Origin of the sequence: Streptomyces sp. NPDC058000 (assembly GCF_042886435.1) — a bacterium.
GTDB lineage: Bacteria > Actinomycetota > Actinomycetes > Streptomycetales > Streptomycetaceae > Streptomyces.
On sequence record NZ_JBHVQS010000045.1, the window covers coordinates 1 to 57,373 of the forward strand.

A 57,373-nucleotide genomic window follows, 5' to 3' on the forward strand; every position below is an offset into this window, starting at 1 on the left:
GTGTTCGGACGTAAAGCGCAGCAGTCCGAACACCCACCCCCGACCCCCCGAACCCGTCACCCACCACACACCGGGGCCCCACCCCACCAACACCCCTCCGCCGAAGGCGGAACAGAAACCCCCACGGTGGGAGAGCCGACGACGTGCGGGCACCTACCCCGGCGTCAGCCGGAACCGCAAGCGGCAGATCACCGCATCCGTATCCCGCCGCACCGCATGCGCCAGCACCGCCCCGCGCTGGTTCTGGAGCACCCGCTGCCACAGGTGCGCGGGCTCGGCCTCGGGGATCAGTACGGTGATGCGGGCCTCGGGCCGACGGGCCGTCAGGTCCGCGACGTAGGCGGCGATCGGGCGGCCCAGGGAGCGGGTGGCGGAGGGCAGTTCCAGCAGGTCCACGCCCGGGTTCCACAGCTCCCAGTCGCGGCGCAGCGCCTCGGTGGCGGGGCGGTCCTCGGGGGTGCCGTAGGTGACGGTGACCGCGATCACCTCGTCGCCCAGGGACACCGCCGCGCCCAGCGCCTCACCGGTCAGCCGGGACAGGTGGGAGACCGGGACGACGACGAGGGAGCGGGCGCGGCGCGGCGGCTCGGGCACCCGGCCCAGGCCGAGGCGGTCGCCGATCCGCCCGTAGGCCCGGTGGACCGCCTCGAAGGCGAGGACCAGCAGCGGCAGTGCGATGGCGATCAGCCAGGCGCCCTCGGTGAACTTGGTGGCGGTGACGACCACCGCGGCGGCGGCGGTGAGCACCGCGCCGAAGCCGTTGAGCAGGGCCTTGCCGAACCAGCGGGCGGACCGCTCCCGGTACCAGTGGCGGACCATCCCGGCCTGGCAGAGCGTGAAGCCGACGAAGACGCCGATGGCGAAGAGCGGCACCAGGGTGTTGACGTCGCCGCCGGAGAAGACCAGCAGCACGGCGGCGACCGCGGCCAGCGCCAGCACGCCGTGGCGGTGGACCTGGCGGTCGGCCTTCAGGCCGAAGACGTGCGGCAGGTAGTTGTCGCGGGCCAGCAGCCCCATCAGTACCGGCAGTCCGCCGAAGGAGGTGTTGGCGGCCAGTGCGAGCAGCACCATGGTGGCGAACTGGACGACGTAGAACGCCCAGTTGTGGCCGAGTGAGGCGTCCGCGAGCTGGGCGAGGACGGTGACGCCCTCGACCGGCTGGAGGTGGAAGCGGCCGATGAGCAGCGACAGGCCGATCAGCATGGCGCCGAGCAGGGCGCCCAGCGCGACCTCGGTGCGCTGGGCGCGCCGGGTGGCGGGGGCGCGGAACGACGGTACGGCGTTGGCGACCGCCTCCACGCCGGTCAGCGCGGAGCAGCCGGACGCGAACGCCTTCAGGAGCAGCAGTGCGCCGACGGAGGTGGCGTTGTGGGTGAGGACGGAGGCGTGTCCCGCGGCGGTGACGGTGGAGGCCGGCGCGTCCCGGAACAGCCCGACCACGATCATGGCCAGGATCGAGGCGACGAAGACCGCGGTGGGCAGCAGGAACGCCCGCGCCGAGTCGGCGATCCCGCGCAGGTTGATCGCGGTCACCAGGACCAGCACCGCCAGGCAGATCCACAGCCGGTCGCCGTAGAGGCCGGGGAAGGCGGAGGTGAGCGCGGCGACGCCGGCGGTCACCGACACCGCGACGTTGAGGACGTAGTCCAGGACGAGGGAGGCGGCGGCGACCAGGGCCGAGCGGCGTCCCAGGTGGGTCTTGGCGACCGCGTAGGAGCCGCCGCCGTTGGGGAAGGCGGCGATGACCTGGCGGTAGGACGCCACCAGGACGGCCAGCAGCGCGGCGATGGCGAGCGTGACCGGGAGGGTGAACCCCAGGCCGTACGCGCCGGCCGTGGCCAGCACCAGCACGATCGACTCCGGCCCGTACGCGACGGAGGCCATCGCGTCGAGGGAGAGCGCGGCCAGGCCCTGGAGGGCGGTCAGGCGGTGCCGGTCGCCGGCCGGGTCGGGGTCGGGGGCCGCGGTGACGGCGGTGTGGTGGCCGGGGGCGGTCGCCGGGGGCGGCTGCTCGGGCCGGTTTGCGGGCTGCGACACCGTCGACATGTGCGTCGTACCTCCGTGCGGTACTGGGTGGGACCAGCTCAGCGTGGGGGTCCGACGGCCGCCCGCGAGCGGCCTTGGCGCGCCCTTGGCGGGTGGCACGGCGATCTTCACGCGATCTTGACGGCATCCCGCCGGTCGCGCGCCCCGAGGGCCCGCGGGCGCGCCCTCCGCGCGCCCGCAGGACCGGAGCTCACACCACCGGGACGGTGACGTCGAACCGCACCCCGGTGAGCTCCTCCGAGGCCGCCCACAGCCGGTCGGCGGTGTCGTCCTTCTGCGTCCACGGGGCGCGGAACGAGCGGGCCGGGGCGCCGCGCAGCCCGTTGCGCGGGCCGATGAAGGAGTCCGGCCGCATGTGCGGGGCGGTGGCCGCGCACAGCGTGCCCAGCGCGCCGCCGTCCGCGGGCTGGGCGATCAGGCGGTTGCCCACCTCCACGATCCGCTCGGCGGCCCGGCGGCCCTCCATCCGCACCCCCGCGGTCTGGAGGTTGGTGTGCGCGTAGCCGGGGTGCGCGGAGGCCGCGACGACCTGCGAGCCGGCCGCCGCCAGCCGTTGGGCCAGTGCGTGGGTGAAGAGCAGGTTGGCACTCTTCGACCGGCCGTAGGCGACCCAGCGGTGGTAGGACCGCTCGCTGTTCAGGTCGTCGAGGTCCACGTTGGCCAGCGCGTGCAGCATGCTGGAGACCGTCACGACCCGCGCCCCGGGGGTCGCCAGGAGCTTGGGCAGCAGCAGCCCGGTGAGCGCGAAGTGCCCCAGGTGGTTGGTGCCGAACTGCATCTCGAAGCCGTCCGCGGTGGTGCGCTGGGGCAGCGCCATCACGCCCGCGTTGTTGATGAGCAGGTCGAGCCGGTCGCCGCAGAAGTCGTCCAGGCCCTCGGCGAAGCGCCGCACGGACGCCAGGTCGGCCAGGTCCAGCGGCCGGAACTCCGCTTCGGAGACGGGGACTTCGGACCGCAGCCGGGCCAGCGCCGCGGCGCCCCGCTCCGCGCTGCGGCAGGCCAGCACCACGCGGGCGCCACGCCGCGCCAGTTCACGGGCGGTGACGTAGCCGAGACCGCTGTTGGCGCCGGTGACGACCACCGCGCGGCCGGTTTGATCGGGGATGTGGCTGGTGTTCCACCGGGTCACGCCGTACTCCTCGGTAGGGGGAGGCTCAGCCTACGCCCGGCCCTCACGCCACCCGCGTCCGCACCCGGTACGTCGGGACGGACACCGACGGATCGTCCAGGCAGTGCCCGGTCTCCAGGTCGAACCGCTGCTTGAGGAGCGGTGACGCCACGAACGGCCGGCCCTGGTGGGTGCCGGTCAGGCCGCGGGAGAGGACCGCGGCACCGCCGAACGGATCGCGGTTGTCGATGCCGTAGAGCCGGCCCGCCCGGTCGCGGAAGACGGCCACCTGGTGGCCGTCCGGCAGCAGGGCGGCCACCCCGCGGCCCGGGGTCAGGTCGTTGAGCCGGCAGACCGTGAACCAGGCGTCGGACAGCAGCAGTTGGACCTTCAGGTCGGTGCTCTCAAGGGTCAGGGTCATCGCGGGGTGCTTCCTTCCAGGGCGTCTGCCAGGGGTTTCGGGGAGCGTGCGCCCGGCCGCAGGCCGAGGGAGAGCAGCGGCAGGTCGGGCTTGATCTGGTCGCGTTCGGCGACGAAGCCGACGACCGGGTCGGGGGTGTCCGGGGCGTTCACGAAGGAGACGAACCGGGCCAGCTTCTCGGGGTCGTTGATGGTCTCCGCCCATTCGTCGCGGTAGTGCGCCACGTGGGCCGCCATCAGGGCCTCCAGCTCCGCGCAGATGTCGAGGGAGTCCTCGACCACCACGTCGCGGACGTGGTCCAGGCCGCCCGGGATCCGCTCCAGCCAGACGCTGGTGCGCTCCAGGCGGTCGGCGGTGCGGATGTAGAACATCAGGAACCGGTCGATCAGGCGGATCAGTTCGGCGTCGGAGAGGTCCTGGGCCAGCAGGTCCGCGTGGCGCGGGGTGGCGCCGCCGTTGCCGCCGACGTACAGGTTCCAGCCGCCCGCGGTGGCGATCACACCGAAGTCCTTCGACTGGGCCTCCGCGCACTCGCGGGCGCATCCGGAGACCGCCGACTTGAGCTTGTGCGGGGACCGCAGCCCCCGGTAGCGCAGCTCCAGGTCGATCGCCATGCGGACCGAGTCCTGGACGCCGTAGCGGCACCAGGTCTGTCCGACGCACGACTTCACCGTGCGCAGCGACTTGCCGTAGGCGTGCCCGGACTCGAAGCCGGCGTCCACCAACCGGGTCCAGATCAGCGGGAGTTGCTCGACCCGGGCGCCGAACATGTCGATCCGCTGGCCGCCGGTGATCTTGGTGTAGAGCCCGAAGTCCCGGGCGATCTCACCGATCACGATGAGCTTCTCCGGGGTGATCTCCCCGCCGGGGACGCGCGGCACGACCGAGTACGAGCCGTTCTTCTGGAGGTTGGCGAGGAAGTGGTCGTTGGTGTCCTGGAGCGCCGCCTGCTCGCCGTCGAGGACGTGGCCGTCGGCACCGATCGCCGGCGCCAGCGAGGCGAGGATCGAACCGACCGCCGGCTTGCAGGTCTCGCAGCCGTCGGTGCCCCGGGCGGCCTCGCGGCCGTACCCGTCCAGCAGCTGCCGGTACGAGGTGATCCGCAGGGCGAGGACGATCTCGTACAGCTCCTCGCGGGTCTGCGCGAAGCAGCCGCACAGGCCCTTGTCGACCTCGACCCCGCTCGCCTCCAGCTCCTCGTTGACGAGCTGGCCGAGGACCTTGACGCAACTTCCGCAGCCGGTACCGGCCTTGGTGCACTTCTTGACCTCGGGCACGCTGGTGCACGCGTGCGCGGTGACCGCACCGCGGATGGTGCCCTTGGTGACGTTGTGGCAGGAGCAGATCACCGCGTCGTCCGGCAGCGCGGACGGGCCGAGCTGGGCCGGGGCGCCCGCGCCCGCCGGGAGCACCAGCTGCTCGGGCGCGAGCGGCGGCACCGAACCGGTCAGCGCGCGCAGCGTGCCGTACGTCTCCGCGTCGCCGACCAGGACGCCGCCGAGCAGGGTGCCGTCGCGGGCGACGACCAGCTTCTTGTACAGGCCGGCCCGCGAGTCGGCGTAGACGACGTCGAGGCAGCCCTCCGTGGTGCCGTGCGCATCACCGAAGGACGCCACGTCCACGCCCAGCAGCTTCAGCTTGGTGGACAGGTCGGCGCCGGTGAAGGCGGCGGCGTCCTCGGCGAGGGTCGCGGCCACCGTCTCCGCCTGCTCGTAACCGGGCGCGACCAGGCCGTACACCCGCCCGTCGACGGCCTGCGCGCACTCGCCGACGGCGAACACCCGCGGGTCGGTCACCGTGCGGCACTGCGCGTCGACGGTGATGCCGCCGCGCTCGCCGACCGCCAGCTGGCAGTCCCGGGCCAGCTGGTCGCGGGGGCGGACGCCGGCGCTGAACACGATCAGGTCGGTGGCGAGCTCGGTGCCGTCCGACAGCCGCATCCCGATCACCGCCCCGTCCGCGCCGGTCACCACCTCCTGGGTCCCGGTACCGGTGTGGACCGTCAGCCCCATCTCCTCGATGGTGCGCAGCAGGGCCGCGCCGCCACCGTCGTCCACCTGCACCGGCATCAGGCGCGGCGCGAACTCCACGATGTGGGTGGCCAGTCCGAGGCCCTTCAGCGCACCGGCGGCCTCCAGCCCCAGCAGACCGCCGCCGACCACCGCGCCGGTCTTCGCGCGCTTCGCCGCGTACTCCTCGATCGCCAGCAGGTCCTCGATGGTGCGGTACACGAAGCAGCCCTCGGCGTCCTTGTGCGGGACGGGCGGCACGAACGGGTACGAGCCGGTGGCCAGCACCAGGGTGTCGTAGTCGACGGTCAGCCCGGAGCGGGCGGTGACGGTCCGGGCCGCCCGGTCGACGGTCTCCGCCGGGTCGCCGAGGTGCAGTTCGATGCCGTGCTCGGCGAGGAACCGCTCGTCGGTCAGGGAGAGTTCCGCGGCCGTCCTCCCCGAGAAGTACGAGGTGAGCTGGACGCGGTCGTAGGCCGGCCGCGGCTCCTCGCACAGCACGACCACGCGGTGCGTGGCGGTCAGGCCGCGCTCGGCCAGCGCTTCGAGGAAACGCTGGCCGACCATGCCGTGGCCGACGAGCACGATCGTGGGGCGTGACCGGTCACGCAGAGCCGTCGTGGACATCAGGAGCCTCCGTCGTTGGTGAGCAGGTGGAGCAGGGGGCCGTCGTCGGACGGGAGCGACTCGGCGTCCTCCCAGGCGCGGGCGAGCGTGCCGACGGTGCCCAGCGCGCCGACGAGGACCCCGCCGACCAGGCGGTCGCCGCGGACGACGACCTTGCGGTAGGTGCCGCGGGTGGCGTCGGCGAGCCGTACGACGTCGTCGCCGGGGCGCGGTGCGGTCTCGCCGAACGCGGCGAGGTCCAGGACGTCCCGCCCGGCCAGGGTGAGCCGGGTCAGGGCGCGGGTCCCCGTGTAGGCGGGGGCGGTGGGCCCGGGGCCGGTCAGCACCCGGGCCAGCGCGTCGGCCTGTTCCTGGGCGGCGCCGGCCAGGCCGTAGACGGTGCCGAGGTGCTCGGCGCAGTCGCCGACGGCGTGGATGTGCGGGTCGCTGGTGCGCAGCGCGCCGTCCACCCGGATGCCGGTACCGACGTCCAGGCCGGCGTCCCGGGCGAGCCCGGTGCGGGGGCGGACCCCGCAGGCCAGAACGGTCAGACCGGCGTCGAGCAGGTGCCCGTCGGCCAGTTCGACGCCGTGCACCCGGCGCCCGGCCGTCCCGTCGGGGCCGCTCACCGGCCGGGTCCGGACGCCGCGCGCCCGGCACTCGGTGTGCACTTCCACGCCGAGCCCGGTGAGGTGGTCCCGCAGCAGCGCCCCCGCCTCCGCATCGAGATGACGGTCCATCAGGTGCGGGCCCTGGTGGGCCAGGAGGACCCGCGCCCCGCACGCGGCGAGCGCCCGGGCCGCCGATACCCCGAGCAGCCCGCCGCCGACCACCACCGCCGGCAGCCCGGGCCGGACCGCCGCGGCCAGCGCCGCGCAGTCGTCCAGGGTGCGGAACGGGTGCACCCCGTCCGGCAGCTCCGGCCCGTCCGGTGCGAACAGGCCGCGCAGCGGCGGCAGCACCGGATTGGCGCCGGTCGCCAGCACCAGCACGTCGTAGCCGAACTCCCGCCCGTCGTCGCACCGCACCCGCCGCGCCCCCCGGTCGATCCGGGCCACCCGTACGCCGCCGTGCCAGGCCACCGAGGCGGCCGGCGCGGGCAGTGCGATCACCTGCGGCGGATAGCGGCCCGCCAGGACCTCGGCGAGCAGCACCCGGTTGTAGGGCGGATGCGACTCCTCGGACAGGACGGTCACCCGGAGTGGACGGGGGCCCGCGCCGTCCGCCGCCGCGGCCAACTGGTGGACGAGCCGGGCGGCGGCCATCCCGCCGCCGACCACCAGCACCCGGGCCGCCGCCCCCGCCGCCCCCGGCGGAGGCGCCGGTGCGGGGCCGGAGCCCGTCGTGCCCGCGGGCTCACGGCCCGTGAGCGATATGCCCGTCAGCGTCATGTCCCACAGCCTGCGACGCCGCTGTTACCCGCCCGCATCGCCCGCGTTACCCCGGCGGAACGCGGCCCTCAGCGGCTCCCCGACCGGCCTGTGAGGGGGCGCCGGGGGCATGCCCCGCCCTCGGCCCGCACCCGCCGCCCCGCCCCCAGGCATCCGTTCCGCCTACCCGGCCGGGGTGTCGACCTGCGCGGGGCACAGCCGCCGCGGCTGCGCGTCCCCCCGCAACCGGGCGTCCACACACCCGCCCGGCAGCCCGTGGTACGCCCGGTCGCCGAAGTTGGCGGTCACGGTCAGCACCCCGTCCCCGAACACCGTCCGCTGCACGCTCCGGTCCCCCGTCAGCCACTGGAACGACGTCATCCGCTCGGCCCCCGCGGCCCGGTGCAACGGCGCGAAGTACTTCTGCAACGCCGCCAGTTCCGCCCCGTTCTTCGTCAGCGACGGCCCGTCCAGGACGAAGTTCAACGGCGTGTTGTACAGCATCGCCAGCAGCGCCCGGGTGGTCTTCTGCGCCGGCAGCTTGTCGTACGACAGCTCCCACCGCTCGGCGTTGACCAGCGACCCGTGCAGCGCCGTCTCGTACAGCGGCACGCGGTACTTCGGGTCGTACATCGCCGTGGCCAGATCGGCCGGCAGCGGCACCGGCTTGAAGAAGTTCTTCGGGGCGTTCTGCGGGTAGTAGCCGCCCCACGTCTCCTTGTCGCGCTCCAGCTTCCACAGCCCGTCCGCGACCGGCGTCCCCGAACCGTGGTCGAAGGCCAGCACGCCATTGGCCCACGGCTGCGCGGCCTCCGACCCCAGCACGAGGCCCTTCGCCAACCGCGCCATCCGCGCCAGCCGGTTCTCCCGGTCTCCCGCCTTGGTCATCTCGTGGCCCGCGCCGTGGTCCCGGAACACCTCACCGGTCGCGTCCACGTCCAGGAAGTAGCTGTCCGCCCCGTTGGCGGTCATCTCCCGGGTCCGGTCCGCCAGATAGTGGCTGCCCGGCTCGGCCTTCTCGAACGCCCGCGAACTCAGGTAGCACCCCCGCCCCCCGAACCCGGTCTCCGCGGTCCCGTCCGCCTTCCGCACACAGAAGTCCGGATACACCGTCCCGGGCCACTTGGACGTGGGACTGTCCGCCGCCTTCGGATCCTGCCCGTTGGCGAACGAGTCGTACGGCCCTACCAGGTACCCCGCCTGCTTCGCCGCCCGCACCGCCGCGGCGTCCATCGGATCCGGCCCGGCGTCGTACCCCAGCCACATCCGGTCCACGCCCAGCTTCCGCAGCCGCGCCACCCCCGCCGCGGTCCGCGCCTCGCCCCACACGTAGGCGTGGAACGCCCCCAGCAGCTTCCCGTTCGCCGGATTCTTCGCGATCTTCTTCCGCAGGCTGCCCAACTGCCCGTGCTGCGCGAGGTACGACCGGTAGTCGGCCGCCGGCGCCACCGGGTCCCCGTCCGTCAACGCGAACGACACCTGGTAGTCCCGCGTCCCGTCCCCCGCGGAGAAGTCATGCGCGGCGGTCGCCCGCAGCGCCCCGCCCCGCGACGCGAACGCCAACGACGTCCCGAGGTCCGTCGGCGTCAGATAGCTCACCCCGTGCCGCGCGCCCCCGCTCCCCGAGGCACCGCTTCCACCCCCCATCGCATACCCCCACAGCGGCAGCGCCAGATCCGCCCCCACGTCCACCGTGCTCCCGGCCAGCCCGCCCCGCCCGGAATTCCAGAACGCGTCCCGCACCGGGATGTCCAACCCCTCCCCGCGCGGCACCTGCACGGCCGACGCCGCCCGGTCGGTCCCGGTCACCGGCCAACTCACCGACTGGTCCCGGTCCGCCCGGATCCCGATCCGCAGCCGCCCCTGCTCCGTACGCGCCGTCACCGACAGGCCCTTCGCCGGATACGTCCACCGCGCCCCGTCGGCGGTACGGGTCACCGGCCCGGGCGCCCCGAGCCCGCCCCCGACCGCCTCGGACAGCACCAGCTGCGTCCCGTCGTCGGCCCGCGCACTCACCCCCAGCGTGGCGGTGTCCACCGTGGCGGTCCCCCCGGCGACCGGCAGCATCAGCCGCCCGCCCTCAAGCGTCCCGGCCTGGGCGCTCCCGCACCCGGAAATCCCGACCGCGGTGGCGCTCAACGCCAACGACGCAGCGATCACTCGTATGAGCTTTGATGTCATGCCCATGTGAATAGTGGTGCGGTTTAAGAACCTTCTAAGAAGCGCCTGCCAGACCGGGTCGCCCCCTACCCCTTCGCCAGCCTCCGCACCGCCAGTTCCGCGTACACCGCCGCCCCGTCCGCCAGCACCGCATCGTCGAACTCGGCCAGCGGAGAATGGTTGTTGGCACTGCACTCGGGGTCGGCCCCGGCCGGCGGCGCACCCAGCATCATCAGCACGCCCGGCACCTCGTCCAGCACCCGCGAGAAGTCCTCCGACGCCGGCAGCGGATTCCGCCGCGCCGCGAACCGCTCCTCACCCAGCGCCTCACGGACCGTATGCGCCACGAACTCCGCCTCCGCCCCGTCATTGACGGTCACCGGATACGTCTCCACGAACTCCGCGTCCACCGCCACCTCATGGGCCGCCGCGACGCCCCGGCACACCTGAACCGTCCCGTCCTTCACCCGCGCCTGCGCCGCGGCCGAAAAACTCCGCACCGTCGCCTCGAACACCGCGGTCTCCGGGATCACGTTCTGCTGCGTCCCCGCATGGAACGTGCCCACCGACAGGATCACCGGGTCGAAGACGTCGAAACTCCGCGTGATCCACGCCTGCAACGCCGTCACCATCGCGCACGCCGCCTGCACCGGATCCTTCGCACGGTGCGGCATCGACCCGTGCCCGCCCGCCCCGCGCACCGTCACCCGCAGCACATTGGAGGCCGACATCATCGGCCCGCCGCGGGTCCCGAACACCCCGCTCGCCTGCCCCGCCGACAGCACGTGCAGCGCGTACGCCGCCACCGGCCGCCGCCCGGCCGCCTCCAACAGCCCCTCCGCCAGCATGTGCCGGGCCCCGTCGTACCCCTCCTCGCCCGGCTGGAACATGAACACCACGTCCCCCGCGAGCCGGTCCCGGTGCGCCGACAGCAGCTTCGCCGCCCCCGTGAGCATGCTGGTGTGCAGATCGTGCCCGCACGCGTGCATCCGCCCGTTGTCCGCGGCGAAGTCCAGGTCGAGGCGCTCCGCCACCGGCAACGCGTCCATGTCCCCGCGCAGCAGCACCACCGGCCCGGGCGCCGCCCCGCGCAACACCGCCGTCACCGAACTCAACCCCTCGCCGGTGGTCACCTCCAGCGGCAGCCCGTCGAGTGCGGTCAGCACCGCCTCCTGGGTACGGGGCAGTTCGAGCCCGGTCTCCGGAATCCGGTGCAGCGCCCGCCGCAACCGCACGAGCTCACCGGACAGGGCACGGGCATCGTCACGCAGGTCCACGGGCGCTCCTCCTCAGACGGTCCTCAGACGGCGAACTCCCCATTCTTGACCGCGCCCACGAACGAGGACCACCCCGCAACGGACACGATGATCGCGGGCCCGCCGGGGAACTTGCTGTCACGGAGGGGAACCACGCCGTGGGTGGGGGCGTGGGAGGGGGAGAATTCCAGGCACTGGCCGCCGTCGCCGTCACTGTAGGACGACTTGATCCAGTCGGCGCCCGCAAGAACGAAGTCGCTGCTCATGATCAGTACTCCTTCAGCACGGTCTTGATGAGAGCCAACGAATGTGCAGGCGAAAGCGCGTTCGCCCGTAGCCGATCGTAGCTGTCCAGATGCACCGCGAGGGTTTCGGCGGAGTCGTACAGCTTGCCGCCCTGCGGGCCGTCGGCGTACAGCACCGTGGAGGAGTTATGAAAGGTCAGCAGGGTGAACGGCCTCGTGTGCGCCCCCGGCGCACCTGCCGAGAACGGCAGGACTTGGAGGTCGATCTGAGGCGACGCCATGGCCCTCATCAAGTACGTCAACTGCTCGGCCATCACCTCGGAATCACCCACGACGGTCCGCAGGCACGCTTCGTGCAGGATGACCCACAGCAGCGGCGGCCGCTCCCGATCGAAGACCTCACGGCGACGTAGTCGAGCCGCAACCCGGCCGTCGATCAGCTCCGGACTTTCGCGCGGGTGCGACGAACTGAAGATGGCGCGGGCGTAGGCATCGGTCTGGAGGATGCCCATCACGAGGCTTGCGGAGTAGTCCAGTATCCGCGCCGCCTTGCGCTCCAGTTTCAGGTACGGGAAGAACCAACTCGGGTGGTCGCCCTCGTCGATCCGTTCCAGCAGGCCGGCGAACAGTTCGCCCGTGCCGAACACGGTGTCGCAGCCCTTGGCGAACTTCTCGCTGGGTCTCGGCAACAGCGTTCCGGACTCGACCTTGCTCACGTAGCCCTCGGAGTAGCCGATGGCGGTACCCAGGCGCTTCTGCGTGATTTTGCGGGCCAGGCGCACCTGCCGGACGTCACGGCCGAAGCGTTCCAGGGGATTCAAGTTCTCGGGTTCGGTGGACTCGTCCAACGCTATGACCTCTCGCCACGTGCGTTTGCGTCGGTGTTGCGACGGCCCGCGCCTTGAACGCTGCCGCTTCAAGTACCGCAATCCTATTGCCCACCGAGGAGTCGCGTGACCGAATGGCTACACGCAGTACCCAACTGGAAGGCCCCCGCGACCGTGCGACCGGTCCGGGGGCGTGGCCACCAACCCCCTGGAGGTTGACGACAATGACCGACGCTACCCCGCGGCTTCTGCCGTGGTCGAGCCCCGACGGCAAGCCCTCCTACGTCCTCGGCGACGGAACCGACATGGTCTCCCGCCTGGCCGACGACGTCGAGGAAGCCCAACTCTTCCTCGCCGACGGTCTGGTCGAGGACGCCCGCCGCCTCCTCGACACCCGGAGCTGGACGGCCGGCGAACTCCACCTCCTCACCGTCGAGTTGACCGAATCCCTGGTGGAGATCCGCCGCATCGCGGCAAGCCGCGGCGCCCGCCTGCGGGCCGCCTGCCCGGCGGATCGGCCGGCCTGACACCGCGGTGGGGGCCGGCTACGCCCCCGCCTCCCGCTGCTGGCGGTAGAGCTCGATGGCCGATTCGGTGGGCAGGTTGGGCACGATGTACGTCTTGCCGGTTTCCTTCGCCACAACGATCTTTGCGCCACCGGGGGGAGGTGGCAGGGGCCGTCCCGCCGCGTCGGTGGGAGTGGGGTATTTCCGGTACACCAGGTACCCGATGCCGAATTCATGGACGTGCAGCGGCACCAGCGAACCGTCCGCGTTCTTCGGCTGTGCATAGTGGCGCGGCGCGATGGCGAGCGCCTCTTCGGGGGTGGTCGGCGGAGCCGGGTTTTCTTGCGGCACGGTCGTCTCTCTCCTTGATGGTGTGGTGCTTCTAACGTCCGCTCCGTCCGCGCTGTTCGGCCCGTCCGTGCCGGCTGGCCCGCCAACGTCGACTGAGCCGTCCGCGTCGTCGCCTCAGTCGTCCGTACTGCCAGTACTGCCAGTACCGTCCCTACCGTCCGTCAGCGCGTCGAGTCGTGCCAACTCCTCCTCCGTGAGGGAGATTCGGGCCGCGGCGAGGTTCTCGTCGAGGTGGTCGGGGGAGCTGGTGCCGGGGGTGGGCAGCAGGGCGGGGGAGTGGTGGAGCAGCCAGGCCAGGGCGATCTGGCCGGTGGTCGCGTCGTGCGCCGCGGCGATCGAGGCCAAGGCGTCCGTGGCAGGGGTTGTGGATCGGCCTCCCGTCAGCGTGCCGTTGCCCAACGGGAACCACGGCAGGAACGCCATCCCGGTCCGCTCGCACAGCTTCAGAACGTCCTCGGAGGCGCGGTCCATCAGGTTGTAGCGGTTCTGTACGGAGGCGATGGGGGCCACCTCGCGCGCCCGAGCCAACTCCGTGGCCCCGATGCTGTCCAGGCCGATGTGGCGGATCTTTCCGGCCTGTTGGAGCTCCAGCAGGGTGCCCAACTGGTCCGCCATGGGGACGTCAGGGTCCAGTCGGTGCAGCTGGTAGAGGTCGATGGTGTCGGTCCTGAGCCGCCGCAGGCTCGCGTCGCACATGGCGCGCAGTTGCTCCGGGCGGCCGGCGATGTGCCAGACGTTCGGGCCGGTGCGGACGACCCCGCCCTTCGTCGCGATCACGAGCCCCTCGGGATACGGGTGCAGGGCGCGGGCCACCAACTCCTCGGCCACGTCCGGGCCGTAGTTGTCGGCGGTGTCGATCAGCGTGACGCCGCGGTCGACGGCCCGCCGCAGTACCGCCAGGGACCGCTCCGGGTCCTCGTGCCGCGGCCCCCAGTACCCGGGGCCGGCCAGGCTAGCTGTCCCGAACCCCAACCGCCCGACGGCCAGCGTCCCCCCGAGGGAGAACACGGGGCGGACGCTGTCGGCGGCACGTGCCCCGGCTGCTGCGTGCGCCTCGGTTGCCGCACGTGCCCCGGCTGTAGCACGGGCCTCGGCTGCCGCGGGCTTCCTGGGCTCGCCGGGCGTCTCGGGGGCCGTGGCGGCGTCGGGTTTCGTCTGGGCATCCATGCTCCGCAGCTTAGGTATCGAGAACTTGGGCATCGAGGCGGCGGCCGGACATCGGGGAGATCAGGCCCCGGGACGACCGGACTCAGGGGAACTAAGACGCCGGGGGCGGATGCTCGAAGCTCCCTTCTGCGCTCCCGTCTGCGTGATATCGCCCCGCCCGACCGATGGCCCCCATCGCCGCTCCCATCAGCCAGCTAGCGGGGGACCCGCGCCTTGAGGCGTGGGGGGAATCGCTTCTCTGGGCTGCTCTGACCTCAACTGTGCCTACAGGTCTGCACTGTTGACCTCAGCTAGATACATGCAGCGTATATAGTGATCGTGTGACTGTGACGCGGAAGGTTCGCCGGTACTCCGGTGGCGTGTACGACTTGGGGCTGCACGTGGTGTGGTGCCCGAAGTACCGCCGCCGGGTTCTCGGTGGTCGGGTCGCGGTCCGGCTGCGTGAGCTGATCGACACCAAGGCCGCCGAGAAGGGCTGGGAGATCATCGCCCTTGAAGTGATGCCCGATCACGTGCACCTGTTCGTCAAGCACGAGCCGAAAGCATCGGCGTCATATGTCGCGAACCAGTTCAAGGGCTTCACCTCGCGTGTGCTGCGTGAGGAGTTCCCGCACCTGAAGTCACGGATGCCCACGCTGTGGTCGTCGTCGTTCTTCGTCGCCTCGGTCGGCGCGGTCAGCGCGGACACGGTCGAGAAGTACATCGACACCCAGTGGGAACGCCCCTGGACCAAGAAGCAGAAGGAGGAGGCTGACCGTGCATCGGGCGTATAAGTTCCTCCTCCGGCCCACTGCCCGCCAGGCACAGGCCCTGGCCGAGATGCTGCGCGATCACTGCTCCCTCTACAACGGAGCCTTGCAGGAACGCCGCGATGCCTACCGGCACGTCTCCAAGACGAGCATCAAGTACGGGCAGCAGTCCGCCCAGCTCAAGGGAATCCGGGCGTTCGACCCCGAGCGGCAAGGCCGCTGGTCGTTCTCCTCTCAGCAGGCCACCTTGCGCCGCCTGGACAAGGCATTCGCAGCGTTCTTCCGGCGGGTCAAGGCAGGGGAGAAGCCGGGCTATCCCCGGTTCCGGGGCGTGAACTGGTTCGACACCGTGGATTTCCCCAAGGATGGCGACGGCTGTCGGTGGGACTCCACCCCGCATGACCCCGTGACCCGTCTCCGGCTGCAAGGTGTCGGGCACGTCCGCGTCCACCAGCACCGGCCGGTGAAGGGCCGCGTCAAGACCGTCAGCGTCAAGAGTGAGGGTGAGGGTAAGCAGTGGTACGTGATCCTCGCTTGTGACGAGGTATCCGCCGAACCGCTCCCCGCCACCGGTGCCGTGACCGGCATCGACATGGGCCTTGCCCACTTCCTCACCACATCCCAGGGCGCGCACATCGCCAACCCCCGGCACGGCAAGCGCAACGCCGATGACCTCGCCGAAGCTCAGCGCGCCCTCAAGGTGTTCCCCCGCCGCAAGCGGGAGAACCGATCGGCGAAGCACCGCCGGGCGGTGGAGAAGGTCGCGGGGCTACACCGCAAGGTCCGGCGACAGCGCACGGATCAGGCGCACAAGACCGCGCTTGCGCTGGTCCGCACCTACGACGTGATCGCACACGAGCTCCTGAGCATCGCGAACATGCTCCGCGCGCCTAAGCCCAAGCCCGACCCCGAGCAGTCCGGCAGCTTCCTGCCGAACGGCGCGGCGGCTAAGGCCGGACTGAACAAGAGCATCCACGATGCGGGTTGGGGGGTGTTCCTGGGAATCCTCGCGCACAAGGCTGAAAGCGCCGGTCGTGTTGTGATCCCGGTGGACCCCCGCAACACCTCCCGCACCTGCCCCGCCTGCGGGCACGTGTCCGGTGAGAACCGCACCACCCAAGAGAAGTTCGAGTGCACTCAGTGCGGGCACACCGCCAACGCCGATCAGGTCGGTGCACTCAACGTCGCTATCAGGGCCGGGCTGGCCCTTCCCGACGTGGCCTAGCCACCGACAGGAGAAGCCCTCCGGATTTATCCGGAGGGAGGAGTCACATGGACCTGGTCGCCTCGTCCGCCACCGCCAAGGTCATCAACGTCTGCACCAACATCGGCGCGCTGACGATGTTCGCCATCCAGGGCACGGTCCTGTGGCAACTGGGCGCGCTGCTCGCCCTCTTCAACCTCGTCGGTGGCGCGGTCGGCGCCAGGATGGCCCTCAAACGGGGCGTCGGCTTCGTCCGCGGCGTGCTCGTCTGCGTCGTCATCGTCCTCCTCTGCAAGCTGGCTTACGACCAGTGGTTCGCCGCCTGAGGGGCAAGGGCGGGTTAAGGGCGGGCCCAGGACAAGGGCAAGGCAAGAGGCAACCCGCCTGTCAGAAACGCCAGTTGTCTGGCCGGGGCATCTCCCGGGCGCCGGGTATCAGGGCCGTGAGGCGGGCCAGCGCCCGATAGTGCGCGGGGTGTCGGTCGATGTCCGGTATCTCCAGGTGCTGAAGCTCTGGACGATCTTCAGCCCGGGGTGCAGTCGGGCGATCTCCGCTGGCCCTCCGCCCCAGTGGAGCGTCGAGCCGGTGCGGACGATCACGGTGTCGAGGCGCGCCGCGCGGACCGCGAACCGACTGAAGGAGTCGAACGCCGGCCCGCCGCCGGGCGCATGGGTCATCAGCCGGCAGAACGAATCGGTACATGGTTCGATGGTACGGAACATTCAGAAAAATGTGAAGTGCGGGAAGGTGCCCAGTTCTTGGCTCGCCTCCGGCCGCTGTTGCCGCTGCCGTCAGGTCCGGACCGCCGCACTCGCCGCGACGCCCCGGGCCCGTTCGCGCACCTCGGTGACGGCCGTCAGCAGCACCACGGAGTCCTCAAGCGCCTGTAGGCCGTGTCGGGCATGGGGGACCGCCGCGACATGACCGGTGGTCAGCACCTGGCCGCCGCCCGGGCCGGTCAGCCGGACCCGGCCGCGCAGCACCTGAAGGCTCGCCGCCGGCGGTGCGTTGTGTTCGTCGAGCGCGGTACCGGCCAGCAGCGCGATCACGGTCTGCCGGAGTGGCCCGTCGTGCACGAAGAGATGGGCGCTGCGTCCGTGGGCGGAGGCCCTGGCGTCGTCGAGCTGGTCGCGGACGAGGGTTTCGAGATTCACCATGGCGCGCGCCTTTCGGGTGTGGACCGGCTTTCGGGCCGGGGCCGACGGCAGGGCTCCCCCCTCCATGGTTCTCCGCGCCCCGCACGGCGCAACCGGGACGTTCCCCGGCGGTCGCGGCGAATCCGGAGGCAACGGGGCAATGGGACGTCCGGGTGCTTGCCGGCAAGGGGCGGCCCGCCGCGCGCCAGTTGATCACCACGGTCCGTACGATGCGAGGCGATCCCTTGATCGAAAGATTGAAAGATCGACGGGCCGGAGAACCGAAACGTGCGACCCACCAGTCCCACACCCACCCCGACCGCGAAGGCTGTGTAACCGTGGCCGACCCCACCGCCCTGAACGAACCCGCAGCCCCTGCCCCGGCCGGGCCCCCGGCGCGCTTCCTGACCGTGCTGACCACCACGGACAGCGAGCAGAAGGCCGAGCGGCTGGCCCGCGGCGCCATCGAGGGCCGACTCGCGGCGTGCGCCCAGATCAGCGCGCCGGTGACCTCGGTGTTCCGTTGGGACGGCGCCGTGGAGACCAACCAGGAGTGGCAGGTGCTGTTCAAGACGGCGAGCGCGCGCTACGCGGCGTTGGAGGCGTACCTCCTCGACGCGCACGACTACGAGACCCCGGAGATCATCGCCACCCCGGTCACCCACGGTGGCGCCGGATACCTCGCCTGGGTCGCAGAGGAGACGAGCTGACGTGCCGAGGACAACCGACCTGCGGAGGACAACTGACGTGTCGAGGGCGGCTGACGTGCGCAGGGCAGTTGCCCTGCCGAGGACGGCTGGTGTGCAAAGGGGCGTTGACGTACTGAGTACGGCCGCCGCGCGGAGTGGAGGCGACGGGCAGAGAGGGGCCGACGGCCGGTTGCGCCGGCGGGGGAGGGTGGTGACCCTCGCCCTGGGTATGGCCTTCGGCCTCGCCACCTCCCCGGTGAGCCACGCGACCGACAAGGACCCCGGTGCCCACGGCACCCAGTCCACCTTCAGCCACCAGTCCCGCCCCCGCGCCACCTGGACCAGCAAGGACGCCAAGGCTTTCTGGACCCCGCGGCGGATGGCCGCGGCGGCCCCGCCCGAGCGCGGCACCGGGAAGCCCGCCGCGACCTCCCCAACGGCGCCGACCGCCGAGCACTTCGACGGGATCCCGTCCGTCGGCGTGCTGTTCTCCGTCGACGGAGAGGCCGGCGAGCACCACTGCACCGCCAGCGTGGTGCACAGCCCGCACGGCAACCTGATCCTCACCGCCGGGCACTGCAACCCGGGAGCCCGCGCCGCGTTCGTCCCCCAGTACCAGTCCGGGCAGGAATCCCAGCCCTACGGGGTGTGGGCCATCGAGGACACCTACGCGTACTCCGACCGCGGTACCACGGGTGGCGGCGCCGACCTCGACTTCGCCTTCGCCACCGTCGCCCCGGACGACTCCGGTCGGCACATCGAGGAGGTCACCGGCGGCAACGTCCTGACCGCGACGCCCAGTTACCGCAACCAGGTCAGCGTCATCGGCTACCCCAGCGTCCACAGCGACCCGGAGGACCGGGCCGTGCGCTGCGACACCACCACCCAGCAGTTGGCGGGCACCCGCCAACTCCGCATGGAGTGCAACGGGTTCTACGGCGGCACCTCCGGCAGCCCCTGGTTGACCGGCTACGACCCGCGCACCCAAACGGGCCGCGTCATCGGCGTCATCGGCGGCGTCAACGGCGGCGGCCCCCAGGGCCCGCACAGCGACCGCATCTCCTACAGCCCGTACTTCGGGAAGGAGATCCTCAGCCTCTACGACCACGCCACCAAGGCCCAGGAGACCCAGGGCCAGGAGGAGAGCGACCAGGGCCCGTCCGGTGGATCAGGGGCGGATGGGTAGGCCCTGGCTGTACTGCCCTGCCGGACCCCGGCTCACCGGACAGGCCCCGGCGGTCCCGCGTCCGAGGGGAGGGCCGGGGAACGGCGCGCTAACGGAGCGCCGCCGTCAGGCCCTTCTCCTTGGGGCCGAGGAAGTGCGGATCGGGTCGCAGCACCGCCTCCGCGGTCGCCTTGCCGGCCGCGAAGATCTCCCGCACCCCGCCGTACGCCCAGGTCACGTCGTGGTTCGCGGCGACCCCGACCCCGTACGCGTCGATCCCGGCCGCCGCGCACAGCGCCAGCGCCCGCCGGATGTGGAAACCCTGGCTGACCAGCACCGCCCGGTCCACCCCGAAGATGCGGTGCGCGCGCGTGCAGGAGTCCCAGGTGTCGAAACCCGCATAGTCGCTGACGATCTTGCGGTCCGGGACGCCGTGTTGCACCAGATAGCCGCGCATCGCGTCCGGCTCGTCGTAGTCATGACGGCTGTTGTCGCCGGTGACCAGGACGGCGCGGACCCTGCCGTCCTGGTAGAGGCGGACGGCGGCGTCCAGCCGGTGGGCGAGGTACGGCGAGGGCTCGCCGTTCCACAGGCCGGCGCCGAACACCACCGCCACCGGGGCGGCCGGCACATCGGCGACTGTACGGACGCGCGGGCCGGCGCTGGCGTTCAGCCAGGTCGCCGGCAACAGTGCGAGCACCGCCAGCGCCACGACCACCTGGAACGCCCGCCGCTGCCCGCGCCGGCTCCGCGGCAGCCGTACGCGCCGTATCCACCCCAGACGCCCCCGCGGCCCCCGCATGCCCTGCCCCCGTTCCCCCGGTGCCCGCCGCTCGCCGCGCCGGGACCGTCCCCGTGATCGATGTCGCATGCTGCGACGTGCCGCCGGCTGGCATGGTTGCACTGGGAGGACCGCCGTCGGCAACGTCACAACCGGTCGCGCACGGTCGGCGACGCCCCCGTCGACAACACCGCACCGCACCGCCCGTGGAGGGGCCACGATGACCAACCAGGCCGAGCGCCTGCCGTTCTTCGTCTACGGAACGCTGCGCCCCGGCGAGACCAACTACGCCCGCACCCTGCGCGGCCGGACCGCCACCGAGGAACCGGCCCGGATATCCGGCGCACTGCTCTACGAGGGCCCCGGATACCCGTACGCCACCGCCGGGCCCGCCCACGCCGTGGTGCACGGCGAGCTGATCCACCCCCGCGACGCCGACTACGACGCCGTCCGCACCGCACTGGACCTGCTGGAGGGCTACACCCCGGGCGCCCCGGAGGGCACCGGCAACCTCTATGAGCGGGTGGCCACCGAGGCGGTCCGCCCGGACGGCCGGACCGTCCGGGCCTGGGTCTACCTGGCGGCCGAACCGCTCGCCACCCGCCTACGGGCCACCGGCACCCCCGTCGCCGGCGGCCACTGGACCGGCCGCGCCGCCCGCAAGTCCCCCCGATAGCCTGGACGACTCGTCCCGTACGGGCGACTCGTCCCGTACCGGGCGCGCCGCTCCGCACGGTCCGAGCAGGAACCCCGTCCCGCAGCACAGCAGAACAGGTGTGACCCCGTGCCCTCCAAGCCCCCGAGCACCCCCGCCCACCGCCCCCTCCCCAAGGCCGAACTGCACCTCCACATCGAGGGCACCCTGGAGCCCGGCCTGGCCTTCACGCTCGCCGAACGCAACGGCGTCCCCCTGCCCTACGCCACCGAGGACGAGCTCCGCCGCGCCTACTCCTTCGCCGACCTCCAGTCCTTCCTGAACCTCTACTACGCGCTGATGGAGGTGCTGCGCACCGAGGACGACTTCGCGGACCTGGCGCACGCCTACCTGGCCCGCGCCAAGGAGCAGGGCGTACGGCACGCCGAGATCTTCTTCGACCCGCAGGCGCACACCGCCCGCGGCGTCCCCCTCGGCACGGTCGTCAACGGCCTCTCCCGGGCGCTGGACGCCGCCCCGGAGACGTACGGCATCACCACCCGCCTGATCATGTGCTTCCTGCGGGACGAGAGCGCCGAATCGGCCCTGACGACCTTCGAGGCGGCCCGCCCCTACCTGGACCGGATCACCGCCGTCGGCCTGGACTCCGCCGAGGTCGGCCACCCGCCGTCGAAGTTCCAGGAGGTCTTCGAGCTGGCCCGGGAAGCCGGCCTCAAGTGCGTGGCCCACGCGGGCGAGGAGGGCCCGGCGGCATACGTCTGGGAGGCGCTGGACCTCCTCGGCGTGGACCGGGTCGACCACGGGGTGCGCTGCATGGAGGACGAGCGCCTGGTCGCCCGCCTGGTGGCCGACCGGATCCCGCTCACCGTGTGCCCGCTCTCCAACGTGCGGCTACGGGTCGTCGACGACCTCGCCGACCACCCCCTGCCCGCCATGCTGGACGCCGGGCTGCTGGTGACCGTCAACTCCGACGACCCCGCCTACTTCGGCGGGTACGCCGACGACAACTTCACCGCCGTACGGGACGCCCTCGGCCTGGACGAGGAGACCCTGCGCACGCTCGCCCGCAACTCCTTCCTGGCGTCCTTCCTGGACGAGGAGACCCGCGCCGCCTACCTGAAGGAACTCGACGCCTGCTGACCGACGGGCCCGGGCACCGCTACCCCTCCCACCGCTCGATCCGTACGGCGCACACCTTGAACTCCGGCATCCGGGACACCGGGTCGAGCGCCGGATTGGTCAGCGTGTTGGCCCGGCCCTCGCCCGGCCAGTGGAACGGCATGAACACCGTGTCCGGGCGGATCGCCGGGCTGACCCGCGCCGGCGCCACCGCCCGGCCGCGCCGGGAGACCACCGCCACCGGCTCGCCGTCGGCGACGCCCAGCCGGTCCGCGAGCCGCGGGTGGAGCTCGACGTAGGGGCCGGGCTCGGCGGCGTTCAACGCGGCCACCCGGCGGGTCTGCGCGCCCGACTGGTACTGGGCCAGCACCCGGCCCGTGGTCAACACCACCGGATACCCGGCGTCGGTCTCCTCGGCCGCCGGACGGTGCGTGACCGGTACGAACCGGGCCCGGCCGTCGGGCGTCGCGAACCGGTCCAGGAAGAGCCGGGGCGTGCCGGGGTGGGCCGCGACCCCCGCCGGCTCCTCGCGGGCCGTCTGCGCCCCCGCCACGGCCTTGGCCGGGCCCGCGGGGCACGGCCAGAACACCCCGTCCTCCGCCGCGATCCGCGCGTAGGTGATCCCCGAATAGTCCGCCGGACCGCCCGCCGACGCCCGCCGCAGCTCGTCGAAGACCTCCTGCGGGTCGGTCGGGAAACCCACCCGGTGCCCCAGGCGGGCCGCGAGCCCGCCGAGCACCTCAAGGTCCGTACGGACCCCGGGCGGCGGGTCCACGGCCCGGCGGCGCAACAGCACCCGGCCCTCCAGATTGGTCGTCGTCCCCGTCTCCTCCGCCCACTGGGCGACCGGCAGCACCACGTCCGCCAGCTCCGCCGTCTCGGACCGCACCACGTCCGCCACCGCCAGGAAGTCCAGCGCCCGGACGCGCCCCTCCACATGGGCGGCGTGCGGCGCCGACACCACCGGATTGGAACCCATCAGCAGCAGCGCCCGGATCTCCCCGCCCAGCGCGTCCAGCAACTCGTACGCGCTGCGGCCCGGCCCGGGAAGCGTCTCCGGGTCCACCCCCCACACCGCCGCCACGTGGCGGCGCGCCGCCGGATCGTCCAGCCGCCGGTAGCCGGGCAACTGGTCGGCCTTCTGGCCGTGTTCACGGCCGCCCTGGCCGTTGCCCTGACCGGTCAGGCAGCCGTAGCCGGACAGTTCCCGGCCCGCCCGCCCGGTGGCCAGGCACAGGTTGATCCACGCCCCTACCGTGTCGGTGCCCTTCGCCTGTTGTTCCGGGCCGCGTGCCGTCAGCACCATCGAGGACGGCGCATCGCAGAACATCGCGACGGCCTCACGGAGTTGCGGCACCGACACCCCCGTGAGGCGCTCGACCAACTCCGGCCAGTGCGCCATCGCGGCGGCCCGGGCCGCCGGCCAGCCACTGGTGCGTTCGGCGACGAACTCCTCGTCCGTACGGCCCTCGGCGACCACCAGGTGCAGCAGCCCCAACGCCAGCGCCAGGTCCGTGCCCGGGCGCGGCGCCAGATGCAGATCGGCCTGCTCGGCGGTGCGGGTCCGGCGCGGATCGACGACGATCAACCGACCGCCGTTCTCCTTCAGCTCGGTCAGGTAGCGCAGCGCCGGCGGCATGGTCTCCGCCAGATTGGAGCCGACCAGCAGCACGCACCCGGTACGCGCCACATCCGCCAGCGGGAACGGCAACCCCCGGTCCAACCCGAACGCCCGGCCCTGCGCCGCCGCCGCCGACGACATGCAGAACCGGCCGTTGTAGTCGATCTGCGACGTGCCGAGCACCACCCGGGCGAACTTCCCCAACGCATACGCCTTCTCGTTGGTCAGCCCGCCACCGCCGAACACCCCGACCGCGTCCCGCCCGTACGCCGCACCGGCCCGCCGCAGCCCGTCCGCGACCCGGTCCAGAGCGGTGTCCCAGTCGGCCGGCACCAACTCCCCGGTCGCCGCATCGCGCACCAGAGGGGAGTCCAACCGCGCCCCGGGGGCCAGCAGTTCGGGCGCGGTCCGCCCCTTGCCGCACAGCGCGCCCCGGTTCACCGGGAAGGCGGTCCGCGCCACGACCTCCACGGCCGGGCCGTCCGACCCGGTGGCGGGCCGCAGTCCCATGCCGCATTGGAGGGCGCAGTAGGGGCAGTGGGTCTCGACCGTGGCGGCATCGGCGGCATTCATGCCGGCCAGCGTGGAACGGGCGTGTTACGCCGGTGGGTCGCCCCGGTTTCCGGCCCGCGGCGGACTCCTCCCACAGGGTGGCGAGCCCGGAGCGTCGCCGCGGTACACGGAGTTCCCCGACGGGAAACAGCACCGCAACGACCACCTGCCAGGCTCGGCCCATGACGGCGCCGACAGCGAACCACCCCACCCCGGAACCGAGCCCTTCCGCCGCCCCGCCGGCCCCTGCCCAGTACACCCCGCCCGCCGCCCAGTACACCCCGCCCGCCGCCCCCCTGGGCGCCGCCGGCCTCGCCTCCGAGATCACCGCCGAACTCAGCAGCCGGCTCCGCACGGTCCGCCTGCACGGCTTCCGCCACCCCACGGCACCGCCCCCCGCCCTGGTGGCCGTCGCCCACGGCAGCCGCCACCCCGGGGCCGCGCCCACCGTGCGGGCCCTCCTCACCCGGATCCGCGCACTCCGCCCCGGCCTCCCCGTCCACCTCGGCCACCTCGAACTCGACCGGCCACTGCTCACCGACACCCTCGCCGAACTGCGCGACGCGACCGACGCGACCGGCCCGGTCGGCTCGGCCGGCGAGGTCGTCCTCGTACCGCTGCTGTTCGGCCACGGCCACCACGTCACCCGGGACCTGCCCGCCGCGCTCGCCGCCGCCCCCCACCTCACCGGACGGATAGCCGCCCCCCTGGGCCCGCACGCGCTCCTGGTGGAGGCGCTGCACGCCCGGCTCCTGGAAGCCGGCTTCCCCACCGGCCCCCACCACGGCGGCCGCCCCGCCGTCGTCCTGGCCGCCGCCGGCTCCCGCGCCGCCCGCTCCGCCCGGGACACCGCCCGCACCGCCCGCCTGCTCTCCGCCCGCCTCGGCGGCGTCCCCGTCCTGCCCGCCTACGCCTCCGCCGCGTCCCCGACCGTCCCCGAAGCGGTCCGCACACTGGTCGACCGCGGCCACCACCCCCACGACATCGCCGTCGCCGGTTGCTTCGCCGCCCCCGGCCACTTCGCCGACCGGTGCGCGGCCCTCGCCCCCGGGCCCGCCGCCGCGCCCCTGGGCGACCACCCCGCGCTGGCCCGTCTCGTACTGCACCGCTACGACCAGGCGCTCTCCGCACGTACCGGATCCGGCACCGAGGGCATCAGGGCGGCTACCGTCGCGGTATGACGGGCACAACACGGGCAACCCCTCCCAGTCCCGGCCAGGACCCGCACGCGGCGCTCCCCGGCTACACCGCGGCGGACACCGAACGCTGGGTCCCCGAACCGGACAAACGTCCCGGGCGCACCGCCTTCCAACGCGACCGCGCCCGGGTCCTGCACTCCGCCGCACTGCGCCGGCTCGCCGGCAAGACCCAGGTCGTCACCCCCGGCAGCGCCACCCAGGCATGGGACGCCAGCCCGCGCACCCGGCTCACGCACTCCCTGGAGTGCGCCCAGGTGGGCCGCGAGCTGGGCGCCGCCCTCGGCTGCGACCCCGATCTCGTCGAGGTCGCCTGCCTGGCGCACGACCTCGGCCACCCGCCCTTCGGACACAACGGCGAACAGGCCCTCAACGAGGTCGCCGCCGCCTGCGGCGGCTTCGAGGGCAACGCCCAGTCGCTGCGCCTACTGGCCCGTCTGGAACCCAAGCGGTTCGTACCGTCCCCGGACGGCGCCACGGTCAGCGTCGGACTCAACCTCACCCGCGCCACCCTGGACGCCGCCACCAAGTACCCGTGGCCGCGCGGCGCCCACCCTGACGGGCCCACCGCCCCGAAATTCGGCGTCTACGCCGACGACCAGCCGGTCTTCGAGTGGTTCCGGCAGGGCGCCCCGCCCGCCCGGCGCAGCTTCGAGGCACAGGTCATGGACTGGTCCGACGACGTCGCCTACTCGGTCCACGACGTCGAGGACGGGCTGCACGCCGGCCACCTCGACCCCAACGTCCTGCTCGCCGACCCCGAGCGCGCCGAGATCTTCGCGGTCGCCGCGGAACGCTACGCCCCCGGCGCCGGCGAGGCGGAGCTGGCCGCCGCACTGGACCGCCTCCTGGAGCAGGAGTGGTGGCCACACGGCTACGACGGCTCGGCGCTCGCCCAGGCCCGCCTCAAGGACGCCACCAGCCAGCTGATCGGCCGGTTCTGCCTGGCCGCCGAGGGCGCCACCCGGGCCGGCCACGGGAACGGGCGGCTCACCCGCTACGTGGCGGAGCTGGTGGTTCCGGCCGAAACCCGGCTGGAATGCGCCGTTCTCAAGGCCGTCGCCGACCGCTACGTCATACAGCGCCCCGACCAGGAAGCACTCCGCGCCGACCAGCGCGTGGTGATCGCCGAGCTCGCCGAGGCCCTGCTCGCCCGTGCCCCCGACGGCCTTGACCCGCAGTTCCGTTCACTTTTCGACGCGGCCCCCGACGACACCGCCCGCATGCGGGCCGTCATCGACCAGATCGCCGCGCTCACCGACGCCTCGGCACGTACTCTTCACGCCCGCCTCACGCGTCCCCCTGGTAACCGTTAGGGCAACCCTGGGTGACCCTTGGGGGGAGGCCCCTCTTCCCCCCTCACGCTCCGTGCGGGACGCTCGTCCCCGCACGGATGCACGGACGCACGGGAACCCGAAACCCGAAAACGGTCGAAACACATCAAAGGAACGAGGAGGAAACGGGGGGCACCGGAAACGGGGCAGCAACGGGGGAACCAACGGGGGCGCTCACGGACGCGGACGCGGACGTACGGCACCGCAACGAGGAGGAAGCAAGTGGTCGACACGCACCAGACGTTCGTCATCGTCGGGGGTGGCCTGGCCGGAGCGAAGGCCGCGGAGACGCTCCGCGCGGAAGGGTTCACCGGCCGGGTGATCCTCATCTGCGACGAACGCGACCACCCCTACGAGCGGCCCCCGCTCTCCAAGGGGTACCTGCTCGGCAAGGAAGAACGGGACAGCGTCTTCGTCCACGAACCCGCCTTCTACGCCCAGGCCCGGATCGAGCTCCACCTAGGACAGCCCGCCGTCCACCTGGACCCCGCGGGCCGCACCGTCCGCCTGGGCGACGGCACCCTCATCGCCTACGACAAGCTGCTGCTGGCCACCGGCGCCGAACCCCGCCGCCTGGACATCCCCGGCACCGGCCTGGCCGGCGTGCACCACCTCCGCCGCCTCGCCCACGCCGAACGCCTCCGCGGCGTCCTGGCCTCCCTGGGGCGCGAGAACGGCCACCTGGTCATCGCCGGCGCCGGCTGGATCGGCCTCGAAGTCGCCGCCGCGGCCCGCTCCTACGGCGCCGAGGTCACCATCGTCGCCCCCGGACCGACCCCCCTGCACGGCATCCTCGGCCCCGAACTCGGCGCCCTCTTCACCGACCTCCACAGCGACCACGGCGTCCGCTTCCACTTCGGCGCCCGCCTCACCGAGATCGTCGGCCAGGACGGCATGGTGGTGTCGGTCCGCACCGACGACGGCGAGGAACACCCCGCCCACGACGTGCTCGCCGCCATCGGCGCCGCCCCCCGCACCGCCCTCGCCGAACAGGCCGGCCTCGACGTCGTCGACCGCGCCGACGGCGGCGGCATCGCCGTCGACGCCGCACTGCGCACCTCCGACCCGTACATCCACGCCGCCGGCGACGTCGCCGCCGCCGACCACCCCCTCCTGGACACCCGGCTGCGCGTCGAGCACTGGGCCAACGCCCTCAACGGCGGCCCCGCCGCCGCCCGCGCCATGCTCGGCCAGGACGTCAGCTACGACCGCGTCCCGTACTTCTTCTCCGACCAGTACGACCTCGGCATGGAGTACTCCGGCTACGCCCCGCCCGGCTCCTACGACCAGGTCATCTGCCGCGGCGACGTCGGCAAACGGGAGTTCATCGCCTTCTGGCTCAGGGACGGACGGGTCCTGGCCGGCATGAACGTCAACGTCTGGGACGTCACCGAGCCCATCCAGCAACTGATCCGCTCCGGCGCCCCGTTGGACCCCGAGCGACTGGCCGATCCCACCATTCCCCTGGACTCCCTGCTCACGTAACGTGCCCGTATGAGCCCTGGCCCCACGAGCCCCACCAGCTCCACCGGCAGCGCCGTCCCCGGCGGAACCGGCGCCCCGGCCGTCACCCTCGACGACGTCCGGGACGCCGCCCGCCGGCTGTCCGGCGTGGCCCACCACACCCCGGTGCTGCGCTCCCGCACCCTCGACGCGCGGACCGGCACCCAGGCGTTCCTCAAGTGCGAGAACTTCCAGCGGGTCGGCGCCTTCAAGTTCCGCGGCGCCTACCACGCCCTCTCCCACCTCACCCCCGAACAACTCACCCGCGGCGTCGTCGCCCACTCCTCCGGCAACCACGCCCAGGCCGTCGCCCTCGCCGCCCGGGAACGCGGCACCCGCGCCGTCATCGTGATGCCCACGGACGCCCCACGCTCCAAAAGGGACGCCACCGCCGGCTACGGCGCCGAGATCGTCACCTACGACCGCTACACCGAGGACCGCGCCGCCATCAGCGGCCGAATCGCCCGGGAACAGGGCCTGACCCTGATCCCCCCGTACGACCACCCGCACGTCATCGCCGGCCAGGGCACCACCGCCCTGGAACTCATCGAGGAGACCGGCCCGCTCGACGCCCTCCTGGTGCCCGTCGGCGGCGGCGGACTGATGGCCGGCGCCGCCACCGCCGCCACCGCCCTGGCCCCCGGCATCCGCATGATCGGCGTCGAGCCGGTGGCCGGCGACGACACCCGCCGCTCCCTGGCCGCCGGCCACCGCGTCGCCGTCCCCGTCCCCCGCACCATCGCCGACGGCCAGGCCGTCGATACCCCTGGCGAACTGACCTTCGCGATCAACCAACGGCTGGTCGACTCCGTGGTCCTGGTCACCGACGACGAGATCCGCGCAGCCATGGCCTTCGCCTTCGAACGACTCAAGATCGTCATCGAACCCAGCGGCGCCAGCGCCCTCGCCGCCCTGCTCGCTGGCCACCTGGACCACCCCCCGGCCCGTACCGGCGTGATCATCTCCGGCGGCAACATCGGCCTGGACCGCTTCCGCGAACTGCTCGGCTGACCCGGCCCCACCGCCCCATCCGCCCCCGGCGGACGCACCCGCAGGGAACTGTCGCACCCCCACCGTAGAATTCACCCGTGGCAGGCAGGATCAACGATGACGATGTGAAGGCGGTACGGGACGCGGTCCCGATCGACGCCGTCGTGTCCGAGTACCTCCAGCTCCGCAACGCCGGCGGTGGCAACCTCAAGGGCCTGTGCCCCTTCCACGACGAGAAGTCCCCGTCCTTCCACGTGAGCCCCGCCAAGGGGCTCTACCACTGCTTCGGCTGCCAGGAGGGCGGCGACACCGTCGACTTCGTCATGAAGATCGACCACCTCTCCTTCGCCGAGACCATCGAACGCCTCGCCGCCCAGGCCGGCATCACCCTCCGCTACGAAGAGGGCGGCTACACCCCCGGCCGCCAGCAGGGCGAGCGCACCCGCCTGGTGGAGGCCCACAAGGCCGCCGCCCAGTACTACACCGACCAGCTCGACAGCCCCGAGGCGGAGATCGCCCGCCGGTTCCTCGCCGAGCGCGGCTTCGACCAGGACGCCGCCGGGCACTTCAGCGTCGGCTACAGCCCCGCCGGCTGGGACCACCTCACCCGCTTCCTGCGCGGCCGCGGCTTCACCGACCAGGAACTGATCCTCTCCGGCCTCTCCCAGGAGGGCCGCCGCGGCCCCATCGACCGCTTCCGCGGCCGCCTGATGTGGCCCATCCGCGACATCTCCGGCGAGGTCGTCGGCTTCGGCGCCCGCAAGCTCCGCGACGACGACAACGGCCCCAAATACCTCAACACCCCCGAGACCCCCCTCTACCGCAAGTCCCAGGTCCTCTACGGCATCGACCTCGCCAAGAAGGAGATCGCCAAGACCAGCCGCGCGGTGGTCGTCGAGGGCTACACCGACGTCATGGCCTGCCACCTCGCCGGGATCACCACCGCCATCGCCACCTGCGGCACCGCCTTCGGCGAGGGCCACATCAAGATCCTCCGCCGGCTCCTGATGGACAACTCCGGCTCCGAGGTCGTCTTCACCTTCGACGGCGACGCCGCCGGCCAGAAGGCCGCCCTGCGCGCCTTCGAGGACGACCAGAAGTTCGCCGCCGAAACCTCCATCGCCATCACCCCCGGCGGCATGGACCCCTGCGACCTACGGCTCGCCAAGGGCGACCAGGCCGTCGCCGACCTCGTCGAGTCCCGCACCCCGCTCTTCGAATTCGCCCTCCGCCACGTCGTCTCCCGGCACAACCTCGACACCCCGGTCGGCCGCGCCGCCGCCCTCGACGAGGCCGCCCCCATCGTCGCCCGCATCAAGAACAGCGCCATCCAGCACGAATCCGCCGTCCAGCTGGCCGGCATCCTCGGCATCCTGGACACCCAGTTCGTCGTCCGCCGGGTCTCCCAGCTCGCCCGCTGGGCCCGCGACCGCGGCCGCGACGGCGGCCCCGGCCAAGGCCGCCCGCCTCGCCGCGACACACCCCCCACCGCCGAGCCGCAGCGCCTTGCCCCCGGCGGCCCCGCCCTCAACCTCCGCAGCCCCGCCCACCGCGTCGAGCGAGAACTCCTCAAGCTCGCCCTGCAACGCCCCGACCTGGTCTCCCCGACCTTCGACGCCTACGGTGCCGACGAGTTCACCGCACCCCCGTACGTCGTCGTCCGGCAGTGCATCGAGGAGGCCGGCGGCGCCACCGCCGGAGCCACCGACGGCGACTACCTCGCCCGGGTGCGCGCCGCCGCCCCCGACGACACCGTCCGCGCCATGATCACCGAACTCGCCGTCGAACCACTGCACACCCGCCGCGACCCCGACGAGGCATACGCCGGCGTCCAGTTGGTCACCGTCCGCCTCGCCGCCGTCAACCAACGCGTCACGGAGATCCGCGGCACCCTCCAGCGCCTGGACCCACGCGCCGACCCCCAACAACTCACCGCCGTCCAGAACGAACTCTGGGTCCTCCAGCAGTACGGCCAGTCCCTCCGCGAACGCGGCGCCGCCGCCCTCTAGGACGACACACCGACCCGCACCCACCGCACCGGCCCTGGCCCCCACCCCGCACCGACCGGCCCCACCCGCCCCAGGAACCCCGCCGCCCCCCGCCGGCACCTCCCGGTAGCCATTCGGTCACGGACCGGACTCAGAAAGTGCTCGCACGCCCCTCGTGGCGGACATGTGTCGTACTCCACACTGAGGAGCGGTGCCGCAAGTCCCCGGAGCGCGGCACATCCGGCCGTACGCGCCGCCGTACGGGCCGTGAGCCCCCGCGCAGCCGCTCGTGACGTGGGGCGGACCCGGCGGCTCGGCCGCTCCGCCCCGGGCCTCGTGCCGCCCCAGCCGCGATCACCTGGAGGTCGCCCCCGTGCAGACCCGGACCCTCCCCGCCGCACCTGCCGATGGCGCACCGGCCGCCCCACCCGATACCGGCCTGCTCACCGCCCCGGTCACGGTGCCGCAGCAAGCCGAACCCCCCGCCGCCGAACTCCTCGCCCCGGAGCCCCCCGAGCCCCCCGAGCCCCCCGAACCCCCCGACCCACCAACCACCACAGACACCACAGCCACCCCCAACACCACGGATGCCGCCGACACCGCCGACACCACGGACACCCCCGAGCCCGCTGACACCACGGACCCCGCGCCCCGCGCCGACACCAGCAGCCCCTCCTCCGACCTCTTCCGCCAGTACCTCCGCGAGATCGGCCGGATCCCGCTGCTCACCGCGGCCGAGGAAGTCGACCTGGCCCGCCGCGTCGAAGCCGGCCTCTTCGCCGAGGAGAAACTCACCCGAACCCCCGACCTCGACTCCCAACTCGCCCACGAACTCGACACGTTGGTCGTCCGCGGCCGGATCGCCAAACGCCGCCTGATCGAATCCAACCTGCGCCTGGTGGTCTCCGTCGCCAAACGCTACGTCGGCCGCGGCCTGACCATGCTCGACCTCGTCCAGGAGGGCAACCTCGGCCTGATCCGCGCCGTCGAGAAGTTCGACTACGCCCGCGGCTACAAGTTCTCCACCTACGCGACCTGGTGGATCCGCCAGGCCATGTCCCGCGCCCTCGCCGACCAGGCCCGCACCATCCGCGTCCCCGTCCACGTCGTCGAACTGATCAACCGCGTCGTCCGGGTCCAACGCCGCATGCTCCAGGAACGCGGCTACGAACCCACCCCCGAGGAGGTCGCCGCCCACCTCGGCCTCACCCCCGAACGCGTCACCGACGTCCTACGACTCGCCCAGGAACCGGTCTCCCTGCACGCCCCCGTAGGCGAGGAGGACGACGTCGCCCTCGGCGACCTCATCGAGGACGGCAACGCCGCCTCACCCGTGGAGTCCGCCGCGTTCCTGCTGCTCCGCGAACACCTCGACGCGGTCCTCTCCACCCTCGCCGAACGCGAACGCAAGGTCGTCCAACTCCGCTACGGCCTCGCCGACGGCCGCCCCCGCACCCTGGAGGAGATCGGCCGGATCTTCGGCGTCACCCGCGAACGCATCCGACAGATAGAGTCCAAAACCCTCGGCAAACTCCGCGACCACGCCTTCGCCGACCAGCTCCGCGGCTACCTCGACTGAAACCGCCGGCCCACCGCTCAGCCCTCCCGCTGGAACGCCCCCGGATGCGTCTCGTCCCGCACCGCCGTGTACTGCTGCCGCACCGCCTGCCACACCGGCAGTTCCTCACCCGGCTCGAAGACCTGGCTCGCCGCCGCCGGCCACCGCGGCGGCTCCGGGTACCCCGCACCGCCGTCCCCACCGGCGGCCGGCCCGGCCGTGCCGTGCGCCACCTGCCACGCCCACGCCGCCTGCCGGGCCGCACCCAGCGCCGCGTACTCCGCCGGCTGCGGCACCACGACCTGCGCCCCGAACAGCCCCGGCGCGGCCGCCTGCACCGCACCCAACTCCGCCGCCGCACCCAACAGGAACACCCGGCGCACCGCCACCCCCCGGCCCCGCAGCACGTCCAACGCGTCCGCGAGCCCGCACAGCATGCCCTCCACGGCCGCCCGCGCCAGATGCTCCGGCTTCATGCTCTCCCGCCGCATCCCGTGCAACGACCCCGCGGTGTGCGGCAGATACGGCGTCCGCTCACCCTCCAGGTACGGCAGCAGCACCATCCCGTACGCACCGGGCGACGACGCCAGCGCCAGCTCGGACAGCCCCGCCAGATCCGTCCCCAACAGCTCCGCGGTACCGCGCAGCACCCGCACCGCATTGGTGGTGTGCACCACCGGCAGATGCCGCCCGGTCGCGTCCGCGAACGACGTGATCGTCCCGGTCGGATCCGCCAGCGCCTCCTCGTGGATGGCGAACACCGACCCCGAGGCACCCAGCGACACCACCGCGTCGCCCACCCCGACCCCCAGCCCGAAGGCGGCGGCCATGGTCTCGCCGGTCCCGGCCGAGATCAGCAGCCCCTCCGGCGTGAAACCCGCGGTCCCCGACGGTCCCAGCACCTCCGGCAGCCGCACCTGGTGCCCCAGCGCCAGCTCCACCAGATCCGGCCGGTACCCACCCGTCGCCGCCGACCAGTAACCGGTCGCGGACGCCCCGCCCCGGTCCGTGGTCCGCCGCGCCGGCCGCCCCAGCAACTGCCAGGCCAGCCAGTCGTGCGGCGTCATGACCTCGGCGATCCGCGCCGCATTCGCCGCCTCGGACCGCGCCAGCCACCGCAACTTCGTCACCGGATGCTGCGCCTGCGGCACCGCCCCGACCGCCTGCGCCCAGGCCGCCCGCCCGCCCAGCGCGTCCACGAGGTCCGCGGCCGCGCTCTGCGCCCGCTTGTCGTTGCCGACCAGCGCCGGCCGCACCGGATTCCCCTCGGAGTCCAACGGCACCAGCCCATGCTGCTGCGCCGCGACCCCGATGGCCTGTACGCCCTCCAGCAGCCCGTTCCCCGCGGCCTCACCGAGTGACATCAGCCATGCCTGCGGATCGGCCTCAGGCCCCTTCTCCACGGGGTGCGGTGCGTACCCCTGCCTGATCACGGCACCCGTGTCCGCGTCACAGACCACGATCCGTGTGCTCTCGGACGAACTGTCCAACCCGGCGACTATCCCCATGGCCCCAGATGATGCCCCATGAGCCCCATGGGGAAAGAGCCAGGGTTTGCCCACCGGGGCCCGCACTCATGTATTGCTGGTGCCCCACTCGTCCTCATCGGCCGCCCGCTGCTCCCGCAGCGACCGCACCCGCTCCGCGACCGGCGCGGGCAGCCGCCCCTCGACCTTCGTCGACACCGTCACGAACGCCTTCGAAGCGGCCTGCCGCCCGGTGAGCGCGGCCGACTCGGCGGTATTGCGGACCGCCGGGTTCTGTGCGATCCGCCGGGCATTCTTGCGGAGCTGTTCGTACCGTTCCCGCCCGGCCCGGGTGCCGAGCACATATCCCACCGCCAGTCCCGCGATGAACGTGAGCCGGTAGCGCATCGCTCCACCTTTCCCTTGCCGCTCGATCCCGTCCGGTGCCGGCCGGCACCGGACGCCGGGCTGGGCACCTGCCCCTCGGCACCCGGGCCGCCCGCGGCGACCTCCGGCGATACCGATTGGCGGAGCACCCCCCTGCTTGCGCTAATGTATGTGTCGCAGCGAGCGCACGCCGTCCGGAGCCCCGGACAGCGATGCATTCGAGGCAAGCAGCGCAATCCCCTGTAGCTCAATTGGCAGAGCAGCCGGCTGTTAACCGGCAGGTTACTGGTTCGAGTCCAGTCGGGGGAGCTCAATCCCCTGTAGCTCAATTGGCAGAGCATTCGGCTGTTAACCGGAGGGTTACTGGTTCGAGTCCAGTCGGGGGAGCAGAGGAACGAGGACCCCGGAAGGGGTCCTTTTTCTTGTGCCCGGGAACCGAATCCCCGCTGATCGAAGTCCTCTTGGGCGTGCAAGGTCGCCCGACGGCAGCCCGCACGGGCAGCAGATCGTATGAGCGGCTATGCTGCGGCAGACGGCGCGCACAAATGTGCGCGACGCGCCGTGAGGGGCGGTAGCTCAGCCGGTTAGAGCAGCGGACTCATAATCCGTCGGCCGTGGGTTCGAGTCCCACCCGCCCCACCACGGAGCAGGCGTACAGCAAGACTGTGACCTGCAAAATCGAGATGGCGGGGCTTGTCGCGAGATGGTGCGATGGGTCCTGCCATGCGCGTTTCAAGATCCAGTGGGCACTTCAGTGGCGGCGGCTTGCCTTCGAGGCGGCGCAGCTACGTCCCAGGCTCATCCTCTTTGCTCAGGCAACGTTCCTTCCCGGTCATCCCGGTCCCGCTGGTCGGGGTGCGAGGTCCGGGCAGGCATGCGGCGCTCCGCTTATGTCTTGTGGAACGAGGGGTCGTAGGGCTCGCCGAGTGCCGCTCGGCCGATGGGGGCCAGGACGTGGTCGTCGTTGTCGTGCCGCTGGTAGAAGGTCAGATCGCGCAGGATCCGTTCCACCGGCGAGGGCCGGACGAGGCAGCGGGCCCCGCACGCGCGGATGCAGTGGCGCACCGTCTGCTCGATCACGTGCCGGGCCCGGCTCCTGGCGATCCGGGCCTGGTCCGGCCGCCGCTCATCGCACAGCCCGGCGACGTGCCGCAGCCGCAGGCGCGCGGTGTCCACGTCGACGGCCATCCGCCCCACCCGGTGCTGGACGTACGGGTCCCCGCTCTTGCCCTGGTGTTTGAGGTAGGCCGGCGCGTAGTCGTAGGCGGCTTCGGCGGCGCCCAGGAAGCTCGCGGCGTAGTGCGGTACGAAAGCGGTCTGCCACTGCCCGGTCGGATAGCTGCCCGGCTCGCCGATCAGCCGGTCGTGCGGGAAGAACGCGCCGTTGAAACGCACCGCGCGGCTGACGGTGGCACGTATGCCGACCGGGTCCCACCAGGAGGTGTCGACGGTCACGGCCGGGTCTGTCAGGTCGCAGGCCAGCAGCAGGAGTCCGGCCGCCGTCCCCCGTGCGTGCCGGGCCCCTCCCGGACCGGCCGGATCGACCAGCAGGATCGCCCACCGGGCACCGGTGGCGCTGGTGGCGAAACCCTTGGTGCCATGGACCACCCAACCGCCGTCGGCACGGGTCACCGTGGTGCCGAAGCGGTGGCTCTCGCCCGGTTTGGGGGCGGGTGGTGGCGATCAGCAGCGCAGTGCAGGAGGACGTGATCAGCAGCTGTCTGCCCGACAGCACCGTCCGCAGGCCCGGCCTTTCCCGACGCCCGTGACGCCGCCACAGCCCCGAGACATGCAGGAACACCGGCATCACGGGGAGTTGGTCGATCGCCGCCGCGGGCAGCAGGACCAGCCCGGCAACCGGCTCGCGCATTCCCGGCATCACGCCGCTGAGAGCGCCTTCACCACCATGGTGTACGGGACGTAGGACGCGAAGTACCCGAGCGCAAGCCATCCCATGGAGCCACCTCTGGCCGTGTCGCCGCGCCGCACGTGCCGCGCGGCGAGAGTGACGGCCTCACGGTGTGACGAGCGCGCCCGCGATGGGCGGCTGCCGCCCCGGCGTCCCCACGACCGCCGGATACGCCGCACGCGGCGCCGGGTGCCGCGGTCACCACGGCACGGGCGTTCCGTCCCACGAGAAGAACGCGCCGGTCGGCCCGTCGTCCGGCAGGAGCGCCAGCCGTACGGCCCCCGCGGCGGCCTCGGCCGGGTCCCCGCCCGCCGCGGCCGCCCGGGGGTTGAGGTCGGTGGCCCGCAAGCCGGGGGCGAGCGCGTTGACCTTGAAGCCCTCCTCGGCCAGCGTCTGGGCGTACAGGACGGTGAGGGCGTTGAGGGCGGCCTTCGACGACCGGTACGCGGCGGCACCGCCGCTGCCGGGGGCGAACTGGGGGTTCGGGCGCGTGCTCCAGGTCAGCGATCCGGTCCCGCTGGAGACGTTGACGATCCGGGGGTGCGGGGAGCGGCGCAAGGCGGGCAGGAAGGCGTTGGTGACCGCGGCGACCCCGAACACGTTGGTCTCGTAGATGCGCCGGAAGTCGTCTGTGCCGGTTTCGGTCGGCGGGGCGAGCGAGGACGAGACGCCCGCGTTGTTGACCAGCACGTCGAGCCGGTCCACCTGCTCCGCGGCTGCGGCGATGCCGTCCGGGTCGGTCACATCGAGGACCAGCAGACGCGCGGCGCCGCCGATCTCCTCGACGACCCGCCGCCCGCGCCCGGCGTCGCGCGAGCCCACGTACACGCCGAAACCCTCCGCGGCAAGCAGGCGGGCGATGTGCTTGCCAATGCCTTTGTTGGCACCGGTCACCAGTGCTGTGCGATCGTTCATGACAGCCACGGTCCCCTGGTGGCGACCACCCTGCCAGGGACAACCTGTACCAGGCAGCGGAAGGAGAGACCATGGCGCGGCAGGAACTCGCCCGCTTCCTGCGGGACCGCCGCACGGCCCTGCGTCCGCACGCGCTCGGCCTGCCCACGACCGCCCCGCGCCGCACCGCGGGCCTGCGCCGCGAAGAGGTGGCAGAGCTGGCCCACATGTCCGTCGACTACTACGCACGCCTGGAGCAGGCCCGCGGCCCTCGTCCGTCGCCCCGCATCCTGGAGGCGCTGGCCCAGGCGCTCCGCCTGACGCCGGCCGAACGCAGCCATCTGTTCCGCCTGGCCGGAACGAGCGCGCCGCCGCCCGCCACCGGTGCCGTACGGCGCGTCCGCCCGCACGTGGCCCGGATGCTGCGGCGCCTGCCGGAGACCGGCGCGATCGTCACCGACGCTGCCTACGGCGTCGTCGCCTGGAACCCGCTGGCCCAGGCCCTGCTGGGCGGCGACCTCGGACAGGGGACGACGAACCTGGCCCGGCGCCGGTTCCTCGGAGAAGGGCGGATGTACGAGAGTTCCAGCGCCGAGGAGTTCGGGCACATCGTGGTGGCCCGGCTGCGTCGGGCCGCCGACCGCTACCCGCACGACCCGCAGCTCGCCGCTCTGCTGGCCGAACTGCACACCGGCAGCGAGGAGTTCCGCCAGCTCTGGGAGACCCGCCCGGTCCACGCCCCTGGTCACCGCACCAAGGCCGTCGACCACCCGACGGCGGGCAGTCTTCTGCTGAATTGCGACGTACTCCTCGTCCCCGAGGACGATCAGGAAGTCGTCCTGATCACGGCCGACCCCGGATCCCCCTCGGCCAGAACCCTGCGCAGACTGGCCACGACGACCTGAGCCGGTCAACGGGGCCGGTCAACGGGGCCGGGAGGTGCGGGGTACCGGCCGGCACCCCGCCCGCCTACGAGGCAGTCACCCACGAGACGGCCGCCGCTCATGGACGACCGCCCACGAGGCGGTGATCGGCTAGATGACCGGCGGGCGCCCCAGCCGCGTCATGCGCCACACCGTGCGCCAGCGCATCGGCCGCCGGCGCCCGCACGGGGTCCGGACGCCCTCAGCGAAGCCCGCGGCCCACGCCCGCAGGCCCGCCACCGAGCGACTGCGGACGGCCGTCAGCCCCGCCCAGACACCGAGGTAGACGGGGACCAGCACCGCCGGCAGATGGCGCTTCGCCAGCCAGACGCGGTTCCGGGCGACCATCCGGTGGTAGACCGCGTGCCGGGTCGGCGAGGTGTACGGGTGCTGCAGCACGATCTCCGGCGCGTAGCGGATGTGCCAGCCGTCGTCCAACGCCCGCCAGGCCAGATCGGTCTCCTCGTGGGCGTAGAAGAACTCGTCCGGCCAGCCGCCGGTCCGGTCCAACATCGGTACGGACAGCGCGTGCCCGCCGCCGAGGAACGTGGTGACCAGCCCGCCCTGCTGCGGATCGCCGACCCGTAGGCGCGGCACGTGGCGACGCTGAGTGCGGCCCAACTCGTCGGCGATGCGGAAGCTGACGATCCCCAACTTCGGGTCGCGCTCGTACAGTTCCGCGAGCCGGCTGAAGACGTCCGTGCTGATCAGCAGCCCGTCGTCGTCCAGGTCGACCACCACGTCCAGGTCACCGAGCTTGCGCAGCTCGTCCAGGGCAACGTTCCGGCCACCGGAGACACCCAGGTTCTCGCTCAGCGACACACCCGTGACGCCTTCGGGCAGCGGTGGCAGCGGCGAGCCGTTGCCGACGACCACGATGTGCGTCGCGGGGAGGTCCTGCTTCGCCACCGAATCCAGCAGGTCCTGGAGTTCGGCGGGGCGGTTTCCCATGGTCAAGATGGCGACGCCTACGCGCAGCTGACGCACAGATGAACACTCCGTTCTTGGCGGTCTCTTCAGCGATGCTAGCCGCCGCCACAGACCGCTGCGCGCCACGACGCAGGCGCCACGACATCCCGTCGGGCCCCGGCCGGGAGCGTTCACGCCCGGGCCCGGACGGGCGGCTTCCGCGGCCGGCCCCACGGGAGGCGGCGGTCAGCCCTGCGGAGCGGTGACCCCGGCGAGGGCGCTCGGCCGGGCGGCGAAGGCCAGTTCCGGGCCGAACCGCTCCTGATAGCCGTCGGCCAGCGCGCGCAGCGCCGGCGCACCGTCCCCGTAGTACGACGACCCGTGCATCACCGCCAGCGTCCTGGGCGCGAGCTGGGCCAGGGAACGCAGCGTCTCCACCGCCGCCGTCAGACAGGAGGTCTGGCGGAACATCTCCTCCGCATCCAACGCCGGCCCCACCAGATCGTGGTCGGTGACCGGCGGCCCCTTGCCCAGGTGGGTGAAGAGATCCCCGCACAGCAGCGTTCCGGTGGTCTCCTCGAACAGCACCCGCGCCTCCCAATTGTGCGGAACGTGCGGGGTGTTGAGGTGCATCACCCGGCGCCGCAGCAACTCCTTGCCACCCAGGTCGAGCGTTTCTCCGTGCGCCAAAGGGCGCGGCGGCCGGTCGGCGAGATCGTTGAGCGAGACCAGACACCCCTGGAGCCCGTGCGCCACTTGGGCGCGCGGGGCCGCGGCCAGGAACGCGTTCATCGCGCCGCACTCATCGGCCTCCACGTGCCCGAACGCCAACCAGCGCAACTGGTCCAGCGGCACCACCCGGCCGACGGCCTCCGAGACCTGCGGGAAGAGGTGGCGCATGCCGGTGTGGAAGAGCAGCGGTTCCTCCGCGTCGATGAGGAACTGGTTGAACGTGAAGCCGGCCGGTGCGGCCACCTCGGGAACGAAGGTGGAGATCCGGTAGATCCCGTCCGCGATCTCATCGACGCGCGTCTCCATCGGGCCGACGCCTCCTTCCGGGGCGGCCCCCCGTCCATCGTAGGGCGGGGGTGCGGGGCGCGGCAGTTCGAGAACCGGGGCGAGGGGGCGGGCCCGCGGCGCGTTGGTGAGGTGGTGGGGTAGTGGGGTGGTGAGGTGCGGCAGGTGATCTCGGATAAGCGGCCTCGGATACGTGACCTCGGACAGGTGGTCTCGGACACGTGATCTCGGCCACGGCATGTCTAGGGCGGCGCGGGGTGGGCAGGGGAGCCGGACGGTCCGGCGTGCGGAATACCGTACGGCTTGATCCTGTTACGGAAACCGTCAGGGAAGTGGTGACGGAGGCCGCATCGGGAGGCGGGCGCTGGACGGACGGAACGTACGGACGGACGTACGGCCGGTGCCCGACGAGCCGCCGGCCCCCCGTAGCGTCGTACACCGGAACCAACCGAACAGTCGAAACCAGCCACACACGAAAGCCGTCCAGGAGGCGCCGGCGTCAACCCGCCGAAACCCCCGACGGCCCGTAAGTAGGGAAGCGCGTATGAGCACCGTGGAGCTCACCAAGGACAACTTCGACGAGATCGTCTCAGGCAACGATTTCGTCCTGATCGACTTCTGGGCCGAATGGTGCGGTCCCTGCAAGCAGTTCGGGCCGGTTTTCGAGCGGTCGTCCGAGAAGCACGGCGACCTGCTGTTCGCCAAGGTCAACACGGAGAAGGAGCCCGAACTCGCCGCCGCCTTCGACATCAGCTCCATCCCCACCCTGATGATCGTCCGGCAGAACATCGCGGTGTTCGCCCAGCCCGGAGCGCTCCCCGAAACCGCCCTGGAGGACGTCATCGGCCAGGCCCGCGGCCTCGACATGGACCAGGTCCGCGCCTCGGTCGCCGAGGCCCAGGCCCAGCAGGGACAGGGCGGCGCCGGAGAGCAGGCGCAGGGCGAGTGAGCGAGCTGCTACTGGTCCGCCACGGCGAGACCGAGTGGAGCCGCGACGGCCGGCACACCAGCTGGACCGACCTCCCGCTGACCGCCAACGGCGAGGAGCAGGCCCGCGCCCTCCGGCCGCTGCTGTCGAGCCGGAAGATCGCGCGGGTATACGCCAGCCCGATGACGCGGGCCCTGCGCACCGCCGAACTCGCCGGCCTCCCCTCCCCACACGTCATCGATGACCTGCGGGAATGGGACTACGGCGGCGACGAGGGCATCACCACCGCCGAGATCCACCGCACCAGACCCGACTGGTACCTCTTCGACGACGGCGTCGCCCCCGGGCCGGCCGACCACCCCGGGGAGTCGCCCGAGGAGGTCGGGGCGCGCGCCGACCGCGTACTGGCGCTGATCGCGCCCCACCTGGAGGTCGACGAGGGCGATGTGGCGCTGGTGGCCCATGCCCACTTCCTGCGCGTACTGACCGCCCGCCGCCTGGGCCTTCCGGCCGCCGCGGGTGGCCTGTTCACCTTCGGCACCGGCACGGTCGGCGTCCTGGGCACCGAACACGACCGTCCCGCGGTGATCGCCTGGAACGCCCGGAGTCTGTAGCGGGGAGGGGCGGGGAGGGAGCGGCATAGCAGGGGAGGGGCGGGCGAGTGAGTGAGTGAGTGATCGGGTGAGTGGGGGGACGGGGCGTTCGGTGGCTGGCGTCCGGTGTCCGGCATCTGGTGTCGGGGCGGCCCTGTTCGGTCTTCGGGCGGCCCTATTCGCTCTTCCCTCTGCCGTATTCGCTCTTCCCGTCCGGTGGGCGGGCGCGCGTTTGTGACGATGTCCTCGTTTCGCTGTCCGGGTGCAGGCTCACGGCGACATCGGATCGAGGTGCAGGGGCTGCACCTTCCCCTCGATCATGGCGCCCAGCCCCTGCACCGCGCAGGTGCCGGGCTGGTCCGCGATGTGCACCGGCATCGACGTGGCCTCGTGGATCATCGGCTCCAGCCCCGGGATCAGCGCGCTGCCGCCCGCCAGCATGATGCCGCGCTCCCCGAGGTCGGCCACGAGGTCGGGCGGGCAGCGGCGCAGCACCGCCCCGATGCCGTCGAGGATCGCCGTCAACGGCGTGATGATGGCGCGCCGCACCCGCTCGGTGTCCACGTGCACGGACCGGGCGAGCCCGCTGACCACGTCCCGCCCGTGCACCTCCGTGGAACCGGGCGTGAGTTCGCCGTCCCCGGACAACATCAGGTGCAGCGGACGCACGGACTGGTTCGGCAGCATCAGCTCGTGCTGCAACCGGAGGTGCTGGATCACCGCGTGGTCGATGGCGTTGCCGCCCACGGGGACGGTCTCCGCGGCCACGATCGAGCCGAGCGAGAGCACCGCGACCTGCGTGGTGCCCGCACCGCACACCACGATCATGGTCGCTTCGGGCTGTTCCACCGGGAGCCCGCAGCCGACGGCCGCCGCGACCAGCGTGTCGACAAGTTCGACCCGGCGGGCACCCAGCCCGGTCAGGGTCTCCACGGCCGCCCGCTGCGCCAGCGGCTCACTGCCGTACGGGAGGCAGACCGCGGCCCGCATCGTGGGGCGCCGTCGCCAGGTCTTGCGCAGCTTGTCGCCCACCAGGTGGCGTAGCAGGCGCTGGGCCATGTCGATGTCCACGACCGTCCCGTTGGAGACCGGCCGGACCACGCGGATGTAGTCGGGGGTGCGGCCGTCCATCAGCTCGGCCTGGGCGCCCACGGCCAGCATCGACCCGGTGCGGGTGTTTACCGCGGCGACGGTCGGTTCATCGACGACCAGCCCCTGGTTCTTGACATACACCCTGGTCCGGGCCGCGCCGAGGTCGACGGCGGCCGAGCAGCGTCGCAGTTGGGCGAGGCTGATGGTCATGGTGGATTCCTCCCCGATGGGCCGGTGTGAACGTCCCGGGTGGACCGGTACTGGGCACGAGCGCCCACACGTGAGCGCTCGTGCGCCATCCTCCGGGCCCGCACCGGACCCCGCCTGTTGAGCGCGTCCGCTTGGGGGAGGGGATGGGGATGGGGATGGGAGTGGGGTGACGGGTGGGGTGGTGTTGGGGGTGACGGGTGGTGTTGGGGGTGAGGGTGAGGGGCTTTGGCCGGGGCGCGTCGTTACTGCTCAGTGATGCGTCTCCAGCGGTACGACTCCAGCGGTACGACTCCGGCGATGCGTCTCCAGCGATGGATCTCTAGTAGCGAGGCGTTGCCGGTAGCGATAGGTCTCCCGGTGGGGGGATCCGCTGCTGGTCGGTGGTCGGTGGTCGGTGGTCGGTGGTCGCTGGTCGTTGGTCGTTGGTCGTTGGTCTGAGGGTCTGCGGGTCTGCGGGTTTGTCGTGCGGCCGTGTTGGCGTAGGGGCTGATGTAGTAACACGGGTCGTGTCACGCACTGGGTGTGACGGGGACTCAGGGAGTAGTAACCGGGCACCAGCGGCATGTGATGCAGCATCAGTGCTACTGCCGCGTCGCGGCTGACCCTTCCCCCGCCCGCTCCACCCGACGCTGATAGAGGCCCCAGGTGAACTCCGCGACGATGTCCTGTCGGGCGCCGTCCTGCCCGGGGGCGGTGCAGGCCAGGCGCCAGCGGGTGGGGGCGCTGCCCTCCAATGGGCGGGCCGGGGCGAAGGCGCGGGCGACCTCGTCGACCGTGCAGGACCACGGGACGAGATCCGCGGTCGTACGGAGGTCCGGGGTGGGGGCGTTGGGGGCGCGGACGAGCCAGGCGTTCCAGACGCCGCCCCCGGGTGCGGCGAGGACCTCGAACCGCAGCTCCGGCCAGAGCGGGACCGGCCAGGTCAGTGCCTCACAGGTCAGGTCGCCGATGCGGCGGGTGGAGACGGCCTCCGGCGTACCGAGCAGTGCCCGGTACGGCTGGGCGCCGGCGCGCGCCCGCGGAGCGTGCATCCGGGCTTGCCAGCGGCGGTTGGCCTCGCGCATCTGCGCGCGGGTGACCCGTAGTTGACGGAGGGCGTCCTCGACGAGAGCCGGCTGGTGGTCGGCCATGCGGCGCAGCAGCACGAGCTGGAACGCGAGGGGTCCGGGCAGGTCGGAGGGGGTGCCGGAGCCGGCGGGCGGGTCATTGTCAGTGGCGGGGTTCATGATGGACATGGTGGTGGATGGCGGCCGGGGAGGGTGCGGAAGCGGGGGTCGATGCGGTGCGCGTGGGGCCGGGGCGGACGCCGTCGGGGAGGAAAAGCACGGAATTGACGTAACGGCGGTGCGGGGCGAGGGAGCGCCGCAGCAGGCCGTGTTCGGCGACGTAGGAGGTGCGGGACTGATGGGCGGGCAGATCGAAGTCGGCCAGCGGCAGCCAGCGGTCGCGTGGCAGGACCCAGCCGCGATACCCGCGGGCGGCCGTCCACTCCAGTACGGGCGTGAGCGGCTGAATGCGCGTCTCCAACTCGACGAAGAGTGCCGGGAGTTCGCGTTCTATGGTGCGTTCCGCGCCGCGTAGAACTGCCAGTTCACCGCCGTCCACATCGATCTTGATGAGGGTGACGGCGGTGAGGTTCAGCGCGTCCAGCGGGAGGCAGGGGACATCCAGGGTGGCGGAGTGCACTTCACGGCGTACGAGGGAGGAGACTCCACGGTCGCCGCGGCCATCGGGTGGGAGCCAGAGCGTGGCGCAGCCGGCGTGGTCGGTGGCCGCGGCCGATACGACGTCGACGTGCGCGGGGGTGACCGAGGCGAGTAGCCGGGCCAGATGGGGGACGGGTTCGATGGTGACGACGCGGTCCGCGCGCCGCGCCAGGCGCCGTGTCCACGGGCCGTACCAGCCCCCGATGTCCACGGCCGTGCCGCCCGCCGGGCAGAAGTCGCGCAGCCGACCCAGCTCCGGTTCGAACCGAGGGTAGAGCCCGGCCGCCAGCGCTGACACCAGCCGTCCCGGCAGCCAGGGCCCCACCCGCGCCGCAAGCGTCACGACCCCGCCCCCGCCCCGGGTCCCGCCCCGGACACCACCGCCTCCGCCCCGGGCTCCGCTGTTCCTGCCGGCACTTCCGCGTCCTCTGCCCCTTTCGAACCCTCCGTCTCCTTCGACTCTTCCGTTTCTTCTATCTCTCCCGTCCTCGCTGTCGTCTCTGACTTATCTGACTTCTCTTCTTTCTCCGCCCTCTCTTCTTTCTCTGCCTTTTCTGTCTCCTTGAGCTGGCGCATCGCGCGCTCGTGCTCCGCTTCCGAGAGTTGCTCCCCCAAGGACGGGAGCAATTGCGGAATCCCGTCGAGGATCGGATAGCGCCGCCGCAGCCGCGGGTTGTAGAGCGCCTCCTCGGAGGTCAACAACACCAGCGGCCCCTTGTCGATCGGGCACGCGAGGATCTTCAACAACGCATCGTCAGCCTTCACGACTCACTCCCGCCACGCCCGACCCCACTGCGCACAACTTTGCCGTCGCTCAACTTCGCCATTGATCGATCCCTTCGTCGCTTGTAACTCTTCTGTCGCACGGGTCGCACGGGTCGCACGGGTCGTGCAGGTCTCAGGCTGCTCGGGGCACTTGTGTCGCGCTCTTCTCGCTACCTCCCCTCTCTTTTCTCATCCGCCTCCGTCCCTGTCCCGCCTGTGACTCAACTCGCCTGATTTGGTGGGTAACTGACGAGTTCGGCTGGCTGTCGGTGCGGCGGACGTTGAGGCTGCCCCAGGCGCCGGCCGGGGTGCGGGCTGGGGCGCCGGCCGGGGTGCGGGCCGGGGCGGGGACCCCGACGTGGACGGTGCCTCGCCGCGCCGGAGTGCGGGTGCGTTGTCGGCCGGCAGCGCGGGCGGGCGGACGCGCGGGGATGCGGGCTCACCCAGTGGGTGACCGAGCGATGGTGCGGTCGCGTCATGGCTGGGCGGCGCGGGCGGGGTGCGGTGGGCCGGCGGGAGCGGCGCGGACGGGGTGCGGTGAGGTGGCTGGAGCGCTTCGTGCCGTGGCAGCGCCAGGAGGACCGTTAGTGCGACGGCCGTACCGCCCAGCCGCAGGGCCAGGCGTAAGGGGTCGCCGGGCAGTGGTTCGCCGAAGGCGATGGTGCCGCAGGCGACGGTGAAGACGCAGGTCACCGTGGTGCAGACGGGGACGATCACCGAGGCTCGGCAGCGCTGTAGGGCGGTCTGTGACAGGACCAGGCCGGTGGCCCCCGTGACGAGGAGTAGATAGGGGTAGGGCGAGCGGAGGAGCGTTGCCGCGGCGGCCGGGATGTCGTGGAGGTCGAGTAGCCCGGAGACGCCCTTGATGGCCAGTGAGCTGACGCCGTAGAGGAGGCCGACGGCTACCCCGTACGGGACGCCGGCGGTCGGTAGGCGGTGGCGGCGTCGGGCGCGCAGCTCCGCCGAGCGGTACAGCAGCAACCCCACGGCCAGGGACGGTACGGCGATCGCGAGCAGGGTCGCGGGTGGGGCGGTGCGGGCGATGGCCTGGGCGTCCTCGTTCCGGAGGGAGGCGATGACCAGCACGAGTGCCAGCAGGATCGCCGCGATGCTCTGCCGCTCCCGGCCGCTGGTTCGCTCGCCCAGCACCACTGAGGACATGAGCAGCAGCAGGACCAGGCCCGAGATGAAGATGCCCTGAGCGGCGGCTATGGGGAGGGCACGGTAGACGGCGAGTTGGGCGGCGAAGCCCGCGGCCAGGGCGAGTGAGCCACCGAGCCACAGGGGGCTGCTGAGGAGGTGGCGTATGAGTCGGGCCGGGTGGCGGGTGTTGAGTGCGGGGAGTGCGGCGAGTGCGCGTTTTTCCAGTACGAAGCCGGTGCTGTACAGGACGTTGGCGAGCAGTGCGGACGCCACGCCCCACCAGAGCATTGGCGTACCTCCTCTCGGGATGTCGGGTGCCCGGGGTGCGGGGTGCGGGGTGCGGGGTGCTCGGGGCACCGGGTGCTTGGGTGCTCGGAGTGTTGGGCGGTTGGGTACTTCGGGTGTCGGGCGGTTGGGTGCTTGGGCTTTGTGGTCCGGCTTACGTGTTTGCAGTCCGGCTTGGGTGTTTGTGGTCCGTGAGTGAGCGAGTGGGTGGGTGGGTGGGTGGAGTGTGGGTGTGGGGCGGGTTGGGGTGGGCCTTGCGGGGGCCTCTTTCCTTGTTGTTTCGGCAACGATTACGGAGTGTAGTTTTGTTCCCGGGTTCGTTACGGAGTGTGGTGGGAGCGGGCGTGGGCCAGGAGGATGGAGGCGAGGGAGGGGGTGTGGCAGGCGGCGCGGTCGAGGGGGCGCAGAGGGCGCGGGACGTCGTGGTACGGGGCGCCGGCGATGCGGATGACGTCGAAGCCGGACGCGGTGAGGAAGGCGCGGAGGGCGCGGGCGGTGTAGAGGCGTAGGTGACCGACGACCTGGGTGCCCGGGCGGCCATGGATGGCGCGCAGGCTGACCTCGGAGAAGACGGGCTGGATGCCCGCGAGGAGCAGGCCGCGGTTGTACCAGGCGGCGAGGTTCGGGGTGGAGAGCAGCAGGTGGCCGCCAGGGCGGAGGACGCGGCGGAGTTCGTCCAGGGCGGCGTCCGGGTCGACGAGGTGCTCGATGACCTCGCTGAAGAGGACGGCGTCGGCCGAGCCGGTCGCGAATGGCAGCCCGCCGTCGGTGAGTTCGCCGCGTACCACGTGTCCGATGTGGGCGGTGGCGCGGCGGAGGGCGTCCTGGGACCAGTCGACGCCAATGACGCGGTGGCCGGTGAGGGCGTCCGCGGCGGTGGCGGCGGCGGTGCCGTCGCCGCAGCCGATGTCCAGGACGGTGGCGGGCGGGGCTCCGGCGCGTACGGGGCCGAGGGCGCGCGCCAGGAGTCGGGCCTGCCGTCGGCTTCGGGCGTGGCCGGACGCGACCGGTACCGCTGGGTTCTCGTAGAAGCTCCGTAGGGCGGTCATGGGGTGCCTGCTTCGGGCCGGGGTGCGGCGCCTTCCGGTGGCCGGTAGGCGGTGGCGGCGAGGGAGGAGCGGAAGAGGGCGAGCAGGTGGGCGGCGGCCGCGTCGTCGAGGAGCGCGCGGGACCAGCGGAGCGCGAGGTGGATGCGGTTGCCGTCGTGGGTGGAAGCGGTGGTGATGCTCAGGCCGCGGGGCATCCGGGCCGGGGCGGAGAACCACACCGCGGTCGCCCGGCCTCCGGTGTCGCCGAAGTCCAGGGGGTACGGGACGCGGCCGATGTTGGAGAGGAGGGTCGTGGGCGTCCAGGGGGCGGCGAGGGAGCGGAGAGTGCGGGTGAGGGCGCGGCGTGCCCCGATGGGGAGGGGGAGGGAGGTCAACAGGGTTGCCGGTAGGCCGAGTTGACGGCCGGGGGTGGTCGACTTCAGGGCGCGGGTGCGGGTGGCTGTTTGGTGGAGAAGGGCGGTGAGGGGAGTGAGGGGAGCAAGGGAAGTGGTGGGGGGTGGGGGGAAGGGGACGGGGGTGAGGCGGGTGCCGTTGCCGATGGGCATGTGGGGGCCTCGTGGCCGGTCGTCGATGGGCATGGTGATGACGACGGGGGCGGTGGGGCGGGCGTGCAGCTCGTTCCAGCGGGTGGCCATCAGGTAGGTGGCGACGAGGAGTTGGTCGTTGACGGTGTAGGGGGGACGTGTGTCGGTGGTGGGGTGTGGGGGGCGGGTGGGGATGGGGAGTTCGGTGAGGAGCATGCCGTTGCCGGGGCAGCTGGATCGTTCTGGGTGAGCGGCTCGTTCTCGGCGAGTGGATTGTTCTGGACGGGCGGCTTGGTCTGGGCGGGTGGATTGTGCTGAGGGCGCCTCGTTTTCTGCGGGGGCCTCGTCGGGGCGCGGAGTTCTCTCTGGTGGGGTCCCGTTGTGTTGTCGGGTGGGTTCGTTGTGGGCGTGGTGGATGTGGTGGGCATTGCGGGAGTTGTGGGCGTTCGTTGTGGTGGTTGTGTCGTGGGTGGGGGTGGTGTGGTCGGGGGCCAGGCGGGCGGGGCGGGTTAGGGGCCTGGGGCGGTAGTGGGGTGGCGGGGCTGGGGGCTCCGGGTGGGGGGTGGGTGTTGGGGCGGGTGCCGGGGTGGTTCCGCCGTACAGTTCGGCGGCGGTGGCCAGGATGCGTAGGCAGGCCGGGCCGTCCAGGGCGGTGTGGTGGACGGTGAGCAGTAGGACGGTGCCGGCGGCGGTGGGCGGTTGGTGGTCCTCGGCCTGGTCGGCCTCGGTTTGGTTGTCCTTGGTGGTATGTGGGGGCTCGATGACCTCCAGGCGGACGGGGGGTGCGGCGTCCAGGGGAGGGCAGTCGGTGAGTGCGCGGGTCCGGGCGCGGGCGAGGGCGTCGGGGCCCGGGGGTGGGAAGGCGACCGGGTCCACGTCGGGGGTGGGGGTGAGTTGCCAGGTGTAGTGGCGGTGCCACCAGCGGGTCGGTACCTGGCGCATGAGGACGCGCGGATGGCGGGCCAGGGCCTGGTGGAACGCGGCGCGTAGCCGCTCGTGGTCGAGTCGGCCGGGGAGGTGCACTTCTATGTGGACGGTCTCCGGTTCGTCGTCCTCCAGGCAGTGTCGGGAGATCTCGTCCACGAGGGGGAAGGGGACGTGGGGGAAGCGGAGGCGAGTGGGGAGATGAGTGGGGATACGGGCGGGGGTGCTGGGGGGGCTGGGGTTGCGCGGGCGGGCGTCATGGCTCTGAGGTGGGTCGGGCCGGGCCGGTTGTAGGGCGGTCATCGTGGGGTGTCCTCCTGGCCGGTGGGCGGTTGGAGGGCGCCCGGGGGCCGGCTCGTTCCCGGTGGCCGTGTCGCGCCTGTTGGCGGCGCGGTGTGCGGCTGTGGTGCGGTGTCCGGTGGTGGTGCCGCGCCTGTTGGTGGTGCGGTGGGCGGCGGCGCTGGTGGTGCTGTGCGTGGTGGTGGGGGCGTCTTTGGCGGACCCCCAGACGGACCCCCAGGCGGCCCGTCAGTCGGCCCTCCGGTCGGCCCCTCAGCCGGCCTCCCGGTGTTCTCCTGGAGGTGTTCCCAACCGCGGCGGGGCAGTGGTGGGCGTCCGGTCGAGGCGCCGGCCGGGGGAGCGGCATCGGTACCGGCAGGATCGGCAGGACCGGCAGGCGTGACGCCCGTACCGGTGACGCCCGTACCCGTAAGGGCGCTGCCGGTGACGCCCGTACCTGTAAGGGGGCTACCGGTGACGCCCGTACCCGTAGGGGCGCTGCCGGTCCCGTCCGTAGTGGTAGGGGTGCCGGGCGTGGGCGTTGGCAGGGTGATGACGGCTGCCGTGAGGGCCAGGAGGGCCAGGGCCTGGGCGAGGGTGCTGAAGGCGCCCTCGTGCTCGGCGACCGGGCGGCCGGCGCCGAGGGCGGCCGTGATGCCGGCGGCGAGCATGGCGGTGCCGGCCAGTGGTGTCAGCGCCCGGGGCCGGAGTCGGGCCAGCAGGGCCAGGGGCGCGACGATCAGTGCGTACGGGCCGGCGGCCATGGCCAGTACCGCGGTCAGGGCCAGCGTGCCCAGGACCCAGGACGGGGCGGGTGGTTGCTGGGGGGCGGGCGGTGGGGTGCGGGGGGTGCGGCGGATCAGGGCGGCGGCGAGGAGCAGGGCGATGCCCAGGGCGCCGCCGATGAGGCCCAGGTGGTAGAGGGTGGCCGGGGTGTAGGTGAGTTCGACGGTGCCGCCGGCGCTGGCGGGGACGAGGAACGCCTGTTGCCAGCCGTCGATGCGGAGCGGGGTGAGTTCCCGGCCGTTGAGGGTGGCGTGCCAGCCGTCGTTGGCGTTCTCGTGGACCTGGAGGTAGGCGGCCCGGCCGGCGCCGAGAGTGACGGTGCGGTGGTCGCCGGTCCAGTCCTTGGCGGTGGCGGTGCGGGCCGGCGCCGGGGTGGCGGCGTGGGCAGGGGCGGAGGAGCGGGCGCCGACAGCGGACTGGGAGTCAGCGGTCTCCGGGCCCCGGCTGAGCGTCACATCCGTGAGGGCCAGCGGGCCTTGGTCGCCGGCCTCCACGCGGTGTTGGCCGGCGCGGAGGAGCAGGCGTCCGTCGGTGACGGCGGGGCCGCAGGGCTGGACGGCGAGTGGGCGGCGGTCGGTGAGGTCGCGGACCGCGCCGCTGGCCCTGGTCGCGTACAGGATGCCGTCGACGGCGAGCATCGGGCCCTGGCCGCAGGGGAGGGAGAAGCGTTTGCCGGGGTCCGGGCGGGGGGTGCGGTAGGCGTCGAGGGCCGGGATGTAGACCTCGCTGAGGCCGACCGGGAGTTGGAGGGCCTGGCCGGCGACGGGATTGCTGAGGGTGAGTTCCTTGACCTTGCTGATGGTGATGTCGAGGCGGTCGGTGGTGATCGGGTCGAAGCGGGCCAGGCCGTTCTCGTCGACGCCGGCGGTGGCCGCGCCGTAGGGCGAGTTGAGTTGGATCTGTTCGGGGCGGGTGGAGATGCCGCCGGCCGCGGCCAGCACGATCTGGTCGATCTTCTTCTTGCCGGGCCAGCGCAGGTGGATGGTGGGTTTGGCGCCGGCGATCCAGGCCGTCGTCAGGTCTCCGTCGACGAGGTTGCGGGGGCTGAGGGACTGGCCGAAGCCGAAGCCGGTGGAGTCGGCGGTGGCGGTGATGCGGTCCTTCTGCTCGGGGGCGATCTTGTCGAGGAGCCGGTCGAGGGCGGGGCCGGGGACGGCGAGGGCGGTGCCGGTGACGGTGTCCGGGGCGGTGCGGCCGGTGCTGAACTGGCGGTGCAGGCCGACCTCGGCGGAGACCGGGGAGAGGCCGCCGGGGTCGGTGCCCCGGTGGAGGGAGATGGTCTCGGAGGGGGCGTCGGACTTCGCCGCGTCGGTGGGGAGTTGGAGCATCCGGGTGACCTGGACGCCGGGGATGGAGATGTCGGTGAAGCCGGCGCCGGATAGTCCGGAGCGCGGGGATTGTGCGCCGGTGATGGTGAGTTGGAGCCAGGTCGCCTTGCCGGGTGGGGCCTTGATCTGTTGGCGGGAGCCGTCGGGGCGGAGGGGGCTGTCGGCGCTGCCGCGGTCGGTCTGGACGCGGACGGCGGTGGGGGCGGCGCGCAGCCCGTCGCCGGGGAGGGGGGTGACGGAGAGGGTGGCGGGGAGGGTGGTGGGGGTGGTGAAGGCGATGCGGATCCACTGGCCGACGGGGTTGCCGGCGCTGCCTTCCGCCCAGGCCGTCTCGGGGTTGCCGTCGAAGGCGTTGACCGGGTCGTACTGCGGCAGGTGGAAGAGCCAGTTGCCGCTGGAGGAGGCGGTGACCGAGGCGGCGCCGCGGAGGACGGCGGTGGTCTGGTGGTCGGTGCCGGAGGTCGGGAGGATCTGCCGGGGTGGGCGGCCGGGGTCCTGGAGGCTGCCGGGGAGGTTGGTCTCGTCGGCGGTGTAGGTGTACGAGGTGTTGCTGTTGACCAGGCCGAAGCGGGTGTCGGCGCGCCGTAGTCCGTCGGCGGTGAGCTGGAGCGGCGGGGTGCCGATGCCGGGGTGGCGGTCGCCGGACAGGACGGTGGCCCGGTTGCGCAGGGTGGGGTCGGCGGAGAGTTGGAGGAGGGCTTCCGGGCCGCCGCTGAGCTGGGCGGTGTCCGCGACGGCGGGGGCGGTGACGGGGCCGGGTTCGGGGACGTCCTGCGGCCGGTAGATCTCGACGGCGCGTTGGCGCGGGTAGAGGCCCTGGACCTGGAGGGGCGCTTCGGCGGGGATCCGGCCGGCGGTGGTGAGTGGGCCGAAGGCGGCGACCTTGCGGTAGCCGGACGCCTCCAGGGTGCGTTCGACGGTTTGCGGGGGGACGTAGCCGATCTGGTCGGGGTCGAGGTCGTTGCGGACGACGACGTCGTGGAGGCCGGCCCGGTGCAGGTAGTCGCGCAGGCCAGGGACTTCGGCGCCGGTGAGCAGGGCCTGTTCGACGGCGTCCAGGGCGCGGCGGGAGCCGGGGGTCCCGAAGGGCACGAAGTCGCGCTGTGCCCAGGGGGATTGGGCGAGCACGTCGAGGGGGTCGTCGATGGGGGAGCCCCAGGTGAACAGGCCGTGGGCGGTGGCGGGGACCACCAGGGCGCGGCTGCCGTGGGTGTGGTCCTTGAGCCAGCCGGCGGTCTGCTGCCAGTAGGCGGGGAGTTGGCGGAAGCCGCCGGGCTGGAGGACGCTCCCGTTCAGGTACGGCAGGGCGAGGGCGGGCAGGACGAGGAGCGCGGTGACGGCGGCGGGCAGCCGGCGGGTGGGTAAGCGGGTGCCGCGTCGCCCGGTGCGTGTCCACCGGGCGGCGCCCAGGAGGTGGGCCAGTCCCAGGGCGAGGGCCAGGCCGAGGCCGGGGGTGAACTTGTAGATGTTGCGGAACGGGCGCAGCCAGCCGTTCAGCCAGTCCTGCCAGGGGCCGTGCAGGGGGCCGCCGAGGGCGCCGCCGTAGCCGGCGAGGGTGATCAGGGCGATGGTCAGTACGGTCAGCAGCAGCCAGCGGCGTTCGGGCAGGTCGCGGCGGGCCAGGCCGGCCAGGCCCAGGGCGGCGGCGAGTGCCGAGCCGGCGACCGCGACGGCGTTGCCGGTCAGGGTCCAGCCGGCGGGCAGCCACGGTTTGCCGAAGTTGAGGTAGCCGACCCAGTTGCCGGCGCCGCGCAGCAGTTCGGTGGCGGACATGGTGCCGGTGGTGGTGTCGGCCTGTTCGATGAACGGCATGAAGTTCTCGCCGTGCAGGCCCAGGAGGAGCAGGGGGATCGCCCACCAGGCGGTGGCCAGGACGACGCCCGGCAGCCACCAGGAGAGCAGGGCGCGGCGGCGGGGTCCGGTCCGGGAGAGCAGGTAGAGCAGTGCGGGGAGGAGGGACGCGAGGGTGGAGGCGGCGTTGACGCCGCCCATGCAGGGGATCAGCAGTGCCGAAAGGGCCGCCGCGGTACGGGCGGTGCGGCGCGGGTCGGTGAGCGGCAGCAGTACCCAGGGCAGCAGCGCGCCGGGCAGTGCGGCGGCGGAGGTGGAGCCGACGACGAGGGTGAAGGCGGGCCACAGGGCGTAGCAGGCGGCGCCCAGGAGCCTGGTCGGCGGGGTGCCGGTGCGGAACCGTTCGGCGAGCCGCAGGGCGCCCCAGAAGGCGGTGGTGACGATCAGCGACATCCACAGGCGTTCGGCGAGCCAGACGGGCAGGTGGACGAGGTGGGTCGCGCCGTAGTACGGGAGGGAGGGGAAGGCGTAGCCGACGTACTGGTCGGCGAGGCCGCCGAAGCCGGCCCGGGCGTGCCACAGTTGCCCGAGGTCGGCGAGGAACCGCCAGGGGTCGGTGGCCACGCCCAGTTTGGTCTCGAACGTCGTCTTGCCCGGCGAGGGGGCCAGGAACGCGACCAGGGTGGCCGCCCAGAAGGCCAGTAGCCAGCGCCTGCGCCGGGGTGCGTCGGGTGGTGGGGCGGGGGCGGTGGCCGGGGTGCCGCCGGCGTCGGGGGCTCCGGGGGACGGGGACATCTTCAGCGTCTGGGTCATGGCAACCGCCGGAGGATGAGGAGGAGGTTCCAGGTGGCGATCTCGCGGACGCCGGGGAGGCGGGGAATGGTCTCGGCGAGGAACGGCGCGTAGCGGGAACGGGCGGTGACGATCGCGACGTCGTCCCGGGCGCGGACCTGCCGCAGGGTGCGGCCGACGTGCACGGCGAAGAGGTTCTCGCCCAGGGTGTGTTTGGCGGGGTGGCCGGTGCGCCGGTGGTAGCGGCGGCGGGCCCGTTCGGCGCCGAGGTAGTGCCAGGGCGCGGTCTCGTGGCCGCCCCAGGGGGAGAGCCAGTTGGTGAACGCCACGTAGATCAGGCCGCCGGGTCGGGTGACCCGTACCAGTTCGCTGAGGAAGGTCTGCGGGTCGGCCACGTGCTCCAGGACGTTGGAGGAGAAGCAGACGTCGGCGGTGCCGTCGGCGAGCGGCAGCAGGTAGCCGTCGGCGCGCACGGCTCCGTCGGGGGTCCGGCCGCGGGCGGTGAGTTCGGCGGTGTCGGGTTCGAAGAGGTAGCCGTGGGCGCCGCGGCGGCGGAACTCCTCGGTGAAGTGGCCGCTGCCGCCGCCGATGTCGGCGACCAGCGCGCCGTTCAGCGGGGCGTACCGTTCGACCTGGTCGGCGGCGTCCCGGGCGAGCAGCCGGTAGCAGTGGTCGGGGTCGGTCGGTTCGTTCAGGAAGGCCCGGAAGAGGGCGAGGGACCTGCGCAGCGAGGGGTCGCGCACGGGGCGGTCACCGCCCGGGGAGCGGCTGGAGGTACGCCTCCGCGGCGACTGCCCGGAAGCTGCGGACGGTCCGGCTCCATCTGAAGCGGGCGGCGCGGTCGGCCGCGGCGGCGCCCAGGGCGTGCCGCCGCGGGGCGCTCAGCGCCAGGGTGCACCAGTGGGCGGCGAAGGCGCTCTCGCCGCGTGCCAGCAGTCCGGTGGTGCCGTCCTCGACGGAGTCCCGCAGCCCGGGGATGTCGAAGCCGAGGGTGGGGGTGCGGCGCGCGGCGGCCTCCATCGCCACCAGGCCCCAGCCTTCGACGAGGGAGGGGTGCAGCAGCAGCCAGGCGGAGCACAGCAGGTGGTGTTTGTCCTGCTCGGAGATGCGGCCGGTGAAGGTGACGTCCGGGCCGGCCAGCGCGGTCAGCCGGTCGCGTTCCGGGCCGTCGCCGACGATCACCAGTCGGCCGCCGGTGACCGGCCGGACCCGTTCCCACAGCCGCAGCAGCAGGTCGATCCGCTTGTACTCGACGAGTCGGCCCATGGCCAGGAACAGCGGTTCGGGGTCTTCGGGGACGAGCGGGCCGGGTTCCTCAACGCCGTTGTGGACGAGCCGGATCCGGTCCGGTGCGACGCCGAGTTCCCGGAGTGCGGCGGCGGTCGAGTCGGAGACCGCGACCATCAGGTTGCCGCGGTGGGTGCCGGCCAAGGCCCAGTGCTCCAGGCGGCGGCCGAGCCGGGCGGCGGGAGCCGGGTAGCGCATCCGCCACAGGTCGGTGTGGACGTGGTTGACCAGGCACAGGGTCGGGCCGCGGTGCCACAGCGGCGCGAGGTACGGCATGCCGTTGCAGACCTCGACCAGCAGGTCGCAGCCGCCGGTCCGGCGCGTCACCTGGCGGGGGACGCGCAGGAAGTGGCCGGCGTCGCCGCCGGCGGAGACGACCCGGTAGTCGCGGTCGGCCGCCGGCCCGCCGCACACCAGGGTGACCTGGTGCCCGTGCGCGGTGAGCCCGTCGGCGATCCGGTCCACCAGCAGTTCGGAGCCGCCGGCGGCCGGGTTGCCCAGGTCGCGGCGGGCCAGGAACACGATCCGGCGGGGGAGCGGGGCCGCGCCCGCGGCCGGGGGTGCGGTCGGAGCGGTGGCCGCGGACGGCGTGAGGAGCGCTGGTGGTGCGGGCGGGACGGGCGCGGGGGGCGCGACGGGCAGGGGTGGGGAGGGGGGTACATGCTGGGGCATGTGCGATCCAACTCGTCTCAGGGTGCGGTACCTGCGGTGGGGGACGTACTGCGTGCTGAGTCGTGCGGGCTGTACGGGTCGTACGGGGTCGGTTCGGTGCGGGGCGTGTTCCGGGTGGGAGGACAGTTTTCGCGGCCGGGCGGGGCCGCGGCTACTCACCGGGGTGACAAAATCCGCTCCGGTCCCACCCGTTGACTCGTCACGCCGCTGAGAATCGGCCACCTCGCCGACCGCCGCGGGCCACCAGCACGCCGCCGGCCACCGCGAGCACCCCACCGGCCGCGCCGGCGGTCACCGGCAGGGTCCGTCCGACCAGGGCCAGCTTCTCGCTGTCGGCCCGCGCCAGGTCGATCTGCGCCCGGCGGGTGGCGGGGGTGAACGCGAGGTTCCGGGCACGGAGGAGAACGACCGCGTCGCGCCGGGAACCGGGTGCCCGCAGCGACTTGACCGGCGAGATCGACGCGTCGACGATCCGACCGGTGCGCTCCTCGACGACCAGGCTGATCCCGGTGTTGGCGTACCACTCCTCGGCCTGGATCTGGCCCTGCCCGGGCCGGCCGACCAGACGCCCGGGGACCTGCCGGGTGCCGGTCCGGGTGGCCGGCACGGTCCCGGTGAAGCGGTAGCCGGTGGCCCCCGGCAGCCGGGTGGTGCCGGCGAAGCGGAGCGGCACGGCCGCGCCGAGGGTGTCGTCCCACCAGCGGTACGTCTTCTTCTCCACGGCGAAGGGGAACTTGAGGTAGGCGTCCCCGTCGAAGCGGGACGGGTTCTCCCCGCAGCAGTGCACCGGGGCGTTGCTGCGCCGGTCGGTGACCCAGCGGCCGGTGGTCCACTGGAACGCCCGGCGCGGGTCCTTCAACGGCAGCGTGCGCGGGGTGTCGACCGTCGTGGACACGTCCCAGACCGCCCGCCCGCTCTGCTCGCTCGCCGCGACATCGCCCAGCACGTGCCGGGTGATGGTGATCCGCTGCCCGTCCCGGGTGGTCAGCGCCCCGGTGTCGAAATAGCTGCCGGTGCCGGTGAAGACCGTGGTGACGTCGACGTCGACGGGGGTGACCGCGGCCCGCGGCGTCACGTACCAGGCCAGCAGCGGGGCCAGCACCAGCAGGAACACGCCGACGCCCAGGACGGCCAGGGCGAGCGGTGTGGCGGCGCGGGCGGCGGGGGCGGGGGCAGAGGCCGTGGGGTCCGCCGCGGGACGGCCGAGATGCCTGGATTGACGCATACGAGCACTCCTGGAAGCGGTGAGGGGAACACGCCCTGGTGCACGTGCGGCGCCGCGACGCGGCGTCATGGGCCGGGAACGTAAGCGAACCCTTGACAGCGCGTCAATGCCCTTCCACACTCGGCAGGCACCGTGACCGAAGCGGCGCCGCGCAGTGGGAACGCGGCACCGCCGCCG

General features: G+C 72.7%; 46 protein-coding genes, 3 tRNA genes and 3 pseudogenes. 20 read left to right on the forward strand and 32 right to left on the reverse strand.

What is annotated here, in order from left to right:
- Positions 1 to 153: 153 nt before the first annotated feature.
- From ACFVT2_RS31410 to ACFVT2_RS31450, 9 genes are all read right to left on the reverse strand, one after another.
- Positions 154 to 2,046, reverse strand: coding sequence for an APC family permease (locus tag ACFVT2_RS31410; protein WP_390023347.1), 1,893 nt, complete (start codon positions 2,044 to 2,046; stop codon positions 154 to 156).
- Between the two features lie 190 nt (positions 2,047 to 2,236).
- Positions 2,237 to 3,175 carry an oxidoreductase gene (locus ACFVT2_RS31415; protein WP_390023349.1) on the reverse strand — a complete coding sequence of 313 codons (939 nt, stop codon included), beginning with the start codon at positions 3,173 to 3,175 and terminating at the stop codon, positions 2,237 to 2,239.
- Between the two features lie 43 nt (positions 3,176 to 3,218).
- Positions 3,219 to 3,575 (reverse strand): nitrite reductase small subunit NirD, encoded by a 357-nt coding sequence (nirD, locus tag ACFVT2_RS31420; protein ID WP_390023352.1) that lies wholly within the window; start codon positions 3,573 to 3,575, stop codon positions 3,219 to 3,221.
- Positions 3,572 to 6,211, reverse strand: a complete 2,640-nt coding sequence (gene nirB, locus ACFVT2_RS31425) for a nitrite reductase large subunit NirB (protein WP_390023354.1) — start codon at positions 6,209 to 6,211, stop codon at positions 3,572 to 3,574. The genes nirD and nirB overlap by 4 nt, the downstream gene beginning before the upstream one ends.
- Complete coding sequence (locus tag ACFVT2_RS31430) at positions 6,211 to 7,476, reverse strand: NAD(P)/FAD-dependent oxidoreductase (RefSeq protein ID WP_390023462.1); 1,266 nt, start codon at positions 7,474 to 7,476, stop codon at positions 6,211 to 6,213. The genes nirB and ACFVT2_RS31430 overlap by 1 nt, the downstream gene beginning before the upstream one ends.
- Positions 7,477 to 7,743: 267 nt before the next feature.
- Positions 7,744 to 9,741 carry a glycoside hydrolase gene (locus ACFVT2_RS31435; protein ID WP_390023357.1) on the reverse strand — a complete coding sequence of 666 codons (1,998 nt, stop codon included), beginning with the start codon at positions 9,739 to 9,741 and terminating at the stop codon, positions 7,744 to 7,746.
- Positions 9,742 to 9,806: 65 nt separating this feature from the next.
- Positions 9,807 to 10,997 (reverse strand): M20 family metallopeptidase, encoded by a 1,191-nt coding sequence (locus tag ACFVT2_RS31440; protein ID WP_390023359.1) that lies wholly within the window; start codon positions 10,995 to 10,997, stop codon positions 9,807 to 9,809.
- A gap of 23 nt (positions 10,998 to 11,020) precedes the next feature.
- Positions 11,021 to 11,242: a DUF397 domain-containing protein gene (locus tag ACFVT2_RS31445; protein ID WP_390023361.1), complete on the reverse strand. Its 222-nt coding sequence runs from the start codon at positions 11,240 to 11,242 to the stop codon at positions 11,021 to 11,023.
- 2 nt (positions 11,243 to 11,244) lie between these two features.
- Positions 11,245 to 12,069: a Scr1 family TA system antitoxin-like transcriptional regulator gene (locus tag ACFVT2_RS31450; RefSeq protein ID WP_390023364.1), complete on the reverse strand. Its 825-nt coding sequence runs from the start codon at positions 12,067 to 12,069 to the stop codon at positions 11,245 to 11,247.
- A gap of 203 nt (positions 12,070 to 12,272) precedes the next feature.
- Here ACFVT2_RS31450 and ACFVT2_RS31455 point away from each other — a divergent pair, with 203 nt between their 5' ends.
- Positions 12,273 to 12,575, forward strand: coding sequence for a hypothetical protein (locus ACFVT2_RS31455; protein ID WP_390023366.1), 303 nt, complete (start codon positions 12,273 to 12,275; stop codon positions 12,573 to 12,575).
- An 18-nt stretch (positions 12,576 to 12,593) separates the two neighbouring features.
- Here ACFVT2_RS31455 and ACFVT2_RS31460 read toward each other — a convergent pair whose 3' ends face one another.
- Together ACFVT2_RS31460 and ACFVT2_RS31465 are read right to left on the reverse strand one after the other, a co-directional pair.
- Positions 12,594 to 12,905: a hypothetical protein gene (locus tag ACFVT2_RS31460; RefSeq protein WP_390023368.1), complete on the reverse strand. Its 312-nt coding sequence runs from the start codon at positions 12,903 to 12,905 to the stop codon at positions 12,594 to 12,596.
- A 114-nt stretch (positions 12,906 to 13,019) separates the two neighbouring features.
- Entirely contained in the window at positions 13,020 to 13,913 is an 894-nt protein-coding gene (locus ACFVT2_RS31465) for an aldo/keto reductase (RefSeq protein ID WP_390023371.1), read from the reverse strand.
- Positions 13,914 to 14,398: 485 nt separating this feature from the next.
- Here ACFVT2_RS31465 and tnpA point away from each other — a divergent pair, with 485 nt between their 5' ends.
- From tnpA to ACFVT2_RS31480, 3 genes and pseudogenes are all read left to right on the forward strand, one after another.
- Complete coding sequence (gene tnpA / locus ACFVT2_RS31470; protein WP_390023464.1) at positions 14,399 to 14,845, forward strand: IS200/IS605 family transposase; 447 nt, start codon at positions 14,399 to 14,401, stop codon at positions 14,843 to 14,845.
- Entirely contained in the window at positions 14,829 to 16,046 is a 1,218-nt protein-coding gene (locus ACFVT2_RS31475; protein WP_390023374.1) for an RNA-guided endonuclease InsQ/TnpB family protein, read from the forward strand. The genes tnpA and ACFVT2_RS31475 overlap by 17 nt, the downstream gene beginning before the upstream one ends.
- A 44-nt stretch (positions 16,047 to 16,090) precedes the next feature.
- A pseudogene (locus ACFVT2_RS31480) lies at positions 16,091 to 16,351 on the forward strand (TSUP family transporter); the annotation flags it as partial.
- Between the two features lie 108 nt (positions 16,352 to 16,459).
- Here ACFVT2_RS31480 and ACFVT2_RS31485 read toward each other — a convergent pair.
- Together ACFVT2_RS31485 and ACFVT2_RS31490 are read right to left on the reverse strand one after the other, a co-directional pair.
- Positions 16,460 to 16,747 carry a hypothetical protein gene (locus ACFVT2_RS31485; RefSeq protein WP_390023376.1) on the reverse strand — a complete coding sequence of 96 codons (288 nt, stop codon included), beginning with the start codon at positions 16,745 to 16,747 and terminating at the stop codon, positions 16,460 to 16,462.
- Between the two features lie 69 nt (positions 16,748 to 16,816).
- Positions 16,817 to 17,182 carry a cupin gene (locus tag ACFVT2_RS31490; RefSeq protein WP_390023378.1) on the reverse strand — a complete coding sequence of 122 codons (366 nt, stop codon included), beginning with the start codon at positions 17,180 to 17,182 and terminating at the stop codon, positions 16,817 to 16,819.
- Between the two features lie 317 nt (positions 17,183 to 17,499).
- Between ACFVT2_RS31490 and cutA the strand changes: the two genes are divergently transcribed.
- The gene (gene cutA, locus ACFVT2_RS31495; protein WP_390023381.1) at positions 17,500 to 17,871 is read left to right on the forward strand and encodes a divalent-cation tolerance protein CutA; all 372 of its coding nucleotides are present in this window, start codon (positions 17,500 to 17,502) and stop codon (positions 17,869 to 17,871) included.
- 190 nt (positions 17,872 to 18,061) lie between these two features.
- Positions 18,062 to 19,036: a trypsin-like serine peptidase gene (locus tag ACFVT2_RS31500; RefSeq protein ID WP_390023382.1), complete on the forward strand. Its 975-nt coding sequence runs from the start codon at positions 18,062 to 18,064 to the stop codon at positions 19,034 to 19,036.
- An 88-nt stretch (positions 19,037 to 19,124) separates the two neighbouring features.
- Here the strand turns inward: ACFVT2_RS31500 and ACFVT2_RS31505 are convergent, their stop codons facing one another.
- Positions 19,125 to 19,817, reverse strand: coding sequence for a vancomycin high temperature exclusion protein (locus ACFVT2_RS31505; protein WP_390023384.1), 693 nt, complete (start codon positions 19,815 to 19,817; stop codon positions 19,125 to 19,127).
- Between the two features lie 199 nt (positions 19,818 to 20,016).
- Between ACFVT2_RS31505 and ACFVT2_RS31510 the strand changes: the two genes are divergently transcribed.
- The gene (locus tag ACFVT2_RS31510; RefSeq protein ID WP_390023386.1) at positions 20,017 to 20,472 is read left to right on the forward strand and encodes a gamma-glutamylcyclotransferase family protein; all 456 of its coding nucleotides are present in this window, start codon (positions 20,017 to 20,019) and stop codon (positions 20,470 to 20,472) included.
- A 108-nt stretch (positions 20,473 to 20,580) separates the two neighbouring features.
- A complete protein-coding gene (locus tag ACFVT2_RS31515) occupies positions 20,581 to 21,591 on the forward strand; it encodes an adenosine deaminase (RefSeq protein WP_390023388.1) in 1,011 nt (336 codons plus the stop codon).
- Between the two features lie 19 nt (positions 21,592 to 21,610).
- Here ACFVT2_RS31515 and ACFVT2_RS31520 read toward each other — a convergent pair whose 3' ends face one another.
- Positions 21,611 to 23,764 (reverse strand): molybdopterin oxidoreductase family protein, encoded by a 2,154-nt coding sequence (locus tag ACFVT2_RS31520; RefSeq protein WP_390023390.1) that lies wholly within the window; start codon positions 23,762 to 23,764, stop codon positions 21,611 to 21,613.
- Positions 23,765 to 23,925: 161 nt separating this feature from the next.
- On the opposite strand from ACFVT2_RS31520, the gene ACFVT2_RS31525 reads away from it, so the two are divergent.
- The 6 genes from ACFVT2_RS31525 to ACFVT2_RS31550 all read left to right on the forward strand — a co-directional run bounded on the left by ACFVT2_RS31525 (position 23,926) and on the right by ACFVT2_RS31550 (position 32,333).
- Positions 23,926 to 24,924, forward strand: a complete 999-nt coding sequence (locus ACFVT2_RS31525) for a sirohydrochlorin chelatase (protein WP_390023392.1) — start codon at positions 23,926 to 23,928, stop codon at positions 24,922 to 24,924.
- A complete protein-coding gene (locus tag ACFVT2_RS31530; protein WP_390023394.1) occupies positions 24,921 to 26,255 on the forward strand; it encodes a deoxyguanosinetriphosphate triphosphohydrolase in 1,335 nt (444 codons plus the stop codon). Before ACFVT2_RS31525 ends, ACFVT2_RS31530 begins: the two co-directional genes overlap by 4 nt.
- A gap of 240 nt (positions 26,256 to 26,495) precedes the next feature.
- Positions 26,496 to 27,758: an NAD(P)/FAD-dependent oxidoreductase gene (locus tag ACFVT2_RS31535; RefSeq protein ID WP_390023396.1), complete on the forward strand. Its 1,263-nt coding sequence runs from the start codon at positions 26,496 to 26,498 to the stop codon at positions 27,756 to 27,758.
- Positions 27,759 to 27,767: 9 nt separating this feature from the next.
- The gene (locus ACFVT2_RS31540) at positions 27,768 to 28,787 is read left to right on the forward strand and encodes a pyridoxal-phosphate dependent enzyme (RefSeq protein WP_390023398.1); all 1,020 of its coding nucleotides are present in this window, start codon (positions 27,768 to 27,770) and stop codon (positions 28,785 to 28,787) included.
- A 77-nt stretch (positions 28,788 to 28,864) separates the two neighbouring features.
- Positions 28,865 to 30,775 (forward strand): DNA primase, encoded by a 1,911-nt coding sequence (gene dnaG / locus ACFVT2_RS31545; protein ID WP_390023399.1) that lies wholly within the window; start codon positions 28,865 to 28,867, stop codon positions 30,773 to 30,775.
- A gap of 268 nt (positions 30,776 to 31,043) precedes the next feature.
- Positions 31,044 to 32,333, forward strand: coding sequence for an RNA polymerase sigma factor (locus ACFVT2_RS31550; protein ID WP_390023401.1), 1,290 nt, complete (start codon positions 31,044 to 31,046; stop codon positions 32,331 to 32,333).
- A 17-nt stretch (positions 32,334 to 32,350) separates the two neighbouring features.
- Here ACFVT2_RS31550 and ACFVT2_RS31555 read toward each other — a convergent pair whose 3' ends face one another.
- Together ACFVT2_RS31555 and ACFVT2_RS31560 are read right to left on the reverse strand one after the other, a co-directional pair.
- The gene (locus ACFVT2_RS31555) at positions 32,351 to 33,820 is read right to left on the reverse strand and encodes an FGGY family carbohydrate kinase (RefSeq protein WP_390023403.1); all 1,470 of its coding nucleotides are present in this window, start codon (positions 33,818 to 33,820) and stop codon (positions 32,351 to 32,353) included.
- 66 nt (positions 33,821 to 33,886) lie between these two features.
- Complete coding sequence (locus ACFVT2_RS31560) at positions 33,887 to 34,186, reverse strand: YtxH domain-containing protein (protein ID WP_390023405.1); 300 nt, start codon at positions 34,184 to 34,186, stop codon at positions 33,887 to 33,889.
- Between the two features lie 215 nt (positions 34,187 to 34,401).
- On the opposite strand from ACFVT2_RS31560, the gene ACFVT2_RS31565 reads away from it, so the two are divergent.
- The 3 genes from ACFVT2_RS31565 (at position 34,402) to ACFVT2_RS31575 (ending at position 34,807) form a co-directional block, all read left to right on the forward strand.
- Positions 34,402 to 34,474, forward strand: a tRNA-Asn gene (locus ACFVT2_RS31565).
- Positions 34,475 to 34,479: 5 nt separating this feature from the next.
- A tRNA-Asn gene (locus ACFVT2_RS31570) sits at positions 34,480 to 34,552 on the forward strand.
- 178 nt (positions 34,553 to 34,730) lie between these two features.
- Positions 34,731 to 34,807 (forward strand) — tRNA-Ile (locus tag ACFVT2_RS31575).
- Positions 34,808 to 35,053: 246 nt separating this feature from the next.
- Here the strand turns inward: ACFVT2_RS31575 and ACFVT2_RS31580 are convergent.
- Both ACFVT2_RS31580 and ACFVT2_RS31585 read right to left on the reverse strand, forming a co-directional pair.
- Positions 35,054 to 35,797, reverse strand: a complete 744-nt coding sequence (locus ACFVT2_RS31580; protein ID WP_390023407.1) for an acyl-CoA dehydrogenase family protein — start codon at positions 35,795 to 35,797, stop codon at positions 35,054 to 35,056.
- A gap of 475 nt (positions 35,798 to 36,272) precedes the next feature.
- Positions 36,273 to 36,989: an SDR family oxidoreductase gene (locus ACFVT2_RS31585; RefSeq protein ID WP_390023409.1), complete on the reverse strand. Its 717-nt coding sequence runs from the start codon at positions 36,987 to 36,989 to the stop codon at positions 36,273 to 36,275.
- Positions 36,990 to 37,060: 71 nt separating this feature from the next.
- Between ACFVT2_RS31585 and ACFVT2_RS31590 the strand changes: the two genes are divergently transcribed.
- Complete coding sequence (locus tag ACFVT2_RS31590) at positions 37,061 to 37,873, forward strand: helix-turn-helix transcriptional regulator (RefSeq protein ID WP_390023411.1); 813 nt, start codon at positions 37,061 to 37,063, stop codon at positions 37,871 to 37,873.
- A 129-nt stretch (positions 37,874 to 38,002) separates the two neighbouring features.
- On the opposite strand, the gene ACFVT2_RS31595 is transcribed toward ACFVT2_RS31590, so the two are convergent.
- Positions 38,003 to 38,878: a glycosyltransferase family 2 protein gene (locus tag ACFVT2_RS31595; protein WP_390023413.1), complete on the reverse strand. Its 876-nt coding sequence runs from the start codon at positions 38,876 to 38,878 to the stop codon at positions 38,003 to 38,005.
- A gap of 168 nt (positions 38,879 to 39,046) precedes the next feature.
- Entirely contained in the window at positions 39,047 to 39,838 is a 792-nt protein-coding gene (locus ACFVT2_RS31600; protein WP_390023415.1) for an MBL fold metallo-hydrolase, read from the reverse strand.
- Positions 39,839 to 40,361: 523 nt separating this feature from the next.
- Between ACFVT2_RS31600 and trxA the strand changes: the two genes are divergently transcribed.
- A complete protein-coding gene (gene trxA, locus ACFVT2_RS31605) occupies positions 40,362 to 40,766 on the forward strand; it encodes a thioredoxin (RefSeq protein WP_390023417.1) in 405 nt (134 codons plus the stop codon).
- Positions 40,763 to 41,359, forward strand: a complete 597-nt coding sequence (locus ACFVT2_RS31610; protein ID WP_390023419.1) for a histidine phosphatase family protein — start codon at positions 40,763 to 40,765, stop codon at positions 41,357 to 41,359. Before trxA ends, ACFVT2_RS31610 begins: the two co-directional genes overlap by 4 nt.
- Before the next feature lie 249 nt (positions 41,360 to 41,608).
- Here the strand turns inward: ACFVT2_RS31610 and ACFVT2_RS31615 are convergent, their stop codons facing one another.
- The 11 genes and pseudogenes from ACFVT2_RS31615 to ACFVT2_RS31665 form a co-directional block, all read right to left on the reverse strand.
- Positions 41,609 to 42,640 (reverse strand): rod shape-determining protein, encoded by a 1,032-nt coding sequence (locus tag ACFVT2_RS31615; RefSeq protein WP_390023420.1) that lies wholly within the window; start codon positions 42,638 to 42,640, stop codon positions 41,609 to 41,611.
- 581 nt (positions 42,641 to 43,221) lie between these two features.
- Positions 43,222 to 43,866, reverse strand: coding sequence for a hypothetical protein (locus tag ACFVT2_RS31620; RefSeq protein ID WP_390023422.1), 645 nt, complete (start codon positions 43,864 to 43,866; stop codon positions 43,222 to 43,224).
- On the reverse strand, positions 43,850 to 44,689 hold the full coding sequence (locus ACFVT2_RS31625; protein WP_390023424.1) for an FkbM family methyltransferase: 840 nt from the start codon (positions 44,687 to 44,689) through the stop codon (positions 43,850 to 43,852). The genes ACFVT2_RS31620 and ACFVT2_RS31625 overlap by 17 nt, the downstream gene beginning before the upstream one ends.
- A 221-nt stretch (positions 44,690 to 44,910) precedes the next feature.
- Positions 44,911 to 45,111: pseudogene (locus ACFVT2_RS31630) on the reverse strand (Trm112 family protein); the annotation flags it as partial.
- Positions 45,112 to 45,603: 492 nt separating this feature from the next.
- A pseudogene (locus tag ACFVT2_RS31635) lies at positions 45,604 to 46,542 on the reverse strand (DMT family transporter); the annotation flags it as partial.
- 317 nt (positions 46,543 to 46,859) lie between these two features.
- Positions 46,860 to 47,588 (reverse strand): class I SAM-dependent methyltransferase, encoded by a 729-nt coding sequence (locus tag ACFVT2_RS31640; RefSeq protein WP_390023426.1) that lies wholly within the window; start codon positions 47,586 to 47,588, stop codon positions 46,860 to 46,862.
- Entirely contained in the window at positions 47,585 to 49,339 is a 1,755-nt protein-coding gene (locus tag ACFVT2_RS31645) for a condensation protein (RefSeq protein WP_390023428.1), read from the reverse strand. Before ACFVT2_RS31645 ends, ACFVT2_RS31640 begins: the two co-directional genes overlap by 4 nt.
- On the reverse strand, positions 49,336 to 54,033 hold the full coding sequence (locus ACFVT2_RS31650; RefSeq protein WP_390023430.1) for an alpha-(1->3)-arabinofuranosyltransferase family protein: 4,698 nt from the start codon (positions 54,031 to 54,033) through the stop codon (positions 49,336 to 49,338). The genes ACFVT2_RS31645 and ACFVT2_RS31650 overlap by 4 nt, the downstream gene beginning before the upstream one ends.
- Positions 54,030 to 54,755: a class I SAM-dependent methyltransferase gene (locus ACFVT2_RS31655; RefSeq protein WP_390023432.1), complete on the reverse strand. Its 726-nt coding sequence runs from the start codon at positions 54,753 to 54,755 to the stop codon at positions 54,030 to 54,032. Before ACFVT2_RS31655 ends, ACFVT2_RS31650 begins: the two co-directional genes overlap by 4 nt.
- A gap of 7 nt (positions 54,756 to 54,762) precedes the next feature.
- Positions 54,763 to 55,971 (reverse strand): glycosyltransferase family 4 protein, encoded by a 1,209-nt coding sequence (locus ACFVT2_RS31660; protein WP_390023434.1) that lies wholly within the window; start codon positions 55,969 to 55,971, stop codon positions 54,763 to 54,765.
- A gap of 199 nt (positions 55,972 to 56,170) precedes the next feature.
- Positions 56,171 to 57,196, reverse strand: coding sequence for a DUF3068 domain-containing protein (locus tag ACFVT2_RS31665; protein WP_390023435.1), 1,026 nt, complete (start codon positions 57,194 to 57,196; stop codon positions 56,171 to 56,173).
- Positions 57,197 to 57,373: the final 177 nt, after the last annotated feature.

Coding starts and splice junctions, on each gene's coding strand:
- ACFVT2_RS31410 (WP_390023347.1), bottom strand. CDS start 2,046: ATGTCGACGGTGTCGCAGCCCGCAAACCGGCCCGAGCAGCCGCCCCCG.
- nirD (WP_390023352.1), bottom strand. CDS start 3,575: ATGACCCTGACCCTTGAGAGCACCGACCTGAAGGTCCAACTGCTGCTG.
- nirB (WP_390023354.1), bottom strand. CDS start 6,211: ATGTCCACGACGGCTCTGCGTGACCGGTCACGCCCCACGATCGTGCTC.
- ACFVT2_RS31435 (WP_390023357.1), bottom strand. CDS start 9,741: ATGACATCAAAGCTCATACGAGTGATCGCTGCGTCGTTGGCGTTGAGC.
- ACFVT2_RS31445 (WP_390023361.1), bottom strand. CDS start 11,242: ATGAGCAGCGACTTCGTTCTTGCGGGCGCCGACTGGATCAAGTCGTCC.
- ACFVT2_RS31455 (WP_390023366.1), top strand. CDS start 12,273: ATGACCGACGCTACCCCGCGGCTTCTGCCGTGGTCGAGCCCCGACGGC.
- ACFVT2_RS31485 (WP_390023376.1), bottom strand. CDS start 16,747: ATGTTCCGTACCATCGAACCATGTACCGATTCGTTCTGCCGGCTGATG.
- ACFVT2_RS31490 (WP_390023378.1), bottom strand. CDS start 17,182: ATGGTGAATCTCGAAACCCTCGTCCGCGACCAGCTCGACGACGCCAGG.
- ACFVT2_RS31505 (WP_390023384.1), bottom strand. CDS start 19,817: ATGCGGGGGCCGCGGGGGCGTCTGGGGTGGATACGGCGCGTACGGCTG.
- ACFVT2_RS31510 (WP_390023386.1), top strand. CDS start 20,017: ATGACCAACCAGGCCGAGCGCCTGCCGTTCTTCGTCTACGGAACGCTG.
- ACFVT2_RS31520 (WP_390023390.1), bottom strand. CDS start 23,764: ATGAATGCCGCCGATGCCGCCACGGTCGAGACCCACTGCCCCTACTGC.
- ACFVT2_RS31525 (WP_390023392.1), top strand. CDS start 23,926: ATGACGGCGCCGACAGCGAACCACCCCACCCCGGAACCGAGCCCTTCC.
- ACFVT2_RS31530 (WP_390023394.1), top strand. CDS start 24,921: ATGACGGGCACAACACGGGCAACCCCTCCCAGTCCCGGCCAGGACCCG.
- ACFVT2_RS31540 (WP_390023398.1), top strand. CDS start 27,768: ATGAGCCCTGGCCCCACGAGCCCCACCAGCTCCACCGGCAGCGCCGTC.
- ACFVT2_RS31555 (WP_390023403.1), bottom strand. CDS start 33,820: ATGGGGATAGTCGCCGGGTTGGACAGTTCGTCCGAGAGCACACGGATC.
- ACFVT2_RS31560 (WP_390023405.1), bottom strand. CDS start 34,186: ATGCGCTACCGGCTCACGTTCATCGCGGGACTGGCGGTGGGATATGTG.
- ACFVT2_RS31585 (WP_390023409.1), bottom strand. CDS start 36,989: ATGAACGATCGCACAGCACTGGTGACCGGTGCCAACAAAGGCATTGGC.
- ACFVT2_RS31590 (WP_390023411.1), top strand. CDS start 37,061: ATGGCGCGGCAGGAACTCGCCCGCTTCCTGCGGGACCGCCGCACGGCC.
- ACFVT2_RS31600 (WP_390023415.1), bottom strand. CDS start 39,838: ATGGAGACGCGCGTCGATGAGATCGCGGACGGGATCTACCGGATCTCC.
- trxA (WP_390023417.1), top strand. CDS start 40,362: ATGAGCACCGTGGAGCTCACCAAGGACAACTTCGACGAGATCGTCTCA.
- ACFVT2_RS31615 (WP_390023420.1), bottom strand. CDS start 42,640: ATGACCATCAGCCTCGCCCAACTGCGACGCTGCTCGGCCGCCGTCGAC.
- ACFVT2_RS31620 (WP_390023422.1), bottom strand. CDS start 43,866: ATGAACCCCGCCACTGACAATGACCCGCCCGCCGGCTCCGGCACCCCC.
- ACFVT2_RS31640 (WP_390023426.1), bottom strand. CDS start 47,588: ATGACCGCCCTACGGAGCTTCTACGAGAACCCAGCGGTACCGGTCGCG.
- ACFVT2_RS31645 (WP_390023428.1), bottom strand. CDS start 49,339: ATGACCGCCCTACAACCGGCCCGGCCCGACCCACCTCAGAGCCATGAC.
- ACFVT2_RS31650 (WP_390023430.1), bottom strand. CDS start 54,033: ATGACCCAGACGCTGAAGATGTCCCCGTCCCCCGGAGCCCCCGACGCC.
- ACFVT2_RS31660 (WP_390023434.1), bottom strand. CDS start 55,971: ATGCCCCAGCATGTACCCCCCTCCCCACCCCTGCCCGTCGCGCCCCCC.
- ACFVT2_RS31665 (WP_390023435.1), bottom strand. CDS start 57,196: ATGCGTCAATCCAGGCATCTCGGCCGTCCCGCGGCGGACCCCACGGCC.